General features: G+C 63.8%; 53 protein-coding genes, 1 other RNA gene and 1 riboswitch (1 of these 55 running past the window's edge). Of the genes, 22 read left to right on the top strand and 32 right to left on the bottom strand.

The window, feature by feature from the left end:
- Together RBA40_RS03850 and RBA40_RS03845 are read left to right on the top strand one after the other, a co-directional pair.
- On the top strand, nt 1-226 hold the 3' end of the coding sequence (locus RBA40_RS03850; RefSeq protein WP_099881702.1) for a response regulator. The gene continues 461 nt to the left of window position 1, outside the view; 226 of the gene's 687 nt are visible here — the last part of the coding sequence; the start codon falls outside the window, past its left edge; the stop codon is at nt 224-226.
- A gap of 287 nt (nt 227-513) precedes the next feature.
- Nucleotides 514-1245: a substrate-binding periplasmic protein gene (locus RBA40_RS03845; RefSeq protein WP_306646119.1), complete on the top strand. Its 732-nt coding sequence runs from the start codon at nt 514-516 to the stop codon at nt 1243-1245.
- Between the two features lie 79 nt (nt 1246-1324).
- On the opposite strand, the gene RBA40_RS03840 is transcribed toward RBA40_RS03845, so the two are convergent.
- The 5 genes from RBA40_RS03840 to RBA40_RS03820 all read right to left on the bottom strand — a co-directional run bounded on the left by RBA40_RS03840 (nt 1325) and on the right by RBA40_RS03820 (nt 6260).
- A complete protein-coding gene (locus RBA40_RS03840; RefSeq protein ID WP_306646118.1) occupies nt 1325-2026 on the bottom strand; it encodes a hypothetical protein in 702 nt (233 codons plus the stop codon).
- A 2-nt stretch (nt 2027-2028) separates the two neighbouring features.
- Nucleotides 2029-2943 (bottom strand): MipA/OmpV family protein, encoded by a 915-nt coding sequence (locus tag RBA40_RS03835; protein WP_306646116.1) that lies wholly within the window; start codon nt 2941-2943, stop codon nt 2029-2031.
- Between the two features lie 327 nt (nt 2944-3270).
- Complete coding sequence (locus RBA40_RS03830) at nt 3271-3975, bottom strand: hypothetical protein (protein WP_306646115.1); 705 nt, start codon at nt 3973-3975, stop codon at nt 3271-3273.
- Nucleotides 3975-4898: a MipA/OmpV family protein gene (locus RBA40_RS03825; protein WP_306646114.1), complete on the bottom strand. Its 924-nt coding sequence runs from the start codon at nt 4896-4898 to the stop codon at nt 3975-3977. The genes RBA40_RS03830 and RBA40_RS03825 overlap by 1 nt, the downstream gene beginning before the upstream one ends.
- Nucleotides 4899-4955: 57 nt before the next feature.
- A complete protein-coding gene (locus RBA40_RS03820) occupies nt 4956-6260 on the bottom strand; it encodes a hypothetical protein (RefSeq protein ID WP_306646112.1) in 1305 nt (434 codons plus the stop codon).
- Nucleotides 6261-6495: 235 nt separating this feature from the next.
- On the opposite strand from RBA40_RS03820, the gene RBA40_RS03815 reads away from it, so the two are divergent.
- Nucleotides 6496-7794 carry an ATP-binding protein gene (locus RBA40_RS03815; protein ID WP_306646110.1) on the top strand — a complete coding sequence of 433 codons (1299 nt, stop codon included), beginning with the start codon at nt 6496-6498 and terminating at the stop codon, nt 7792-7794.
- 51 nt (nt 7795-7845) lie between these two features.
- On the opposite strand, the gene RBA40_RS03810 is transcribed toward RBA40_RS03815, so the two are convergent.
- The 4 genes from RBA40_RS03810 to RBA40_RS03795 form a co-directional block, all read right to left on the bottom strand.
- Nucleotides 7846-8160 (bottom strand): hypothetical protein, encoded by a 315-nt coding sequence (locus RBA40_RS03810; protein ID WP_306646108.1) that lies wholly within the window; start codon nt 8158-8160, stop codon nt 7846-7848.
- A complete protein-coding gene (locus tag RBA40_RS03805; RefSeq protein ID WP_306646106.1) occupies nt 8157-8867 on the bottom strand; it encodes a thiol:disulfide interchange protein DsbA/DsbL in 711 nt (236 codons plus the stop codon). The genes RBA40_RS03810 and RBA40_RS03805 overlap by 4 nt, the downstream gene beginning before the upstream one ends.
- Nucleotides 8868-9018: 151 nt before the next feature.
- Nucleotides 9019-9897 (bottom strand): cobalamin-binding protein, encoded by an 879-nt coding sequence (locus tag RBA40_RS03800; protein WP_306646105.1) that lies wholly within the window; start codon nt 9895-9897, stop codon nt 9019-9021.
- Nucleotides 9897-11900: a TonB-dependent receptor gene (locus tag RBA40_RS03795; RefSeq protein ID WP_306646103.1), complete on the bottom strand. Its 2004-nt coding sequence runs from the start codon at nt 11898-11900 to the stop codon at nt 9897-9899. The genes RBA40_RS03800 and RBA40_RS03795 overlap by 1 nt, the downstream gene beginning before the upstream one ends.
- 79 nt (nt 11901-11979) lie before the next feature.
- Nucleotides 11980-12128, bottom strand: a riboswitch (cobalamin riboswitch).
- 117 nt (nt 12129-12245) lie between these two features.
- Between RBA40_RS03795 and RBA40_RS03790 the strand changes: the two genes are divergently transcribed.
- The 3 genes from RBA40_RS03790 to RBA40_RS03780 are packed head-to-tail and all read left to right on the top strand — an operon-like array spanning nt 12246 to nt 16074.
- Entirely contained in the window at nt 12246-14330 is a 2085-nt protein-coding gene (locus RBA40_RS03790; RefSeq protein ID WP_306646101.1) for a M1 family metallopeptidase, read from the top strand.
- The gene (locus RBA40_RS03785; RefSeq protein ID WP_306646100.1) at nt 14330-15199 is read left to right on the top strand and encodes a hypothetical protein; all 870 of its coding nucleotides are present in this window, start codon (nt 14330-14332) and stop codon (nt 15197-15199) included. The genes RBA40_RS03790 and RBA40_RS03785 overlap by 1 nt, the downstream gene beginning before the upstream one ends.
- 56 nt (nt 15200-15255) lie before the next feature.
- Nucleotides 15256-16074, top strand: coding sequence for a DODA-type extradiol aromatic ring-opening family dioxygenase (locus RBA40_RS03780; protein WP_306646099.1), 819 nt, complete (start codon nt 15256-15258; stop codon nt 16072-16074).
- Nucleotides 16075-16101: 27 nt separating this feature from the next.
- Here the strand turns inward: RBA40_RS03780 and RBA40_RS03775 are convergent, their stop codons facing one another.
- From RBA40_RS03775 to RBA40_RS03750, 6 genes are all read right to left on the bottom strand, one after another.
- Nucleotides 16102-17145 carry an expansin EXLX1 family cellulose-binding protein gene (locus RBA40_RS03775; RefSeq protein WP_306646097.1) on the bottom strand — a complete coding sequence of 348 codons (1044 nt, stop codon included), beginning with the start codon at nt 17143-17145 and terminating at the stop codon, nt 16102-16104.
- Nucleotides 17146-17332: 187 nt separating this feature from the next.
- Nucleotides 17333-17881 carry a hypothetical protein gene (locus RBA40_RS03770; protein ID WP_306646095.1) on the bottom strand — a complete coding sequence of 183 codons (549 nt, stop codon included), beginning with the start codon at nt 17879-17881 and terminating at the stop codon, nt 17333-17335.
- A gap of 81 nt (nt 17882-17962) precedes the next feature.
- Entirely contained in the window at nt 17963-18883 is a 921-nt protein-coding gene (ylqF, locus tag RBA40_RS03765) for a ribosome biogenesis GTPase YlqF (RefSeq protein WP_374710450.1), read from the bottom strand.
- Between the two features lie 93 nt (nt 18884-18976).
- Nucleotides 18977-20158: a choice-of-anchor X domain-containing protein gene (locus RBA40_RS03760; protein ID WP_306646092.1), complete on the bottom strand. Its 1182-nt coding sequence runs from the start codon at nt 20156-20158 to the stop codon at nt 18977-18979.
- Between the two features lie 28 nt (nt 20159-20186).
- A complete protein-coding gene (locus RBA40_RS03755) occupies nt 20187-21074 on the bottom strand; it encodes a hypothetical protein (RefSeq protein WP_306646090.1) in 888 nt (295 codons plus the stop codon).
- A 157-nt stretch (nt 21075-21231) separates the two neighbouring features.
- Nucleotides 21232-22164: a histone deacetylase family protein gene (locus RBA40_RS03750; RefSeq protein ID WP_306646089.1), complete on the bottom strand. Its 933-nt coding sequence runs from the start codon at nt 22162-22164 to the stop codon at nt 21232-21234.
- 175 nt (nt 22165-22339) lie between these two features.
- On the opposite strand from RBA40_RS03750, the gene RBA40_RS03745 reads away from it, so the two are divergent.
- The 5 genes from RBA40_RS03745 to RBA40_RS03725 all read left to right on the top strand — a co-directional run bounded on the left by RBA40_RS03745 (nt 22340) and on the right by RBA40_RS03725 (nt 28278).
- Complete coding sequence (locus tag RBA40_RS03745) at nt 22340-23260, top strand: AAA family ATPase (RefSeq protein WP_099881746.1); 921 nt, start codon at nt 22340-22342, stop codon at nt 23258-23260.
- A 6-nt stretch (nt 23261-23266) separates the two neighbouring features.
- Nucleotides 23267-24274, top strand: coding sequence for a DUF58 domain-containing protein (locus RBA40_RS03740; protein ID WP_306646087.1), 1008 nt, complete (start codon nt 23267-23269; stop codon nt 24272-24274).
- Nucleotides 24271-26301: a transglutaminase TgpA family protein gene (locus RBA40_RS03735; RefSeq protein ID WP_306646085.1), complete on the top strand. Its 2031-nt coding sequence runs from the start codon at nt 24271-24273 to the stop codon at nt 26299-26301. The genes RBA40_RS03740 and RBA40_RS03735 overlap by 4 nt, the downstream gene beginning before the upstream one ends.
- Nucleotides 26301-27482 (top strand): lytic murein transglycosylase B, encoded by a 1182-nt coding sequence (mltB, locus tag RBA40_RS03730; RefSeq protein WP_306646084.1) that lies wholly within the window; start codon nt 26301-26303, stop codon nt 27480-27482. The genes RBA40_RS03735 and mltB overlap by 1 nt, the downstream gene beginning before the upstream one ends.
- Nucleotides 27483-27951: 469 nt before the next feature.
- Complete coding sequence (locus RBA40_RS03725; RefSeq protein ID WP_054266941.1) at nt 27952-28278, top strand: hypothetical protein; 327 nt, start codon at nt 27952-27954, stop codon at nt 28276-28278.
- A 218-nt stretch (nt 28279-28496) separates the two neighbouring features.
- Here RBA40_RS03725 and cysM read toward each other — a convergent pair whose 3' ends face one another.
- Nucleotides 28497-29399 (bottom strand): cysteine synthase CysM, encoded by a 903-nt coding sequence (cysM, locus tag RBA40_RS03720; RefSeq protein ID WP_306646083.1) that lies wholly within the window; start codon nt 29397-29399, stop codon nt 28497-28499.
- Nucleotides 29400-29528: 129 nt separating this feature from the next.
- On the opposite strand from cysM, the gene RBA40_RS03715 reads away from it, so the two are divergent.
- A complete protein-coding gene (locus RBA40_RS03715) occupies nt 29529-31268 on the top strand; it encodes an FAD-dependent oxidoreductase (RefSeq protein ID WP_306646081.1) in 1740 nt (579 codons plus the stop codon).
- Between the two features lie 80 nt (nt 31269-31348).
- Here the strand turns inward: RBA40_RS03715 and RBA40_RS03710 are convergent, their stop codons facing one another.
- From RBA40_RS03710 to gyrA, 15 genes are all read right to left on the bottom strand, one after another.
- Nucleotides 31349-32731, bottom strand: coding sequence for a M20/M25/M40 family metallo-hydrolase (locus RBA40_RS03710; protein WP_306646079.1), 1383 nt, complete (start codon nt 32729-32731; stop codon nt 31349-31351).
- A 167-nt stretch (nt 32732-32898) separates the two neighbouring features.
- Complete coding sequence (locus RBA40_RS03705) at nt 32899-33255, bottom strand: ComEA family DNA-binding protein (RefSeq protein WP_099881758.1); 357 nt, start codon at nt 33253-33255, stop codon at nt 32899-32901.
- A gap of 152 nt (nt 33256-33407) precedes the next feature.
- The gene (rfaE1, locus tag RBA40_RS03700; protein ID WP_306646078.1) at nt 33408-34391 is read right to left on the bottom strand and encodes a D-glycero-beta-D-manno-heptose-7-phosphate kinase; all 984 of its coding nucleotides are present in this window, start codon (nt 34389-34391) and stop codon (nt 33408-33410) included.
- Between the two features lie 15 nt (nt 34392-34406).
- On the bottom strand, nt 34407-35582 hold the full coding sequence (lapB, locus tag RBA40_RS03695; protein ID WP_306646076.1) for a lipopolysaccharide assembly protein LapB: 1176 nt from the start codon (nt 35580-35582) through the stop codon (nt 34407-34409).
- 30 nt (nt 35583-35612) lie between these two features.
- Nucleotides 35613-35918, bottom strand: a complete 306-nt coding sequence (locus tag RBA40_RS03690) for a LapA family protein (RefSeq protein WP_099881765.1) — start codon at nt 35916-35918, stop codon at nt 35613-35615.
- Nucleotides 35919-36142: 224 nt separating this feature from the next.
- A complete protein-coding gene (locus tag RBA40_RS03685; RefSeq protein ID WP_008446215.1) occupies nt 36143-36448 on the bottom strand; it encodes an integration host factor subunit beta in 306 nt (101 codons plus the stop codon).
- A gap of 18 nt (nt 36449-36466) precedes the next feature.
- Nucleotides 36467-38179 (bottom strand): 30S ribosomal protein S1, encoded by a 1713-nt coding sequence (rpsA, locus tag RBA40_RS03680; protein ID WP_306646073.1) that lies wholly within the window; start codon nt 38177-38179, stop codon nt 36467-36469.
- 117 nt (nt 38180-38296) lie between these two features.
- On the bottom strand, nt 38297-38968 hold the full coding sequence (cmk, locus tag RBA40_RS03675; RefSeq protein ID WP_099881770.1) for a (d)CMP kinase: 672 nt from the start codon (nt 38966-38968) through the stop codon (nt 38297-38299).
- A 463-nt stretch (nt 38969-39431) separates the two neighbouring features.
- Complete coding sequence (gene aroA / locus RBA40_RS03670) at nt 39432-40766, bottom strand: 3-phosphoshikimate 1-carboxyvinyltransferase (protein WP_306646071.1); 1335 nt, start codon at nt 40764-40766, stop codon at nt 39432-39434.
- Nucleotides 40767-40791: 25 nt separating this feature from the next.
- Nucleotides 40792-41697 carry a prephenate dehydrogenase gene (locus RBA40_RS03665; protein ID WP_306646070.1) on the bottom strand — a complete coding sequence of 302 codons (906 nt, stop codon included), beginning with the start codon at nt 41695-41697 and terminating at the stop codon, nt 40792-40794.
- Nucleotide 41698: 1 nt separating this feature from the next.
- Entirely contained in the window at nt 41699-42805 is a 1107-nt protein-coding gene (hisC, locus tag RBA40_RS03660) for a histidinol-phosphate transaminase (protein WP_306646069.1), read from the bottom strand.
- 35 nt (nt 42806-42840) lie between these two features.
- The gene (gene pheA, locus RBA40_RS03655) at nt 42841-43911 is read right to left on the bottom strand and encodes a prephenate dehydratase (protein ID WP_306646067.1); all 1071 of its coding nucleotides are present in this window, start codon (nt 43909-43911) and stop codon (nt 42841-42843) included.
- A 57-nt stretch (nt 43912-43968) separates the two neighbouring features.
- Nucleotides 43969-45072 carry a 3-phosphoserine/phosphohydroxythreonine transaminase gene (gene serC / locus RBA40_RS03650; protein WP_306646065.1) on the bottom strand — a complete coding sequence of 368 codons (1104 nt, stop codon included), beginning with the start codon at nt 45070-45072 and terminating at the stop codon, nt 43969-43971.
- Between the two features lie 23 nt (nt 45073-45095).
- On the bottom strand, nt 45096-45653 hold the full coding sequence (locus RBA40_RS03645) for a DUF2059 domain-containing protein (protein ID WP_306646063.1): 558 nt from the start codon (nt 45651-45653) through the stop codon (nt 45096-45098).
- A 94-nt stretch (nt 45654-45747) separates the two neighbouring features.
- Nucleotides 45748-48366: a DNA gyrase subunit A gene (gene gyrA / locus RBA40_RS03640; RefSeq protein WP_306646061.1), complete on the bottom strand. Its 2619-nt coding sequence runs from the start codon at nt 48364-48366 to the stop codon at nt 45748-45750.
- 475 nt (nt 48367-48841) lie between these two features.
- Here gyrA and ompA point away from each other — a divergent pair, with 475 nt between their 5' ends.
- From ompA to RBA40_RS03625, 3 genes are all read left to right on the top strand, one after another.
- Nucleotides 48842-49552: an outer membrane protein OmpA gene (ompA, locus tag RBA40_RS03635; RefSeq protein ID WP_306646059.1), complete on the top strand. Its 711-nt coding sequence runs from the start codon at nt 48842-48844 to the stop codon at nt 49550-49552.
- A gap of 331 nt (nt 49553-49883) precedes the next feature.
- Nucleotides 49884-50579: a bifunctional 2-polyprenyl-6-hydroxyphenol methylase/3-demethylubiquinol 3-O-methyltransferase UbiG gene (ubiG, locus tag RBA40_RS03630; protein WP_306646058.1), complete on the top strand. Its 696-nt coding sequence runs from the start codon at nt 49884-49886 to the stop codon at nt 50577-50579.
- Between the two features lie 33 nt (nt 50580-50612).
- Nucleotides 50613-51311, top strand: coding sequence for an HAD family hydrolase (locus RBA40_RS03625; protein WP_306646057.1), 699 nt, complete (start codon nt 50613-50615; stop codon nt 51309-51311).
- A 149-nt stretch (nt 51312-51460) separates the two neighbouring features.
- Here RBA40_RS03625 and RBA40_RS03620 read toward each other — a convergent pair whose 3' ends face one another.
- A complete protein-coding gene (locus RBA40_RS03620) occupies nt 51461-51805 on the bottom strand; it encodes an energy transducer TonB (RefSeq protein ID WP_099882987.1) in 345 nt (114 codons plus the stop codon).
- A 224-nt stretch (nt 51806-52029) separates the two neighbouring features.
- Between RBA40_RS03620 and ssrA the strand changes: the two genes are divergently transcribed.
- The 7 genes from ssrA to RBA40_RS03585 form a co-directional block, all read left to right on the top strand.
- Nucleotides 52030-52389, top strand: a transfer-messenger RNA (tmRNA) gene (gene ssrA, locus RBA40_RS03615).
- Nucleotides 52390-52579: 190 nt separating this feature from the next.
- A complete protein-coding gene (locus RBA40_RS03610; RefSeq protein ID WP_306646055.1) occupies nt 52580-53797 on the top strand; it encodes a tyrosine-type recombinase/integrase in 1218 nt (405 codons plus the stop codon).
- Between the two features lie 23 nt (nt 53798-53820).
- A complete protein-coding gene (locus tag RBA40_RS03605) occupies nt 53821-54813 on the top strand; it encodes a hypothetical protein (RefSeq protein WP_306646053.1) in 993 nt (330 codons plus the stop codon).
- Nucleotides 54814-54946: 133 nt separating this feature from the next.
- Nucleotides 54947-55162, top strand: coding sequence for a helix-turn-helix transcriptional regulator (locus RBA40_RS03600; protein ID WP_306646052.1), 216 nt, complete (start codon nt 54947-54949; stop codon nt 55160-55162).
- A 294-nt stretch (nt 55163-55456) separates the two neighbouring features.
- Nucleotides 55457-55657, top strand: coding sequence for a hypothetical protein (locus tag RBA40_RS03595; protein WP_306646050.1), 201 nt, complete (start codon nt 55457-55459; stop codon nt 55655-55657).
- A complete protein-coding gene (locus RBA40_RS03590; protein WP_306646048.1) occupies nt 55654-55944 on the top strand; it encodes a hypothetical protein in 291 nt (96 codons plus the stop codon). Before RBA40_RS03595 ends, RBA40_RS03590 begins: the two co-directional genes overlap by 4 nt.
- Nucleotides 55945-55958: 14 nt before the next feature.
- Nucleotides 55959-56705: toprim domain-containing protein (locus tag RBA40_RS03585; RefSeq protein WP_306646047.1), on the top strand; the 747-nt coding region annotated here is incomplete at its 3' end.

Raw genomic sequence — 56705 nt, 5'->3', positions numbered from 1 at the left:
CAACACCGAATACAAGCTGCTGCTGGTGCTGGCCGAATCGGCCGGCCGGGTGCTCTCGCGCGATGCTTTGCTGAAAAAAATGCGCGGCATCGAGTTCGACGGGCTGGACCGCAGCATCGATAACTGCATTTCCAAGCTGCGGCGCAAGTTCGACGACGTCGATTCCGAAAAGATCAAGACCGTGTGGGGCGAAGGCTATCTGTTTTCGCCCTCGGCCTGGGCCTGATGGCAACGGGACGCCAGCGCGTCCCGTGAGGGCGTCCCGTGAGGGCGCCCCGTGAGGGCGCCCCGCCCTTCCCCGCCGGCCGTGTACGGCAGCTGTTCCACGAACTCGACCGGCTCGTCCGAGCGCTCCACCTCCGCCGCCGGTTCCAGGCTCGCCAGCCGGCATAGCAGCGCCAACACGGCGCTTGACTTTGAACGGCAACGGCACAATAGTTGATGCGCAATGCCGGCGCGCTCGCGATACCGTCGTGCGGCGTTCGCCCCCAATCCGGATAACCTAAGGCAGCCATGAAAATCCTTGTTTACGCGATAAGCCTGATGTGCGCCGCCTGGTTGACGGACGCGCGCTCCGAAACGTTCAAGGTCGGCTTCTACAATTATCCCCCCATGATGATCGAGAGCGGGCACACGGGCATTTACCAGGAACTCCTGGACGAACTGGGGCAGATTACCGGCCATCGCTTTCAGGTCGAGTACTTTCCCTACGCACGGCTCGCCAAACGGTTCGACCTGGGGCAGGTCGACCTCGAACCCGGCGTGTTCCCCGGCTGGGTAAAGAACCAAAAAATCCCCGGCGTCTTTTCAGTGCCGTTTGGCAAGGTAATCGACATACTCGTGTTTGCCCCGGGTAAACATTTTAAAGTGAATACGCCGAACGATCTGACTGGCAGAACATTGGGATTTGTACGGGGTTACAGCTATCCGGAGTTGCGCGAGCTGTTTGACAGCGGTGCCGTGCATCGGTCCGACGCCGTGAACGAGAAGCAGCTCATGGCCATGCTCGCTGCCGGGCGGATGGACCAGATCCTGATCAACAAGGCGGTCGCGCAGTACAGCATGCTCCAGGTGCCCAGGTACAGCGAGTTCGTCCTTGGTGATGTCCTGGGTTCGTACGATGTCTCGATACGCGTCCATCCCAGCAAGAAAGCCTTGCTGCCGAAACTGGATGAAGCCATCCTCATCATGAAACGCTCGGGCGCCATCACCAGAATCTACGGCAAATACGGCGTGAGTCTCTGAGTCACGCGAGCGCGGCTGTTGCCGCAGGCCGAACATGGCCTCACGTACAAGGGGAGTAATCGACAACCGGCCCGGGTGCCTATTCCAGCAGCGGCGCGATCGCCAGCGGCGCGCTCTGCGTGACCAGCTGGCCCTTGTCGGCATGCTCGCCAAACCGGTAATTGACGACCCGGAAGCCATCGTTGTTGTCGTCGCCGAAGCTGGCCCCTTCGGCCACCGGCAGCAGGGCCGCGTCGCCGCTGCCGTTGCGCAGCTTGACCACCGGGTCCGTCCCCCTGCGCAGGTAGCTCAGGCGCACTCCACTGCAACGGCGCGTGCGCGCCGAGGAATCCACATGGCGCAGGTACGTAAGCGCTTGCTCGCAGGCGGCGCGCAGGTCGCTCGTTTCGTACACGCCGTCGGAACGCACCACAATCGATACGCGCGGGCGGAACACGTACTGAGCGGCGTTGCGGGTCAGCATCAGCGTGGCGTTGTCATCATATGCTGCCTTGAGCAGCGGAAAGACGGTGCGGCCGGTCGGATCGAGCGGCAGGTTCAGGCTGCTGGCCTTGCTAAGCAGACTCAACTGCAAACCATCGGTCAGCACGCCCTTCTCTTTCAGCATGACCTGGAAATGATTCTGCAAGAAATTCTTGGGCCTGCCGTATTTTTCAAACACCACCATCGCGCGGTAGGCATCGCGATAACTGAGCCATTCGCCGCCGGCTTCATTGGCCGTCGTGCCGCCTGCCGTAAACAGCAAGGCAAGCATGGCGGAAACGTGGCGGACAAATGACATGATCAGAATCGGTAAGCGAGTCCAGTGGACACGGTGAAATTATTGGGGCGCTCGACCAGCGGGCTGCGCCGCGCATCGCCCTGCAGGCGCGCGGCGCGCACCGCGCTGCCGAGCATCCAGGAAGGCGACAGCGCCCAGTTCCAGCGCGCGGACACGGCCACATCCTTGAGGCCGCCTCCGGGTGCATAGGCGTCATTGCCACTGCGCAGGCTTTCAGCCTCGGTCACGCCGAAAAAGCTGCGGTTGTAGCTGCCGTTCACCAGCGTCAGGTCGGCCGAGAACAACACGGTGTGGTGGGGCGCGATGGCCCGCGCCACGTGCTGCATGCCCACGGTCCAGGTGGCGCCGTGGCGGTCGCGTCCCGATCCTGCCAGCAAGTTATTGGTAATACGCAAGGATGGCGTCAGATAATAATGGAAAAACGCCCCGCCCTGCAGGCGCGCACTGATCGCGTCGGTGCCGCCGAGACGATTGCCGCCGCGCTTTTCCGCGGACGCATCTGCGGGCGGCACCGCGGATGGCCGTATCGGCCCGGTCTTCGGATCGGTCGTGCTCAGCGGCGGCACCGACTCGCCCACGAAGCCGGCCATGGGCGCCCCGACCCACTCGCTGTCGCTGCCGGACTGGCTGCGGCGCGGCTGCAGTGCGATCAGGGGGCCATATTCGAACACCGGATTGGTCGACAGGTGCATCCCTGCGCTCATGCCCGAGATAAACACGCCATTGCTCCATTCGACCTGAAGCAGCGGCAAGGCTGACACGCGCCGCTCCGCCGCGCCCTGGTAGCGCGGCGCCGAGACGGCGCCCAGCCCGACATACATGTCGCGGCTGCCGTCCGGCATCGGATTGGTGGCAGGGGTCTGGGCCCAGGCGGCAGGCCAGACGCCGGCCAGGACAAGGGCAAAAAGGGTTCTCATGAATATCGCCGAAAAGATGATCAGCCGCCATTTTACGGCCTGCCGCCAACATCGCCGAAATCGCTGAGTTTTCGTCAAGACCGCACGCGCCTCGACTGCACGCTGCGGCGTCCCACGATACGCGGATGGCGGGCGCCTTCATGCGGCCCGCTGCATCGCCATCATGCTGTTGCTGCGAATAAAAAAAGCCCACGACACCGGAGAGCATCGAGGGCGAACGGAAAACCCGATACGCATAGCTTAGGCGCATCGTGCGTTCCTTTCCGCCTCGAAATGTCTGGCAATTGTCGTAAATGTGTATTCGACATCACCACACCGTTGAGCACGCTATTCGATCAGTGGCGCGATGGCCAGCGGCGCACTGCTGGTGATGAGCTGGCGCGGCTCGCCGCCATGACTGAATCGATAATTGACGATGCGAAATCCAGCCGGGCCATCGTCGGGAAACGCGCGGCCTTCGCTCAGCGGCAGCGTCACCGCGTCGGCCGCGCCGCTGCGCACCCGCACCGGGGGCATCGTGACCGCGTTCGGGTAGACGAAGCGCACGCCCACGCAGGCGCGCGCGCGCGCACTGGCATCGGTGTAGCGCAGGTAGTCCAGCGCCTGGGCACAGGCGGCGCGCAGCTCGGCGCTGTCATACAGGCCGTTGGCGCGGGGCGCGATCGACACGCGCGCGCGAAAACCGACCGGCCCGCTACTGCCGCTCACCAGCAAGGGCGCGTTCTCGTTGTAGGCTGCCGTGCTAAGTGGAAATACCGTGCGCCCGGTGGGGTCGAGCGCGAGATACTGGTCGCCATCGCGGGTGTGCAAGATCAGCCGCAGGTCCGGCGCCACGGCGCCCTGCTGCGCCGTTACCAGCTGCAACTGGTTTTGCAGATGGCTCTTGGGCCCGCCATATTTCTGGAACGTCACCATGGCGCGGTAAGCGTCGCGATAGCTGAGCCATTCCAACGCGGGCGCGTGCGCCGTGCTGGTGCCTGCCGAAAACAGCAGCGCGAGCAAGAGAGCGAGACGGCGTGGGGCGTTCATCATCAGAACCGGTAAGCGAGCGCGGTGGATACGACAAAGCCGTTGGGACGCTCCACCAGCGGACTGTTTTGCGCAGCGCCCAGCACGCGGGTCGCTTGCACGTTGTTAATCAACAGCCACGAAGGCGACAAGGCCCAGTGCCAGCGCACGCCCGCGCTCGCGCCGTTCAGGCCGCCGCCGGGCGCATACGCCGGGTTGCCGCTGCGCAGGGCTTCAGCCGGGCTGACGCCGAAAAAACTCGTGTTGTAGTGGCGGTTGACGACGCTCACGCCAGCCGACAGCGATACGCTGTGGTGCGGCGAAAACTGCTGCGCCACATGCTGGATGCCGAGGTTCCACAGCACGCCATTGGCGTCCCGGCCGCCACCGTACAGCACGCTGTTGGTCAGGCGCAGGCTGGGGCTGAGGTAGACGTTGACGAAGCCGCCCGCTTGCAGGCGCGCGCCGACCACATCCATGCCGGACAGGCGGTTGGGGCCGGCATTGCGCGCGGCCTTGTCGGGCTGGCCCGGGGTGCCGGGCTGGGTCGGGATGGCGGGCTGGGTCGGGGTCTCGCCGATGGGCGCCAGCGGCGAACCGCCGTCGGTCACGGAGTTCAGCGAGGCGCCGCCGAGCGCTGCCCCGTTGCCCGATTCACTGCGCCGTGCCTGGACCGACAGCAGCGGCCCGAATTCGAGCGATGGCTGGTCCGACAGGTGCACGCCGGCATTCATGCCCGAAATGAACACGCCATTGCTCCACTCGCCCTGCAGCACCGGCACGGCCATGCGGCGCGGCCGGCGCGCGCCTTCGTACGCCGGCGACGACACGAGGCCGAGTCCGACATACATGTCGCGGCTGCCGTCCGGCATCGGATTGACGGACGGGGTGCGGGCGGCGGCGCTGGCGCACGCCGCGCCCAGCACAAAGGTCAACAGTATTTTCATACATCGGGGTCCGGGCCCGGCAGCGCTTGCGCGCCACCAGGGAAACGGAAAACTGCCTTATCGTTGCCGCGATTGGGTCGAAAACTCGACCGTGTCATCCGTGCGCGGCAGCTTGACCAGATGCCCGGGATTCGAAATCGCCGCCGGACACGCGACGATGTTATCGGGCTTGAGCGACCAGTTCACGCTGGACACGTGAATCTTGCCGCTCTCGCGGTAGATGCTCTCGATTTCCGTGGTGTAGCAACCGGTCGAGCCGCCCCGGCCGAATACCGCGACCACCATTTCCTTGCTGAAATCGATAACCGGCAAGGCGTCGCCGCTGTGCGACTGGTTCCACACGGTGGCGAAGGTGGTGGCATCCTTGATCACGAGATTGCGCGGTGTCGGCATGTGCGAGTAGGGGCTGCGCCACAGGTTGGTGAACGCGATGTTCTCCGTTTTCACCTGCACGAAGTCGACCACGGCGTCAACCCGCGGCACCGTGATCATTTGCATCGGATTGGCGACCACGGCGATGCAAATGACGCCGGGATCGGGCGCCCTGTGCTCGGTGCGGATCACCAGATGGCCGTCGCTGGCATTGGCGCGCACCACGCCGAAGCTACCGCAGGCCGAGCCGTTGCCGCCGAACACGGCGATGACCATCTCGGTCTTGAAGTCGACCTTCGGCGCAGGCGGCGGCGGGATGCGAATGCGGCTGTGCTCGGCCCACAGGGCGTCCAGCGCCGCCTGGTCGCGCACCACCACATTGCGGGCTTCGGACACGCCCGAGAAGGTATCGCTGGCGATGGTCTTGAAATCCACACTGAGTCCATTTGCAGGCAGGAACTTGATCTCTTCGACAACGTGGCCGGCGCCCAGGCCGAAACCTTCTTCGTTACTCTTGTCGACGATCGTGCTAAACATGGGCAGCATTTTTTCGTCGCTGCATTCCCTCTTCGGGCCGGCGATGGAATCACTCAGGCTGCATACTTTCGCCTCCGGCGTCGTGCCGAACAGTTCGAGGCTGTAGCGATTGTCGGCGCAGTCGCCCGACTTGTTCCACAGCACGTATTTCTTGTCGATCAGGTACAGGCGGTTGGTCACGCTGGCGCACGAAGCTTGCTGGGCGCGCGCGACGAACGGGGTCATCACGGTGACCGGCTCGGGCGTGGGCGTGGGCGTGGGCGTCGGCGTCGGGGTCGGGGTCGGGGTCGGGGTCGGGGTCGGGGTCGGGGTCGGGGTCGGGGTCGGCACGACGATATCCGGCTGCGTCTTCGGAGGTACGGGCGTGCCGCCGCTGTCGCCGCCACCGCAACCGGCGAGCGCGACAGCGCCAGCCAGCGGGAGGCACGACAGTGCGCGAATCAAAACAGACATGGCAAATCCTTTCATAAGGGAAGCGATACCTGCCAGCGCGCAAGCGTGGCGGGCAGACCTGGAATGCGAGTAAGGCCATGATATCGACAATCGTCCATAACTTCCGCCATCAACTGTCCCCTATTTGTCACTTATTTGTAATACCCCTATGCGCGCCGCTCTTATACAATGCTGCGCAAGGAGAAGCGATGTCTATGGCAACAGTTATTGAACACCGTTGTGGCGGGAAACACGCGTGAACCGGATCTTCTTCCGCTTCTTCGTGCTGGTCATGCTGTCGATTACGATCGCGACCTTTGCCATCTATTTCGCCACCAGCCGCCTGTTCGGCGATCCGCTGGACGATATCGCGCGGCGCCAGGCGGCCGCCCAGATTTTCCTGCTTGAACAATACATCGACAAAGCCCCGGCCGACGATTGGCTGGTGCGGCTTAACAAGGCGCGCGAAGTGACCGACGTCAAGCTCGACCTGGTGCCGCTGGCGAGCGCGCGCGCCGCGCTGCCGGTCCAGCAGCACGGCGCGCTCAACCGCGGCGAACTGGTGCTCGACACCGCCCACAAGGCCTTTTACCGCCGCGTCGACCTGCATGGCGAAAGCTATGTCGGCAGCGCCGAGGAAGTCATCCACGCCCATCAGCTGCCCATCGACATCGGGCTGGCGCTGAAGATGGAAGCGGTGCGCTACGTGATCGTGGCGCTGTTCCTGCTGGTGCCGATCGCCCTGTGGTCGCGCTCGCACTGGCTGGGGCTGCAGGAACTCTCGCGCGTGGCCGACGAGGTGGGCGCCGGCCATCTGGCGGCGCGCGCCAGCTTCAAATCGGGCGCCATCATCTATCCGCTGGCCGAGCGGCTCAACCACATGGCCGGGCGCATCGAAGGCTTGCTCGACGCGCAGAAAAACCTGCTCCATTCCGTCTCGCACGAACTGCGCACCCCGATCGCGCGCCTGGAATTCGCGCTGGAACTGCTCAGATCGGCAGCGGACGACCCGGCGCTGGAACAGCGCATCGTGGCGATGGAAGGCGATGTCGCCGAGCTGAACGGGCTGGTGAATGAACTGCTGGGCATGATCCGGCTCGACAGCCGGCAGGCGCTGCAGCAAGCCAGCTTCGAGCTGGCGCCGGCGCTGCTGGGCTGCGTGGACGCGCTCGACCCGCTGGCAGCCCAGCCCCAGGTTCGGCTCGACAGTGCGCTGGGCAGCATGACCGGCGACCGCCGCCTGCTGCTGCGCGCGGTGGGCAACCTGCTCAGGAATGCGCAGAAATACGGCAACGGCCAGATTGCGCTCTCGGCGCGGCGCGCGGACGGGGTGGAAATCGTGGTGGAAGATGACGGGCCCGGCATTCCGGAGGCGGAACGGGGCAAGGTGTTCGAACCGTTTTACCGGATCGACCGCAGCCGCGACCGCAGTACCGGCGGCTTCGGGCTGGGATTATCGATTGCGCAAAAGGCCGTGGCGCTGCATGGCGGCACGATTGCGGTGGAACAGTCGGCGATGGGCGGTGCGCGCTTCGTGATTGCGTTGCCGGCCTGACGTGCGTCGCTCCCGCCCCATGGCGCTGAAGCGACGCAGAACGGCTGGCGCTTACTTCTCCGCCGGCTTCAGATGCGTAATCCCGTACCAGAGGTGTTCCCACCAGTGCGGACGCGAGCTGACCACCTGCAGGCAGCGCATGTCGACCTCGCCTTTGAAGACGGGATCGGCGCACTGCTTGGTGATCAGCGCATGACGCTGGTTCTCGGCATTGACGATCGCAATCGCAAACCACACCACGATACTGCACAGCACCACCACCAGGCTCCATGCCAACTGGTTAATCCAGTTGCGCTCGAATAAATCTTCCTCTACGGGGCGCGAGCCGTCGTAGATCTTGATGATTTTTTCTTCAGGAGTGCTCATTTTCCGGTCGTTTTAGCAGGTGCTTTCGCTGGCGCGGCGGCAGGGCCCGCCTTTTCTTTCTGGGCCTTGGCCACCAGCGCATCGAGGGTTTGCCCGATCGCCGGGTATTGCGTGGCGTTGGTCAGACCCGGATTGGCGTCGCCGATGAGCGATGGCGAGGTCATGAGACGGCCATCGATCACGATGCTGGGCGCACTGTCGACCTTGTAGTTCTGGATCAGTTGCGGTGCGCTTTTCAGCTTGGTCAGCACGCCGAACGAATTCCAGTATTCCATGAACTTGGCCTGGTCGATGCCCTGCTTCGGAATCCACTCGAGAATGGTGGCGTCCTTGTTCAGGCGAACGCGCTCAACGTGGAAGGCACGCAGCACTTTCGGATGCATTTCTTCGCCCTTGCCCATCGCTTCGAGCGTCAGGTGCAAATGCGCTTCCGGATCGTTGGGGCTGGAAGCGAAGTGCACGCGCCGGAACAGGATATTGTCACCCTGTTTCTTGACCCAGTCGGCCAGATGCGGTTCGAACGCATTGCAAGCCGGGCAGTGGTACATGAAAAACTCGATGACTTCGATTTTCTTACCGACCGACTTGGTCGGCTGCGGACTTGCCAACGTGACATACTCGGCGCCTTCTTTCGGGTCAAGGGGCGAAGCGAACGCCGTGCTGACGGCCAGACTGGCCACGGCCAGAGCAATACGCAGGAAACGCATAAATATCCTTCATGTTAAGTTGAGACGACGATCGCGAGATTACCACTTTTTGCGGCAGGTCTCAGTCCAGGGACCCGCATTTTACATTGCGTTGCATATGCGTTACCGCTACAGGCACCGTCAGCTCCGTAGTCAGCGTGTAAACGCAGGCCTACCTGCGGCGTTGACGCGCCAGTTCAAGTTTTTCGCACAGGATGGCGGCGCCGTCGGGCAGGCGCGGTCCGGCCCGGGTCAGCAATTCGCCGTCCACGGTGAACAGGTTGCCTTTTTGCACCGCCAGCAGGGTTTTATACGGCGCCCAGATCGCCAAACCCTGTTCCGAGGCGTCGTACGGCGCGCTGCCGACGATCGCTTCCGGATTGGCCTGCAACACCGCCTCGATACCGACCGACGGCGCCTTGACCGCCAGCGCGGCGAAAATATTCTCGCCGCCGCACAGGCGAATCGCATCGCTGGCGACATGCTGGCCATTGAGGGTGTACAGCGGCTTTTCCCACACCTGGTAAAACACCTTGACCGGCGGCCGCTTGCCGTAGCGCGCCTCCAGCGCCGCGATGCGGGCGCGAAACGAGGCCGCTGCCGCCTGCGCCACCGTCCCGGTACCGAGCAGTTGGCCGAAACGCAGCATGCTGCCGGCCACCTGGTCCATCCGCGCCGGCTCGCTGTAGAACATCGGAATGCCGAGCTGGCGCAGCTGCTCCAGCTGGCGCGCCGTGTTCCCGCTCTGCCAGACCACCAGCAGGTCGGGTTTCAGCGCCAGCACGCGTTCCATGTCGATCTGGCTGTTGTCGCCGACCAGGGGGATGGCCCGGGCGGCCGGCGGATAGTCGCTGTAGCTCATCGCCCCGACGATGCGCGCGCCGCCACCGGCCGCGAACAGCAGCTCGGTGACGTGCGGCGCCATCGACACGATGCGCTGCGCCGGTGCGGCCAGCACCACGCGCCGGCCGGCGTCGTCCACCACCGTGATGGCGGCCCCGGCCAGGCCGGCCCACAGGGCCAGCGCGGCGAAGACGAGGCGCTTGCGCATCAGAAGTCGTAGCGCGCCGAGACCTTGACCTGGCGAGCGTCGCTCGGATAAATGCCGCTGTTGCAGCCGTACGCATTGCTGGTGTAGCGCTTGTCGGCCAGGTTCAGGCCCGCCACCGCGAATTCCCAGGCGCCGATCTGGAGCGCGTAACGGGCGTCGAAGGTGGTGCTTGATGCCATGCGCACGCCGCAGGTATTGGCGAAGTCGGCGCCGAAGCGCTGGCTGCCGGCCCATTGGGCGCCGATGCCGGCGCTGTGGCCATTGCCCGGCACCCAGGCCAGGCGCGCCGAGACCACGTTCTTCGGTACCAGCACCATTTCGCGCCCGGCGTTCGGGCCGTCGGTGAAGCGGGCCAGCACGTGCTGCCAGTTGCCGCTCACGCGCCAGTCGCGCGCGATGCGGGCGTGAACATCGAGCTCCACGCCTTTGCGCTCGGTCGGATCGAGGTTGGTGTTGGCGCCGTAGCCGCCGTTCACAGTCGGGTCGTAGAAAATCTCGTTGCGCAACTGATGGCGGAACACGCGCGCGTTCGCGCCCATGGCCGCATCGCCGTAAGCGAGGCCCAGTTCCAGGTCGCGCGAGGTTTGCGGCGCCAGCACGGCGGACGATGAACGGTAGCCATTCTCGTCGACGTTGGCCACGCGGTAGCTGCGCCCGGCCTTGGCGTACAGTTCTAGCATCGGCATGACATTAGCGCTGCCCTGCACTTCCCAGGCATTGAGGGTGGTCTTGCTGGCATACGGTGCGGCGAACGCGCGCTCGTCGGTGGCATCCTTCTCGAAGCGTTCGCGGCGCGCGCCCACGGCCATGCGGGCTTTGTGCGCGCCGCCGAACTTGAGTTCATCGCGCACGTACAGCGCCCGCGATTCTTGCGTGGCGTCGGCGTTCGAGTAGTCCGAATCGGTCACGCGCGACCACTTGACCAGGTCCACGCCAGCCACCAGCTCATTGAGCATGCCGCCCATTTGCGCAAGGTGGCGCAGGCGCGGCGAGAACTGGGTCTGGGCACTGTCGTAGGTCGACTTCGAGGCTGCGCGCACGCCCTCGAAGGTGTAGAAATAGGTGGAACGGACAGTGCGCTCGCGGCGCGACAGTTCGGCGGCCAGGTCGACGCTGCCGACGCGCTGCTCCACGAACGCGGTCAGGCGGTCAGAATCGAGCGAGCCCACGTCGTCGGGCGTGCTGGCCTGGCGCGGATTGTCGCGGAACTGCTGCATGCTCAGGGCGCCCGGCAGGTCCGATTCCTGGCGCGCGCGGTCGTAGCGCAGACCGGCGCGGCCGCCCTGGTATGCCCACTGGGCGCCGCCGCTGAAGGTATCGAGCTCGAAGCTGTTATGGTCGCGGTAATTGTCGGTGCGCTGGCTGCCGACCGAGGCGTCGAGGGCGAATCCGTTCCACGACTGGGCCACGGCGGCGCGCAGGTCGCGCAGGTTGAACTGACCGGTTTCGGCGCGCAGCATGCCGCGCCGGCCATTGGCCTCGGGGCGGCGCGTGACGATGTGGATCACGCCGCCGGTGGCGCCTTCGCCATACAGCACGCTGGCGCCGCCGCGGATGATTTCGATGCGCTCGACGGTCTCGATCGGGATCGACGACAGGGTCGCATTGCTCAATTCACTTTCGGACATGCGCACGCCGTCCAGCGTGACCACCATGTTCTGGCTGCTGTTGGTGCCGAAGCCGCGCAGGTCGAGGCTGAAATCGGGCGAGCCGTCCAGGCTCTGGCGGCCATACACGCCGCCGATCTGGCGGATGGCCTGGTTGACGTCGGCCGCGCCGGCGCGGCGGATGTCGTCGGCACTGATGACGGTCGCGCCGATCGGGGCCAGCGCCGGGTCGCTGGCAAAGCGGGCGCCGGTCACGGTCACGGCGGGCAGGGTCTGGGCCTGGGCTTGGCCATCGGCGGCCAGCGCGGCGCTGGACATGAAACACAGGGACAGGGCGGAAACCAGCGCGAGCGGCCTGGCGGAGAGCGCGCGGCGCGGCGATACTGCAGAAATCATGATGTCGTCTTCAGAAAATAGAGTCCTGGCCTGCGTCCCCGCAAGCCGGATTGCACGGACAGAGGCGCGCTGCGCGGCATCGTGTCCACCTGTTTTGGCCGGTATCCGGGCTCGCAAGGCGTCAGGAACGACGGCTTGCAGTACCGTTGCGGGGGCAGCACACTGCGTGTTTCCCGTTTAACTGCCGGCGTGAAGACGCGGGCGGGCACCAAAACTGCGCCATTATAATCGCAGTCGCCATCCGGACCGCGGCCCGGATGGCGTTGTGGCATGCTGTGCGGCTGGCCGGCTGCCCGCCAGTAAGGCCCACTACCAATCGAAGCGCCCGGCGGCGCAGGAGAATGCATGCAAGCGCGTACCCGAACCATGGCCCAGAGGGCGCTCCTGCTGGCGGCAGCTGCCATCGCCGGGGCCGAGCTGATGGCGCAGGCCGACATCACCATCACGCCGATTCCGGAGCCGATGACCGACGTCGGCATCGGCTTCGCCATGCCCTCGGCCAGCGCGGTGAGCCTGCCGAGCGCCCCGCACGCGTGGGGCGGGCCGCGCAGCGGCAGCGAAGCGACCCTGTCGGACCGCGTGGTCGACTACCGGATCGAAGCGACGCTCGACCCGATTGCGCACACCGTCGACGGCAAGCAGAAACTCACCTGGCGCAACCGCAGCAAGGAGACCGTGCGCAGCGTCTACCTGCACCTGTACATGAACGCCTTCAAAAACGCCGGCAGCACCTTCTTCACCGAGCAGCGCGCATCCGGCTACCACGCCACCATCGCCCCCGGCGAATGGGGCCATATCGCCCTGCGCAGCGTGACCCAGGGCGGCGCCAGGGTGGCTTGGTCGTTCGTCCATCCCGACAACGGCCCCGCCACCGACGAGACGGTGGTGCGCTTCGACCTGCCGGCGCCGGTGGCGCCAGGCGCGTCCACCAGCTTCGACATCGCTTTCCTGACCCAATTGCCGCGCGTGGTGGCCAGCACCGGCCACGTCGGCAGCTTTCACCTGGTGGGCCAGTGGTTCCCAAAGATCGGGGTGCTGGAGCTGCCGGGCGAACGCGGCGCCACCAGGGCGCGCTGGAACGTGCACGAATATCACCACGAGACCGAGTTCTACGCCGACTTCGGCCGCTTCGATGTCAAGCTCACCGCGCCCAAGGGCTACACCGTGGGCGCCACCGGCGAACTGCAGGGACCACCGGTGGAACAGGGCGGCATGCTGACCCACCACTACGTGCAGGGCGACGTCCACGATTTTGCCTGGACCGCCGACAATCGCACGGCGCCGCCCCTGCGCGGTACCTGGAGCGCGCCGGGCAGCGTGCAGGTTGCACTGTCGGTACTGTTCCCGCCCGACCGCGCGGCCAGCGCCGCGCCGGCGCTGAAAGCGGCCACCGAGGCGCTGGCCTATTATTCGGCAACACTCGGACCGTATCCGTACAGGACGCTGACCATCGTGATCCCGCCGCTGAACGCCGACAATGCCGGCGCCATGGAGTACCCGACCTTCATCACCGTCAATGGTTACGACAAGGTGGTGCCGCGCACGGCCGCCGCCTTCGACATTGATCTCGTCACGATCCACGAAGTCGGCCACAGTTACTTCCACGGCATCCTGGCGTCGAACGAGACTGAAGAACCGATGCTCGACGAAGGCTTGAACGAATTCTGGAACCATCGCATGCTGCGCGACACCGGCAAGGACGCGTATCTCGGACCGCCGCTGCTCGCGGCCCTGGGCATCGCGCCGGGGTTCAAGGGCTTCGACGTCGAGCGTTATGACACCGTGCCCGCCGAACCGGCGGAACCGCTCGGACAGAACGCCCACATGCGCAAGCAGGGCATTGGCCCGGTGTACGTACGCAGCGCCACCGTGCTGCGCGACCTGGAGGCACGCATCGGCAAGGAGGCGACCGGGCGCGCCTTCAAGGAATACTACCGGCGCTGGAAGTTTCGCCATCCGAGCATCGCCGATCTGCGCGAGACGCTGGCCGAGGTGAGCGGCCAGCGCGCCGCGGTCCACGCCGCGTTCGCGCAGCAGGTGTACGGCACGGCCAGCGTGGACGACCGCATTGCGCACTTCGCGAGCGATGCAGAGGCGTCGGCCAAGGCCGGCGGCGCGGGCGCGTGGCGCACCAGCGTCACCCTGGAGCGGCGCGGCGCGCCGGTCGCGCAAACCGTGCTGGTCAAATTCGCCGACGGCAGCAGCGAAACCGTGGTGTGGGATGACCAGCAGCGCGGGCGCACCTTCAGCTGGGTCAAGCCGGTCAAGGCGGTATCGGCCGAACTCGACCCGGGCCGCCTGCACTACCTCGACGCCAGCAAACTCGATGACAGCCGCACGCTTGAACCGGACGGCAGCGCCGCGCGCCGTTGGGCCGGCGACCTGGCGGCGCTGTTCAGCATCCTCTTTTCCCTGATTGCGACCGTGTGATGAGCTCCTCCCCTGCCTTTTCGATTGCAGTGGCGGCGCGCGCGGCGCTGCAATGGCGCCTGCTGCTGCTGTGGGCCTTGTGGATGCTGGTGCCGACGCTGATACTGGCGCTGCCGGCGTGGCATCTGCTGTCGTCGAACCTCGATTATTCGGTGCACGCGGCGGCGCTGGCGCGCGCGCTCGACATGACCGCCGTAAGCGATCTGCTGGACGTGCACGGGCGCCATCAGGCGGTGTTCACCCAGGCCGGCAGCATCGCGCTGGGCGTCACGCTGCTCATTTCGCCGCTGTTGTCCGGCATGGTGGCGACGGCCGCGCGCGCGCCGCAGGCACCCGGCTTTGCGGCCCTCACGCGCGGCGGCATGGCGTACTATGCGCCCATGCTGCGCATGCTGGCGTGGGGCGCGGTGCCGCTCGGCGCGGCCTTCATGGCCGGCTTAAGCGCGGTCGATGCCGCATCCACGTACGCCGGCAAGGTCGTCACGACCGGCGAGGCGGCGCTGCCGATGCTGCTGGCGCAGGCGCTCATGGTGCTGCTCATCGGCCTTGTCACCGCCTCGCTCGACGCCGGCCGCGCTTTCCTGACGCACGACCAGCGCCAACGCTCCGCTCTTGCGGCGTGGTGGTCGGGCTGCATGCTGCTGGCGCGCCACCCGCTGGCCGCGCTGGGCACGTACGTCGTCATCAGCTTCGCTGGCCTCGGCCTGGCCGGCCTGCTGTCGCTGCTGCGCGCGAACACGGCGGGCGTCGATGTCCTGGGATTTACGGCTGCCCTGCTGCTGACGCAGGCCGCGGTCGTCACCATCGGCTGGATGCGCAGCGCGCGCCTGTTCGCGCTGATCGACCTGGCGCGCGCCCGCGCACCTTGATAAAGCGCGCACGCGCCCCTATATTGAATCGATAAACCACCGTTTGGAGCGCCGCCATGAACCATCGCCTGCCGACCTATTTCGTCTCCCACGGCGGCGGGCCGTGGCCGTTCATGAAAGAGCAGTACGGCGAGACCTACGACGTGCTGGAAGCGTCGCTGGTGGACATCCGGCGCCAGATCGGCGGCGTCAAGCCAGCCGCAGTGCTGGTCATTTCCGGTCACTGGGAAGAAAAGGAGCTGATGCTGTCGTCCGGGGCGCAGCCGCCGATGATTTACGATTACGGCGGCTTTCCGGCCCATACCTACCAGATCAAATACCCTGCGCCAGGCTCGCCGCAATTGGCGCAACGCGCCGCCGCCCTGCTGGCCGCGGCCGGCCACGCGGTGTCGCTCGATCCGCAGCGCGGGTTCGACCACGGCACGTTTTCGATGCTCTATCCGGTCTACCCGCAGGCCGATGTGCCGGTGGTGCAGCTTTCGCTCCTGCACGGGTTCGACCCGCTCACGCACGTGACGATCGGGCGCGCACTGGCGCCGCTGCGCGATGAAGGGGTGCTCATTATCGGCAGTGGCCTGAGTTACCATAACCTGCACCAGTTCGGGCCGGAAGGCCGGCTCGCCTCGCACCAGTTCGACGACTGGCTGCAGATGGTGCTCAAGCTGCCGCCGTCGGAGCGCACCACCGCCCTGCTGCACTGGGGCCAGGCGCCGTATGCGCGCAACGCCCACCCGCGCGAAGAGCATCTGCTGCCGCTGATGGTGGCGCTGGGCGCGGCCGAATCGGAGGATGCGGCCTGCGTGTATCACGAAGATGAATTTTTCGGCCACCTGGCGGTGTCGAGTTTTCGCTTCGGGGAACCGGTGGCGCCGTAACAGCGCCACCGGTTCGACCAAGCCTCGTCAGAACTGGTTGCTGCCCTTGACCACCAGGCCGCCCTGGGGCTCGGGCAGCGTTTGCAGCAGGGTGGCGCCACCGAGACCGGTGATGCGAACCTGCATCGGGCCCGCGGCAATCGCGTTCGGATAGACGAAGTAGTTGTACTCTTCGCGCTTGACGGTGATCCAGTTGGCGCTGCCGTTCGGCCGGATCTCGAGTTTCGTGATCGGCAGGCGGTGATTGAGCACCTGGATGCCCTGCCAGTAGATGGTGCTGCCTTCCTTGAAACGGTAGCTGACCGTACCGGTCGTGTCGCCGGCCACCACATACCAGCTGATCGGCACCCTGCCCGCCGACTTCTCGGCCACCTGGACGAAAGCCTGCTCGCTCAGGTCGACGTCACCCGGTTTGCACTCCGGGCAGCGGTCGGTGATCCGCACCGTGACCTTGCCTTTGGGACCGGTGACGACAATGTACTCGCCGCACGCCCCGCTGTTGGCGTAATCCGTCTGGTTCATTGCGGCGACCATCAGGTTGCCGGGACTGGCGTCGTAGCTGCAATTGCCCTCGCCCGTTGCGCCGTAAAAGGTGCCTTCGCCCTTATAGACCGGAGAGAGCGCGCCTGTCGGAGTAGGCGTTGGTGTCGGCGTTGGTGTTGGTGTCGGGGTTGGTGTTGGTGTCGGCGTTGGCGTCGGTGTGGGCGTGGGCGTCGGCGTCGGCGTCGGAGTGACGGCATCCGTCGCGCAAAAGCCAATCGACTCGATCGACGACTTGCCCGCGATGGTCTTGTTCCAATCGAGCCCGCCGCTGAACACGATGGCCCCGCCGGACTGCTTGCCGACCGCGTTCCACAGCGACGTCACGGTGCCCCGTACCGGGAGCGAACCGCTCCACTGGACCGCCTCCGCATTCGGATTGGACACCTTGACGATGGCGCAGTAACCGCCCGCCCACGGATTGTTGACGACGTACGTCAGCGACACCGGCGAAGCCGCCTGTGCGGAGGTGGCAAACAGGCTGGCGACGATGGTTTGACAGATGACGGTGGAACGCAGCGTGAATCGCATTCGGACTCCATTTCGGTTGAAGTAATCGGTTTGCGCCAGAGCTGGCGCAGGCAAGCGACGACATCATCAACCGAGGACCCGGATGTGGGAACATCCGCTCAGTCAACCATCGGCCGCTGTGAAATCGTTTGCACGACCCATCCATTAGGCTTCATAGTTAAACAAAAGTCAATGCATTGCTGCCGCGTCAAGCGTCGCGGGACGCTTCGAAACGCTCGTAGAGATCCTCAAGAATGGCGTCCTGATCCAGCTTGGGGCCGGACATCGGCCGGATGCCCGGCGTCATGAAGCTGAACATTTTATGTTTCCCGACCATGCTGATGTTGCCGCCCACCGTGGTGAGGCAGAAAGCCCGCCGAAAACTGCGCCCAGCCTGTTTAACGGCCACGTCCGGCTTTACGTAAAAGACGATATTGAGAAAACTGCCGAAAATGGCGGGGAGTGGGTTGATGAACGTGATTTTTTCCATGTCCGAAAACGCCACGAACAAGCCATCGGCAAAGCTGACGCCCTCGTCGCTCACCGTCATCGTGGCGTGTCTGCCATTCATGGCAAATTGAAGAACGCCTATCACCGCCACCCACCCACCCAGCAACAGCCCCGCGATGGCAAAACCGGTCTTGCCTTCCCTGATTGCAGCCACGGTAAGCCACAGGACGACCGCACTGGCCGGAAAACACGCCCAGGCAAATCGTTTGCCTTCGGTATAGGTGATCGGGGGACGCGATGCGGTCATGGAGTGCTCCAGTCGGATGAACAAATGGCGCCGGTCGCGCGCCAGCGTGGCGCGACCGGACCGGATACCGCTGCGTGAGGGTCAGGTACCGCGCTTGCCGCGCGCAGAATTAGCCGCTTTTTCGGCGGCAAGCGCTGCCGCCTTGGCGGCTTTGGCGGCCATCTCGGCCTCGTGCTGGGCCAGGCGCACGGCGCGCGTTTCCGGCGTTTCGAGACTGATGCGCCCCAAAGCGCCGGTGCGGTAATCCTGCAGGAAGATGTGCGAAGCCTTCTCGAAATCGAGGTCACCACCCTTCTGGCGGTAACCGCGCCGCGCCGCCACGCCTTCGACCACGGCGATGCCGTCCATGCCCTCGGTCTTGAAACCGTAGCGCGCGGTGAGCAGCGCCGGATAGCGCGCCAGCAGTTCGTCGGCCAGGAACACCGCTACTTCATCTTCGATCAGCGCATTCGAGCCGATGGCGTGGCTGGCGGCCAGCATCAGGCCATCGCTGGCGAGCGCGATTTTCGGCCACAGCATGCCGGGAGTGTCCACCAAAATGATGTTCTTGCCGAGGTAAAGCTTCTGCTGCATCTTGGTGACTGCCGGCTCGTCGCCCACCTTCGCCACTTTTTTCTTGAGCAGCGCGTTCATCAGGGTCGATTTGCCGACGTTGGGAATTCCCATGATCATGATGCGCAGCGGCTTGGTCGGCACGCCGCGGTGCGGCGCCAGCGACTGGCACAGGTCCGGGATTTTGGCGACGTCGCCCGGCTTCTTGGTCGTCATCGCGTAGGCGGTCACGCCTTCCTGCGCGTTGTAGTAGGCGCTCCAGGCGGCGGTGGCGGCCGGATCGGCCAGGTCGACCTTGTTGAGGATCTTCAGGCAGGGGCGCTGGCGGAACAGGCGCAGTTCCTCGACCATCGGGTTGCAGCTCGCCTCGGGCAGGCGCGCATCGAGCACCTCGATCACCAGATCGGTGTTCTCCATCTGTTCGGCCGCCTTCTTGCGGGCGGCGTTCATGTGGCCCGGGTACCATTGTATCGACATGCTGTGCTTTCGAAAATTCTCGTTTAAGGCGCTATTTTACCGGGGCGCGCCCCGCGCGCCGCAAATTCAGCGAATGCAGGCGCTGGCCGGTGCCGGCGCGCCCGGGTCGGCCTCGGCCAGCGCGCCACGCGCCAGCGCCACATCCTTGCCGAATTCCTCCAGGTGGCGCGTACGCGTTTCGCTTTGCCATTCTGCGTCCGAGAAGTCCTTGAGCGCATGCGGCTTGCCGGTGAAGGCGCGCCCTTCCATGCGCGGCATCATGAGCCGGTCCGGGTCGGTGTTTTCGCGCAGCAGATAGCCGTCCACGTCGCGCAAGGTCAATGGCAGCGCCGGCGCCTGGTCGCGCAGCAGCTTGCCGAACACGGTGAGCTTCACTTCCGTCTGGCCAGCGCCCAGCATGTCGTTGAAGGTGGCCAGCGCGAACGGCTTGCCGGCGGCGTCGTCGACCCGCCCGCTGACCACGTAGCGCCCGGCCTTGCGCACGTCGGCCTTGAGGTAATACACCAGCGAGCCGTCTTCGATCGCTTCGCGGATCTGGCCGGTCCAGGTGGCCGGCACCTCGGGGCTGTAGACGATATCGAACAGCACCACGCCAGCGCGCCCGTTCACGCTGAAGCGCACTTCGGTGCGGATGGTGCCGTGGAAGGCGGCCAGCCCGGTCTGGGCCGGCGCCAGGATGGCGCCAAAGGCGCCGTCGCCGGCCACCGCGTCGGCCATCTGGCCGTCGTCGGCAAACGCCAGCGGCAGCTGGGTGGTCGGGCGCGCGCCCTTGAAGGTGATGCCCTGGGCGAGCGCGCGCGTGATCACCAGCGGCTGCACCGCGCCACGGCTGTCGAGCGCGCGCAGCGACAAGGCAACCGTTTCGCCGGCCACCATGAACACGCGCGATTGCGACGTCTGGATCTGCACCGACGGATCGGCGCGGCCGCCCTCGCTGCGCATGGCGTGCGTTTCGGTGACCGGCTGGTTCGGATAGACCTGGTCGGGCTGTTCCGACATGGGGCGCGAGAGATCGGGATAGCGGGTCGCCGCGCGGTAGTCGCACAAGGTCTTGTCGGCCAGCGCCAGCTGTTCGCGCAGCTGCTGCAGCTGCGCGCCGCGCCCGGACACCGGCGGCAGGAGCGCACCTTGCGGCCTTGGCGCGACAAAGGTGGCGGCGGTGCGGTCCGGGGCAGGCGGCGCGGCGCTGGCGGCGGCGCCCGCGGGTGCGCCGGAGCGCCACGCCAGCAGTGCGAGCGTGGCAGCCACTGCAACAGCGGCAGCCACCCACCCGGGTTTAAAACGCACTGCCGGCGACGGCGGCGCGCATCACGCCAACCACGCCCTGCCAGTTGTTGGAGTTGTAGTGGTCGTAGGCCTCGTTATCGTCCCTGAACACCACCGAGTGGTTGTTCCACTTGGCGCTGCCGCCTTCGTTGGGGCCGCTGCCGAGGGTCAGGTCGTTGCAGAACCAGTTGCCGGGATTGCACAGATTGCTGCCGCCGCTGCCGGCCGCGGCGCCGCTGCTGTGGTATGCCACCACTTCGTCGTCCTGACCGGGCAGGATGAAGGAGTAGGCCGTGCCCTTGGCCCCGGCGTACATGTAGAACCACACGTTGTAGGTCGTATTGTGGTTGTACATGGCGCGCGCGGTGGTGGTCTTGAGGTCCTTGACCAGCGGTTCGGAAGTGGTCCAGGAGCCCGCGTCGGACAGTTCCGAGCCGCCGGCGGCGCCCGCCGCGGAGCGTACCCATTTGATGTTCCAGCCGGTCTGGCTGCTGCCGTCGGTATTGCCGCACTGGCCGCCGCTATTGGGCACGGCGTTCTTTTTGAGGCGGCTCGATCCGCCGTAATTGGCCAGCGCGTAGCCCATCATCAGGTCGCCGGCGCTGTGGGTGGCGACGTAGCACCAGTTGGTGCCGGTGCAGTAGCAGTCGAGCGCATCGCGCACGTTGCCGTTCTGGGCGGCGATGCTGTTGTAGCCGTCCCAGTTGGCCGATTTTTTGTTAACCCCGGCGTCGGCCGTGGCCGGTCCCCAGTAGGTGAAGCTGTTGTGGTTGCCGATCACGCCGCCGCCACCGCGCCCGTTGACCCACAGGGTGTAATTGGCCGCGCTGGCGATGCTGGTGATGGCGGTGAGGGAAACCAGGCAAACCGAAATGAAGACACGCATGACATGATTCATTGACTGCTCCTTGTAGGTACGGCGGCGGAAACAGAGAACGACCGGACTCGGCCACCGACGAATCTACAGAGGGCTTATATGCATGTCAACATGGCGTGGTCAAAAAATAAAGTTTGTCGGTGAATGGAGACAAGGCGGGTGACGGGCTCCGGAAGCCTTACTCCAGATCAGCCAATACCTTGACGTGCGCTACCACGCTGCGGCCCAGGGCCGACAGGTTGTAGCCGCCTTCGAGGCAGCTGACGATGCGTCCGCGCGCGTACAGGCGCGCCACCGTCATGATCTGGCGCGTGATCCAGGCGTAATCGGCTTCCACCAGGCCCATGCCGCCCACATCGTCTTCGCGGTGGGCGTCGAAGCCGGCCGAAATGAAAATCATGTCGGGCTTGAAGTCGTGCAGCGCCGGCAGCCAGTGTTCGGTGATCAGCTGGCGCACCACGTCGCCGCCACTGCGCGCCGGTACCGGAATATTCACGCTGGTGGCGCTGCGCGGTTCCGGTTCGGTGTACGGATAAAACGGATGCTGGTAAAAACTGGCCATCAGCACGCGCGGATCGTCGCGAAACGAGGCGGCGGTACCATTGCCATGATGGACGTCGAAGTCGATGATCGCCACCCGTTCCAGGCCGTGCGAATCGAGCGCGTGGCGCGCCGCGATGGCCACGTTGTTAAACAGGCAGAAGCCCATCGGCTCGGTCGGCAGCGCGTGGTGGCCGGGCGGGCGCACCGCGCAGAAGGCGTTGTCGATGCTGCCGGCAATGACGGCATCGGTGGCGGCCAGCGCGGCGCCGGCGGCGCGCAGCGCGGCCTGGTAGCTGAAGGCGCACAGGGAGGTGTCGCCATCGAGCGGGTAAATATCGCCTTCGGCCGTGGGCGTATTGTCGCGCACCAGGGCGATCGCTTCCGGCGTGTGATTGCGGCCGATGGCCGGAATTTCGGCCAGCGGCGCATCGCGCCGTTCGAGCAGGCCGTCGATGCGGGCCAAAATCAACTGGTCTTCGATCGCCTGCAGGCGCGCCGGGGACTCCGGGTGCCATTCGCCCATGTCGTGGCGGCGGCAGTCGGGGTGGCTGTAGATTGCTGTGCTCATGTGCGTCATTTCAAAAACGGTGTCATCAATGTTGCACCGGAAATGCCGTTCTCGCATAGAATCCTGAGAACGGGTCGTGATGACGGAATAGTCGGTGCCGATGGCGCTAATCTACCATGCCGTGCCCCTCGCGGGTGCGCGCGACCACCCACAGCACACTGTAAAGATAACCACCATGTTCAAAAAGATGCACGCCGTCGCCCGCCAGGTCAGCCAGATTGTGGTCGGCAAGGACCTGCAAGTGCGCCAGGCGCTCACCTGCCTGCTGGCCAACGGCCACCTGCTGATCGAAGACGTGCCAGGCGTCGGCAAGACCACCCTGGCCCACGCGCTGGCCATTTCGCTGGGGCTGAAATTCAACCGCGTGCAGTTCACCAGCGACCTGCTGCCGGCCGACGTGGCTGGCATCTCGGTGTACGAACGCGAAAAGAATGGCTTCGTGTTCCATCCGGGCCCGATCTTCACGCAAGTGCTGCTGGCCGATGAAATCAACCGCGCCACGCCGAAAACGCAATCGGGCCTGCTGGAGGCGATGGAAGAGCGCCAGGTGACCGCCGACGGCGTCACGCGCGCCCTGCCCTCGCCGTTTTTTGTCATCGCGACGCAAAATCCGCTGCACCAGGTGGGCACCTTCGCCCTGCCCGAATCGCAGCTGGACCGCTTCTTGATGTGCCTTTCGCTGGGCTACCCGGACGCCGCCGCCGAACGCGCGCTGCTGATGGGCGACGACCGCCGCAGCATGCTCAAGACGCTGCCGGCGGCCATGCAGCCGGCCGAACTGACGGTGGCGCAGAAAGCGCTGCGCGAAATCCACGCTTCGGCTTCGCTGATCGACTACGTGCAGGCGCTGGCGCAAGCGTCGCGCCAGAACGGCATGTTCGCCGAGGGCCTGTCGCCACGCGCCTCGATCGCGCTGCTGCAGGCCGCGCGCGCCTGGGCCGCCATGGAAGGGCGCGACCACGTGGTGCCGGAAGATATCCAGGCGGTGCTGGTGCCGGTCTGCGCGCACCGCCTGCGTCCCCTGAAGTCGGCGCACGGGGTGGCGCTGGCCAGCCGCGACCTGGTCCTGCAGCTGCAGAAATCCGTGCCGGTGTAAGGCAGCATGGCTGCCTCCCCGAACCGCTTCATTCCCGCCGCGGTACGCGCCAAGGCCGACACCTGGCTATTCCAGAAGCGCGGCGTCGACCCCGGCGAAACCTTGCTGACCCAGCGCCGCGTGTTCATCCTGCCTTCCGGCGCGGGCATGGGATTTGCCGCGCTGATCCTGATCCTGCTGATCGGCTCGATCAACTATTCGCTCGGACTCGGTTTCGCGCTGACCTTCACCATGGGCACCTGCGCCATGGTCGACATTTACATGACCTATAAAAACATGGCGCACCTGCACCTGCGCCCGGGCCGCGCGCAGCCGGTGTTCGCAGGCGAAGTGGCGCAGTTCGAACTGCACCTGGTCAACCGCACCAAACTGGACCGCTACGCGCTGTGGGTCGACTTCATGGAGGCTGGCGAAGCGCGCCACGTGGTCGATGTGGCGGCCGGCGCGACCAGCGCCGTGGTGCTGTCGGCGCCGAGTACGGAACGCGGCTGGCTGGCGGCGCCGCGCATCCGCCTGTCCACGCGTTTTCCGCTTGGCCTGTTGCGCGCGTGGAGCTACTGGCAGCCGGATTTGAACGCGCTGGTGTATCCCTTCCCCGAAGAAAACGGGCCGCCGCTGCCGATTTCGGGCGTCGAGAGCGCCGACGGCCATGGCCACGCGGGCCACGACGACTTTGCCGGCATCCGCAGCTACCAGCCGGGCGACCCGATGCGCCACATGGCCTGGCGCCAGATCGCGCGGCTCGACCCGGCCGACGGCGGCCAATTGGTGACCAAGCATTTCGAGGGCGGCGCGGTCGACGAGCTGGTGCTCGACTTTAACGCCCTGCCGTCCATCATGAACCTGGAACTGCGCCTGTCGCGCATGACGCGCTGGGTGCTCGACGCCGAACAGCGCGCCCTGCCCTACGCCTTTCGCATCGGCGCCACCGACTTCGAGGCGTCCATCGGCGAAGCGCACCAGGCGGCCTGCCTGCGCGCGCTGGCGCTGCACGGCCTGAAGGAGGCGCCATGAGCGGCGCCGCCGGCACCAAGGCGCGCGCGCCACGCGCCAGCCTGGCGCGCCTGGCCGCGCAACTGCCGCGCGACAAGGCCGACACCCTGCTGCTGCTGGGCGCGGCCCTGATGGTGCTCGCGCCCCACGCCGGCCACCTGCCGCTGTGGGTATCGAGCCTGTGCGCCCTGACCCTGCTGTGGCGTACCGTGGCCACCGTGCGCGGCACGCGCATGCCGTCGGCCTTCCTGCTGCTGCCGCTGTCGATGGCGGCCATGGCGGGCGTGTTCATGAGCTACCGCACCCTGTTCGGACGCGATGCCGGGGTGGCCATGCTGGTGCTGCTGGTCGCTTTCAAGATGCTCGAAATGCACGCCAAGCGCGACCTGTTCGTGGTGGTCTTCCTGTCGTTCTTCCTGGTGCTGACCAATTTCTTTTACTCGCAGAGCATCCTGACGGCGCTGATGATGGTCGCCTCGATCATCGCGCTGCTGACCGCGCAGCTCTCGTTCCAGTTCACCGGCAGCGTGCCGCCGCTGGGCCGGCGCCTGTGGATGGGCGCGCGCGTGTTCCTGCTGGCCGCGCCGCTGGCGCTGGTGCTGTTCTTCCTTTTCCCGCGCATCCAGGGGCCGCTGTGGGGCATGCCGAGCGACGCCCAGGGCGGGCGCACCGGCCTGTCGAACAGCATGGCGCCGGGGAATATGTCGAACCTGGCGCAGTCGGACGAGCCGGTGTTCCAGGTGCGCTTTCTCGACCCGGTGCCGCCCAAGCCGCAGCTGTACTGGCGCGGCCTGGTGATGGGCGACTTCGACGGGCGCACCTGGACCCAGCTGCGCCGGCGCCGCCTGCCCGATCAGGTGTCCGTGTCCGTGCGCGGGGAGCCCATCCGCTACGAACTGACGCTGGAGCCGTCGTCCAATAGCTGGCTGTTCGCGCTGGACATCCCGGACCGCCTGCCCAAGCTGAGCGGCATGTCGGTCGGCGTATCGAGCGAACTGGAAATGGGGGCCACGCTGCCGCTTAGCAAACGCGTACGGTACGCGCTGTCCTCCCACGTCGATTACAACCTCGGCGGTGGCGACCAGCTGAACGAACGCGCACGCTGGCTGGCTCTGCCGCAAGGCTTCAATCCGAGGACGCTCGAAACCGGCGCGCAAATTGCGCAGATGAGCGCCGACCCGGCCGCGCGCGCCAACGCGGTGCTCGGGATGTTCACCAAACTGCCGTTCTCGTACACGCTGCAGCCGCCGCTGCTGGGACGCGACTCGGTCGACGAATTCCTGTTCAAGACGCGCGCCGGGTTTTGCGAGCACTTCGCCAGCGCCTTCGTGGTGCTGATGCGCGCGGCCGACGTGCCGGCGCGCGTGGTGATCGGCTACCAGGGCGGCGAACTCAACCCCATCGACGGCTTCCTGATGGTGCGCCAGTCGGAAGCGCACGCCTGGGCGGAAATCTGGATCGCCGGGCGCGGCTGGCTGCGGGTCGACCCGACCGCCGCGGTGGCGCCGGAACGGGTGCAGCGCGGCCTGTCGAGCGCGCTGGCGCAGAATACCCCGGCATTCGCCGGCCTGGGCGGCCTGCTCGATTTCGGCGGCGAACGCAATGCGCTGCTCGAACAGTTGCGGTTTCGCATAGGGGCGATCAACAATGGCTGGAACCAGTGGGTGCTGAACTACACGCCGGATCGCCAGAGCGGCTTCCTGGACAGCCTCAAGCTGAGTCTGATGCATTGGCGCAACCTCGCCATCCTGGCCGCGATCGGCGCCGCGTGGCTGCTGTGGCGCGCGATACGCCAGCGGCGCGAGACAGACCCGGTCGATGCGCTATACTCGGCCCTGTGTCGACGGATGAGCCAGCTTGGAATGGCGCGCGCCGCCGACGAGGGCCCGAACGCGTACGCCGCCCGGCTCGCGCAAGGCACGCTGGCGCAGGACAAGCTGGCAGCCGTCGAGCGCTTCCTGACGCTCTACAGCGCCCACAAATACAGTGCCCGGCCACCCGCTTCCGGGCTGGCTTCCACCCTGAAAAGTTTGCTGAACAACATTTAATGAAACTGATATCTCTCTTGCTGGCGCTGGCTGTGTCGGCAAGTCCCCTGAGCCAGGCTGCGCCTGCCAAGAAACCCGGCAAGAAAAGCGCGCACAGCCGCGTCAAGGCGGGAGCCAAGGCGCCAGCGCGCAAGATGGCGCCGCTGGTGGCCCTGCCCGTGGCGGCTGGCGCGGCTGCGGCGGCCCAGGCCGGCGACGCCATCGTGTTCAGCGAATCGGACGCGGTCAATGCCTTCGCCGACGAGCTGGCCCTGCGCCACGGTTTTCCGCGCGCCGAGCTGGGCGCGCTGATTGGCCAGATCCGTTATATCGATGCGGCGGTCCAGCTGGTCAAGCCGGCGCCCAAGGGCAAGCCCAAGAACTGGCAGAACTACAAGCGGGTGACGATCGAACCGATCCGCATCAGGGCGGGCGTCTCGTTCTGGAACCAGCACGCCGCCGTGCTGGCGCGCGCGCAGGCCGAATATGGCGTGCCGGCCGAGATTATCGTCGGCATCATCGGCGTGGAAACGATTTATGGCAGGGATACCGGGCGCTTCCGCGTGCTGGACGTGCTCACCACGCTCGCCTTTGCCTATCCCGAGGCGCCCAACCGGGCGGCGCGCATGGCGTTTTTCCGGGGCGAGCTGGAGAACGCGCTGCTGCTGGCGCGCAATGCGAACATCGAACCGCTGTCCATGCTCGGTTCCTTCGCCGGGGCCATCGGCATGCCGCAGTTCATGCCGGGCAGCGTGCTGGCGTACGGGGTCGACTACGACAACGACGGCAACATCGACTTGCGCAACTCGGCGGTGGATGCGATCGGCAGCGTGGCCAGTTTCCTGGTCCAGCACGGCTGGCAGGCAAAGCAGAGCGGCCCGATCGTGTATCCGGCGCGCGTTTCCGACGACCGCGTGTGGGAAAGCTTCCTCAACCAGGGCCTGGCGGCCAAATTCCGCGGCGACGAGTTGCGCGCCGGCGGCGTGAGCAGCAGCGCCGTGTTGCCCCCGAGCCAGCGTTACGGCCTGATCGACTTGCCCAACGGCGGCGATCCGACCGAGTACCGTATTGCCACCGATAATTTTTTCGCTATCACGCAATACAACCGCTCTTACTTTTACGCCATGTCGGTCATCGAACTGGGTCGCGCCATCCGCCTGAGCCGGTCGGGACAGTCCCTTGCATTCGGGGAAACTTTGTAAAAGAATCTAACGAACGGAGCGGTTTTTCGGCGCGCAAGGCCCGCGCCGGACACCTCATTCTGGTCAAGAGTATCCGCACGAATATTCATTCGTGCTCCATAGAAACCCCTCTTGCGTTAATATACTCAGAAACATGTTGCTAATAAGCCAGTTCTGTTTAGAATTGTGCGGCGAAGGCATGTAAATTGTCTTACACTTAAGTTTTCTTGGAAAACAATTAGTTTTTCAGTGATTTTGTGAGAGAATTGCAATGCGGCTATGTTGCGATCAGACAACACAACCGACATCATTTTGTAATCTGTTATTGCTTATCGGTATTAGATTACAAAACGTTGTACAATTGTGTATATTTTTTAAAAAGTGTTACCCAAGATAAATTCGCAAGCGCACTTCGACGGTGGTTGACCAGCAGCGAGAGCTCCGCGTGTTTGACTTAGCAGCACCACTCACAATAGGAATTATTGACATCATGACAAACCAAGTCGGCATTGATATGAACAGCGATTCGGACTCCGATGATCTGCTGCAATACAACCCAAATCGTTTATTGGACACGCTGATCGAAAATCTGCGTCTCAAGAACGATGCAGCCCTGTCGCGCGCGCTGGAAGTGGCGCCGCCAGTGATCTCGAAGATCCGTCACCACCGCCTGCCGGTCGGCGCCTCCCTGCTGATCCGCATGCACGAAGTAAGCGACCTGTCGATCCGCGACCTGCGCTACTTGATGGGCGACCGCCGCAACAAGTTCCGCATCAGCGACAAGCAGTTCAAGCCAAAAGAAGGCGATCCAGCGTAATAGCGGGATCGGTCGGGCCGCGCAGGTCGGGCCTCGCAGGTCGGGCCGCGCAGGTCGGGCGCGCCGAACAGGCGCAGCCGGATAAGCCCGTGCATTGCCCTGTGGGGGGCGGCGCACGGGAAGCACACAAAAACGCCTTCCACCATGAACGGGTCATCGACTCGTTCGCGGTGGAAGGCGTTTGTTTTTGTGCGGGGCGGCGCTCGCCCCGCTGAAAGTTATGCGGGGAACACGCCGGTCGACAGGTAACGGTCGCCGCGGTCGCACACGATGAACACGATGGTGGCGTTTTCCACCGTCTGCGAGATGCGCAGGGCGATCTCGCAGGCGCCGGCGGCCGAAATGCCGCAAAAAATGCCTTCTTCGGCCGCCATGCGGCGCGCCATCTGCTCGGCCGCGGCCTGGCTCACGTTCTCGACCTGGTCGACCCTGGCCTTGTCGAAGATTTTGGGCAGATAAGCTTCGGGCCACTTGCGGATGCCCGGAATCTGCGAGCCTTCTTCCGGCTGGGCGCCGATGATCTGCACCGCCGGGTTCTGCTCCTTGAGGTACTGCGACACGCCCATGATGGTGCCGGTGGTGCCCATGGCGCTGACAAAGTGGGTGACGCCGCCGTTGGTATCGCGCCAGATCTCGGGACCGGTCGATTCGTAGTGGGCGCGCGGATTATCCAGGTTGCCGAACTGGTCGAGGATGATGCCCTTGCCGTCGCGCTGCAACTGATCGGCCATGTCGCGCGCGTATTCCATGCCGCCCGTCTTGGGCGTGAGGATGATCTGGGCGCCGTAGGCGGCCATGCTCTGGCGCCGTTCGATCGACAGGTATTCGGGCATGAGCAGCAGCATCTTGTAGCCGCGGATGGCCGCCGCCATCGCCAGCGCGATGCCGGTGTTGCCGCTGGTCGCTTCGATCAGCGTGTCGCCCGGCTTGATCTGGCCGCGTTCTTCGGCGCGGCGCAGCATCGACATGGCGGCGCGGTCCTTGACCGAACCGGCCGGATTATCGCCTTCCATCTTGCCGAGGATGATGTTGTTGCGGGCTTCCGCATCGGCGCCCGGCAGGCGCACCAGGCGCACCAGCGGGGTGTTGCCGATCGTATCTTCGATGGTCATGTAGGGCATGGGCTACTCTTTGCAGTTCGACAAAACACCATTCTAATCCACGACGCTCTTGTGCGTTTGAGACAGGGTCGCTTGCGGCCAGCCAGCTGCTAGACTGACGGCTATTCCCCTCACCAGAGCCGACTTCCCATGAGCACCCTGCCCGCCCCTGACTTTATTCCCGACAACAGCATCAACGAGCGCTTCGAGAGTTCGATGAGCAAATATGAATCGCGCCGCGACCAGATGTTTCCTGTGCTGACAGCGGCCGAAATCGCGCGCCTGCGCCGCTTCGGCAGCGAGGGCCGCTGGCACGACGGCGAAGCCATTTTCGTCGCCGGCGGCGACAATCCGGGCATGATGATCGTGCTGGCGGGCGAAGTGCGCATCAGCCAGCGCGACGGCATGGGCAACAGCCACCAGATCGTCGACCACGGCCCCGGCCACTTCACGGCCGACGTCGGGCAATTGTCGGGCAGCCCGGCACTGGTGAGCGCGCACGCGGTCGGCACGGTCGACGCGCTGATCGTCACGCCCGACGCGCTGCGCGCGCTGGTGGTGGCCGAAGCCGAGCTGGGCGAACGCATCATGCGCGCCCTGATTTTGCGGCGCGTGGGCCTGATCGAAGCGGGCACAAGCGCGCCGGTGCTGGTCGGCCCGCCCGGCGGCGCCGACCTGTTCCGCCTGCAGACTTTTTTGACCAGCAACGGCCACCCGCACATGGTGCTCGATCCGGCCACCAGCCCGAACGCCGAGGCGCTGATCCGCATGTACCAGCCCGGCCCGCACGAACTGCCGCTGGTGGTGTGCCCGGACGGCGTGGTCAAGAAAAATCCCAGCCTGACGGAGCTGGGTCGCTGCCTCGGCATGCTGCCCGAGCTGGACCCGGACAAGGTGTTTGACGTACTGGTGGTGGGGGCCGGGCCGTCCGGCCTGGCGACGGCGGTGTACGCGGCCTCGGAAGGCTTGTCGGTGCTGGTGGTGGAAAACCGCGCGTTCGGCGGCCAGGCCGGCGCCAGTGCACGCATCGAAAACTACCTCGGCTTCCCGACCGGGATTTCGGGCCGCGCGCTGGCCGGACGGGCCTTCGTGCAATCGCAAAAATTTGGTGCGCAGGTGGCCATTCCGGCCGCGGCCGACAAGCTGCTGTGCGACCAGTATCCGCTGCGTTTGTCGCTGGCCGGCGGCGGCCAGGTGCAGGCGCGTGCGGTGGTGCTGGCGTGCGGGGCGCGCTACCGCAAGCCGGACCTGGCCGACCTGGCAACGTACGAAGGCTGTGGCGTGTATTACTGGGCCTCGCCGCTCGAAGGCCGGCAGTGCCAGGGCGAAGACGTGGTGCTGGTCGGCGGCGGCAATTCGGCCGGGCAGGCGGCCGTGTTCTTGTCGGGGCATGCGAAGACGGTGCACATGCTGATCCGCGGGGCGGGGCTGGCGGCAAGCATGTCGAGCTACCTGATCGAGCGGATTGCGGCGACGCCGAATATCGTGCTGCACACGCATACCAGACTGACCAGGTTGGAAGGCGATGGGCAGCGGCTGACGGGCGTGCGCTGGCAGCATCGCGAGGAGGCCGAAGAAAGCCACGCGGTGCGCAGCGTGTTCCTGTTCGTGGGGGCCGATCCGAATTCGGGCTGGCTGGAGGACTGCGGCGTGCAGGTCGACCAGCACGGGTTCGTGATGACGGGAACCGATGTGATGATGGCGCGCTGCAGGGTGACGGGGCAGATGCTCAATACCGATGGGACGCTGCACGGGCATCTGGAAACCACGGTGCCGGGGGTGTTTGCGATTGGCGATGTGCGCGCGGGGTCGACCAAGCGGGTAGCCGCGGCCGTGGGAGAAGGCGCGGCGGTGGTGGCGCAGTTGCATGCGTATTTGGCGGTGAAGTAGACGCTGTAGTTACCGCTACCCTGAAAACCGTCGTTCCCGCGAAGGCGGGAACGACGGCTCTGGGGCGAGGTCAACGCGTTTTACCGCAGCGGCGTCGGATACGTCGCCACGCTCACATTCCCATCCTTGTCTACCGCCTGCACGCCGAAGAAGTAGTTATCCTTCGACAGCTTGACCGTCGCCTCGGTCACATTCCCCACATACAAAGCGCCCTGCCACTGCGCGGCGGTGGTCTCGCGCCAGACGATGCGGTAGCCTGCCAGATCGGGCTCGCCGTTGGCCTGCCACACCAGCGAGGAATCGTTCTCCAGCTTCGCGGTGCGCATCTGCACCTTCTGCGGCGCGCCCGGGGCCAGCGACAGCGTCGCCAGCGCCGCCGCGTTCACCCGCGTCACGCGCGCGATGTAGTTGTAGTCGTTGAACTCGGGCAGATCGCCATACTGCAGCGCGCCTTCCTTGCGCACGTTCTGGTGCTGGTGCGTGAAGTCTTCGTTCGGCTCCGTGAAGCGCAGCGCCGGATAGCCGCGCTCCAGGAACGGCATATGGTCGCCGCCGCGCAGATAACGGTCGCGCCGCTGGATCACGTTCACCGTAAAACCTGGCACGTAGCGCTCCCCCACTTCCTTCACATGGCGCGCCAGCTGGCGCGAGGTCGAATCGTTTTCGCCGCCGGTCGCCAGCAGGGCGCGGCTCGTTTCGCTGTTCTCCTTGGTCGCCGGGACCGATTCGGCGAACAGGCGCACCTGCTTGTCGTCCACGCGGCCGTCGTCGGCGCGCGAGCTGCCGATGATATCGTTGGTGAACATGCCCTGCAGGTTCAGGTTCTTCAGCCTTGCCTGTTCGGCCCAATGCGCGGCGCCCAGCAAGCCCTGCTCCTCCGCCGCCACCGCCATGAAGATGATGGTCGCGTCGAACTTGTGGCGCGCCATGACGCAGGCCATTTCCATCACAGCCGCGGTACCGGAAGCGTCGTCGTTGGCGCCGGGCGAGTCGCCCGTGGCATCCATGATGTCGGTATTGCGCGAGTCGTAATGGCCACTGACGACGTAGATGCGCTCTTTCGACGCCGCCTGCGTGCCGGGCAGGGTCGCCACGATATTGACGATTTCGGTCGGGCGCGAAATGCGCGCCGATACCGGCGTGATGTGGCTGTCGAAGCTCACCTGCAGGCGTCCGCCGGCAGCCGCACCGCAGCGTTCCAGTTCGGCCTTGATCCAGCGCCGCGCGGCGCCGATGCCGACCGTGTCGGAGACGGTGTCGGACATGGTGTGGCGCGTCTTGAAGCCCACCAGCTTGCGCACGTGCGCTTCGATACGCTGCGGCGAAATGTCGCCGACGATCTTGTCGATCTGCGGCTGGCGGCGCGCAAGGTCGGGGCTCGCGGGGGCTTGCGCGGCGCAGGCGCCGGCAGCGGCGGCGATCAGGGTGGCCAGCAGGGGTTTGGTGAACGGGACAGATGCCATGAGGGGTCCTTTGCGACGGGCGACGGGTGAATGGGCGCCGTTATCTTCTCACGACCCGGCGCGCGCAAGTGCGTCCATACAGTGAAAAAACTTTGCCCGTGGCGCGCGTGCGCCCATGAAAAAACCCCGCGGCGTAACGGCGGGGTTTTTGGCAAAGCACGCAACGCTTACATCTTGGCCGGAGCCGCCGCCGGTTTGGCGGCTGGGGCCGGTTTGCCCGCAGCAGCAGGCGCCTTGGCGGCGCCGGCCCCGTCAAACGGCTTGCCCGCTACCTGCAGCCCCGCCTGCGACAGCTTGGCGGCGCGCTTGTCGCCCACGCCCTTGACGCGCTTGGAAAAGTCGGCCCAGTCCTTGAACTCGCCGCCCTTGGTGCGCTCCTCCAGGATCAGCTTGGAGGTGGAGGGCCCGACGCCCTTCACACTGTCGAGTGCGGCTGCGTCCGCCTTGTTCACGTCGACCTGGGCAAACGCCATGCTCATCGCGGCCACCAGCGCTGCAACTGCAAGCATCAATTTACGGATCATGTTGTGTCTCCATCAGATTGTAGGAACGCGGTTGCGCCCCCAACAAGCTAACGGACGATGCAGCACAATGTTGACCGCTCCGATTGAGCGTTATCAGAACAGCAAAATGCCAATCGTGTAGGCAGACTCGGCGCTAGATGACATGCGGAAGATTACAGGCCGAACAGTTCCTCGCGCGTCACGGTCGCAGTGCCGAGCTTGCCTACGACGATGCCGCCGGCGCGGTTGGCCGTCATGATGGCATCGGCCATCGGCATGCCGGCGCCCAGCATCGAGGCCATGGTCGCAATGACCGTATCGCCGGCGCCGGAGACATCGAACACTTCGCGCGCGTCCGCGTGCATGTGCAGCACTTCGCTGGCGGTGTACAGACTCATGCCCTCTTCCGAGCGCGTGAGCAGCAGCGCGTCCAGGCGCAGTTCGGCGCGCAGGGCCTGGGCCTTGGCGGTGAGCTGGTCTTCGGACGACCAGCTGCCGACGATGCGGCGGAACTCCGATTTGTTCGGCGTGAGTACGGTGGCGCCGGCGTAGCGAGAAAAATCGTCGCCCTTGGGGTCGACCATGACGACCTTGCCGGCCGCGCGGCCCGCCTCGATCATGTGCGCCACGTTCACCAGGCTGCCCTTGTTATAGTCGGACAGGATCACCACATCGTAATCGGGCAGCAGCGCGTTGAACTGGGTGAGCTTGTCGCGCAGGACGGTGTCGGTGGGCGCATCCTCGAAATCGATGCGCAGCAGTTGCTGCTGGCGGCCGATGACGCGCAGCTTGATGATGGTGGAAATGGCCGGGTCGCGCTGCAGGTAGCTGTCGATGCGCGACTCGGCCAGCAACTGCGCCACCTGCTCGCCCGCTTCGTCGGCACCGACCACGCCCAAAAGGCCGCAGCGAGCGCCGAGAGCGGCCGCATTGCGCGCCACGTTGGCGGCGCCGCCAAGGCGCTCTTCGCGCTTTTCGATGCGCACGATCGGCACCGGCGCTTCCGGCGAAATGCGGCTGACATCGCCGAACCAGTAGCGGTCCAGCATCACGTCGCCGACGACCAGGATGCGCACCGCGGCCAGGTCGGGCGCGGCGATGAAGGGATGGCTGTCGGCGCTGAGCAGGCGCGCGGGAGTGGCGGTGAGATTGGTCATCGTGATCGAATACGTTTAGTTCATGACATTGAGTTCTTCGGTGCGGCGCGGCGGGTAGGTCTCCCAGCGGCTGCATCCCGGACACTGCCAGTAAAATTGGCGCGCCTTGAAGCCGCAGTGGCTGCACTGGTAGCGCGCCAGCTTCTGGGTGTAGCCGCGCACCAGGTTCTTCACCATCGACAGCTCTTCCCAGACATCGGCCGGCGCGTCCATCAGGCGCGCTTCGAGCAGCTTGTCGAGGCCGAGCAGGGTTGGGTTGCGGCGCAGTTCCTCGATCATCAGCTGCTTGGCCGCGTCCACGCCATCGAGTTCGATGACGGCCTTGAACACCACTTCGATCAGGTCGATCGAGGATGCTTCGGCCAGGTAGGAGCGCAGCAGGTTCACGCCTTCCTGCGGGCGGCCGACCTTGCGGTAGCCGTCCATCAGGCGCTGCGCGACCAGGGCCACGTGCGGCACGCTTTGCTGCTCGACGCGGCGCCAGGTGACCAGCGCGCCTTCGGCGTCGCCCTTGACCAGCTGGGCGTCGCCGGTCAGCAGGGTCGCGCGCACGTTCTTGCGGTCCGCGTGCACGGCTTTGTCGAGCAGCGCGAGGGCGTCGTCGGTGTGCATGTGGACCAGCGCATCCTGAGCCAATTCGCAGTAGAACTGGGCGATTTCCTTCTGGCGCGCGCCGGCGCCGGACTCCTGCAGGCCGAGCGCCGCTTCGATCGCGCGTGGCCACTCCTTTTCACGCTGGTAGATTTCGAGCAGGGCGCGGCGCGCCTGGGCGCCGTAGGAGGTTTCGAGCAGCAGGTTGAAGGTTTCCTCGGCGCGGTCGAGCAGGCCGGCCTTGAGATAATCCATGCCCAGTTCGTACTGGCCGTGGGCTTTCTCGTCGGCCGGCAGATCGGGGCGCGAGAGCAGGTTCTGGTGGACGCGGATGGCGCGCTCGATCTCGCCGCGGCGGCGGAACAGGTTGCCGAGAGCGAAGTGCATCTCGACCGTTTCCGGATCGAGCTTGACGATATCGATGAAGGCATCGATGGCCTTGTCGGGCTGCTCGTTGAGCAGGAAATTCAAGCCGCGGAAATACCCGCGCGGCAAGGTGCGCGATTCGGAGAGCAGTTGCTTGATGTCGACGCGCGCGGCGATCCATCCCAGGGCGAAAAACAATGGGATGCCAAGCAACATCCAGATTTCAAATTCCATGCGGTTCTTTTTGTTGGTTTTTCAGATGGGTTACTGCTGGGTGTTGACGCTGTCCGGCTGCGGCTGGGACACGTTGGTCCGCGCCACGGTTTGCAGGGCGACGATGGTGTTCTTGTGTTTCGACGTTTCGCGGCGGTGGCGGAACACGGTGGGCGTGACGGCCAGGATGCCGAGGGCGGCGCCGGCCACGAAAAAGCCCAGCAGCATCAGCACCAGGGGGCCGCGCAGTTCGTAATTGAGGAAGAAGTGCAGGTCGACTTCCTGCGTATTCTTCAGCGCGAAGCCGAAAAACAGGATAAACAGAATAAATCCAACGATGGTGGATACAAATTTCATCAGCCAGGTCCAGTCTGAAAAGGTCGCAAGTGTCGCATATTACACCAAAATGACGACCTTCCGGCCGTCGCCCCCGCGCCACGAGGACCCCCGGCGCGGCCAATTTTGCGCCGCGGCCACGAGCGGCTCGACTAACTTGGATTCCCGCCTGCGCGGGAATGACGGCATTTAAGGCGAAAAAAAACGGCATCCAAGGATGCCGTTCTTCTGTGTCGACAAACGACTCAGTCTTCAATAATCGGCTGCCCGACCATCGCATCTACCCGTTCGCGCAATTGCTTGCCCGGCTTGAAGTGCGGTACCCGTTTTTCGGGAACCATCACCTTGTCGCCGGACTTGGGATTGCGTCCGATGCGCGGTGGCCGGCTGTTCAGGGCAAAACTGCCGAAACCACGGATCTCGATACGCTGACCCGTCGCCAGGGCGTTGGTCATGGCATCGAGAATGGTCTTGACAGCGTACTCCGCATCCTTGGCCACCAGCTGAGAATAGCGCTCAGCCAGGCGGTTAATCAACTCGGACTTCGTCATCTGTCGATTCCGAGTGTCTTAGTTCTTGTTGTCGAACTTAGCTTTCAACAGTGCGCCCAGGCTGGTGGTGCCCGATGCTGCATTGTTGTCGGAGGACGAAGCCATCTTCTGCATCGCTTCCTGGGTCTCGACATTGTCTTTCGCTTTGATCGACAGCTGGATGCTGCGCGCTTTGCGGTCAATGTTGATAACCAGAGCTTCAACCGAATCGCCAACCTTCATGTGGGTACCGGCATCTTCAACGCGGTCGCGCGAGATTTCGGAAGCACGCAGGTAGCCTTCAACTTCTTCGGACAGCTGGATGACAGCGCCCTTAGGCTCGACCGACTTGACCGTACCCGTTACCAGGGAGCCTTTGTCGTTCATTGCAGCGAAGTTGTTGAATGGGTCGCCTTCGAGTTGCTTGACACCCAGGGAAACGCGCTCGCGCTCGACGTCGATCGCCAGCACGATGGCTTCCAGTTCGTCGCCCTTTTTGAAACGACGCACAGCTTCTTCGCCGGTTTCGGTCCAGGACAGGTCGGACAGGTGCACCAGACCATCGATGTTGCCGGCCAGGCCGATGAACACGCCGAAGTCGGTGATCGACTTGATCGCGCCGCGGACTTTGTCGCCCTTCTTGTGGGTAACGCCGAAGTCATCCCATGGATTTGCTTTGCACTGCTTCATGCCCAGCGAAATCCGGCGACGCTCTTCGTCGATCTCGAGAACCATGACTTCCACTTCGTCGCCCAGCTGGACAACTTTGTTTGGTGCCACGTTCTTGTTGGTCCAGTCCATTTCGGACACGTGAACCAGACCTTCGATACCCTGCTCGACTTCCACGAACGCGCCGTAGTCGGTGAGGTTCGTTACTTTGCCGAACAGACGGGTGCTTTGTGGATAACGACGGGACAGACCGGTCCAAGGATCGTCGCCCAGTTGCTTCACGCCCAGCGAAACACGGTTCTTTTCCTGATCGTACTTCAGCACTTTGGCGGTGATTTCCTGGCCAACGGTCAGCACTTCCGATGGGTGACGCACACGACGCCATGCCAGATCGGTGATGTGCAGCAGGCCGTCGATACCGCCCAGATCCACGAACGCGCCGTAGTCGGTGATGTTCTTGACGACGCCGGTAACCACGGTGCCTTCTTTCAGCGTTTCCATCAGTTTCTGACGCTCTTCGCCCATCGACGCTTCGATGACGGCGCGGCGGGACAGAACCACGTTGTTACGCTTACGGTCGAGCTTGATGACCTTGAATTCCAGGGTCTTGCCTTCGAACGGGGTGGTGTCCTTGACAGGACGGGTGTCGACCAGCGAACCCGGCAGGAACGCGCGGATGCCGTTGGTCAGAACGGTCAGGCCGCCCTTGACTTTGCCATTGACGGTACCGACGACGATCTCGCCCGATTCCATGGCTTTTTCCAGAGCCAGCCACGATGCCAGGCGTTTTGCCTTGTCGCGCGACAGGATGGTGTCGCCGAAGCCGTTTTCCAGCGATTCAATCGCTACGGAAACGAAATCGCCGACTTGAACTTCCAGTTCGCCCTGGTCGTTCTTGAATTCTTCGATAGGAATGAACGCTTCGGATTTGAGGCCAGCGTTCACGATCACGAAATTGTGGTCGAGACGCACGACTTCAGCGGAAATAACTTCGCCGGAGCGCATATCTTGGCGCGACAACGATTCCTCGAAGAGCGCTGCAAAACTTTCCATACCGGTTGCTTCAGTTGTTGCTGTTGACATAGTTTGTACACGAGTTAGCCAGCAGAGATCGCACCATGCGACTTAAACTGGGTTATAGGTTGATTCAACGCCTGCAATGGCACTATTGCAATTGCAAGCACCCATTGCTACTTCAGACTACGACTGCTTGGTGTGCGCATACCATTTCAGCACTTCCTCGACCGCTTCGTCAGCGGTCATATTGGACGTATCGAGCAGGTGCGCCCCTTCTGCCGGCATCAATGGCGCGATGGCCCGGTAAGTATCACGGTCGTCGCGCGCCTTCAAATCGGACAGGAGGTCTTCTATATTAGCAGAAAACCCCTTGTCAATCAATTGCTTATATCGGCGTTGCGCGCGCGCCTCGGTACTGGCGGTCAGGAACACCTTCAGTTGCGCGTGCGGAAAGATTACCGTACCCATGTCGCGGCCATCGGCGACCAGTCCCGGCGCGCGCCGAAAGCCCAGCTGCAGCGCGAACAGGGCCTGGCGCACGGCCGGCAGCGCGGCGATCTTCGATGCCATGTTGCCAACCTCTTCCGCGCGGATGAGTTGGGTCACATTTTCCTTGGCCAGCAGGATTTCGCCGCCGCTGAAGCTGGCGGGAAGGTGTTCGGCGAGCTTGGCGAGGGCGTGCTCGTCGGCCAGTTCCGTACCGCGGCGCAAGGCCATCAGGGCGGTCAGGCGGTACAGGGCGCCCGAATCGAGGTAATGAAAGCCGAGGCGATCGGCCACCTTGTGGGCGACGGTGCCCTTGCCGGACGCGGTGGGGCCATCGATGGCGATAACGGGGATGTTCGAATGTGGCATGGGACGGTGTCCTGGTGAAATCACTATAAAACGTGCAAAAACGGCGGTCTGGCAAAAAATCCTACAACCGGAATCAAAATCCCACAACCGGGGTCAGAGCTCTGACTCGAAACATTGCAAAACCGCGCAACCGGGGTCTGACCTCTGATTAATCCCACAACCGGGGTCAGAGCTCTGACTCGAAACATTGCAAAACCGCGCAACCGGGGTCTGACCTCTGATTAGAAATTAGTTGCCGAACCAAGAACAGACCGGGGATCGCCAGCTGCGGTTTTGCAACGATGCTCGGGAGTGCCATTGCGACCCGCCTGCCTTATCGAGACGGAGCTTAGTTTAGCGGCAACAGGTTCTATCGCTGTTATGCAATCAATTTCTAATTAAAGCTCTGACCCGGTTGTAGGAAGTCGGAGCCACGCTGCAGGAGAAAACCGGGGTCTGGCCCCGGTTTTGCAACTATTGGGGCTTAAATCAGGTTCTCGTGGGCGATGCCGGCGAAGGCGTCGAAATAGTCGGGGAAGGTCTTGGCGACACATTTCGGGTCGTTGATGCGCATCGTGTTGCCGCGCCGCGCTTTGCCGTCCAGGCTCGCCAGCGAGAAACACATCGCCATCCGGTGGTCGTCATACGTGTCAATCGTCGCGGCACGCAATTCGCCTTCCGGCGGCGTGACCGAGATGAAGTCCGGCCCCTCCACCACGATCGCCCCCAGCTTGCGCAATTCGGTCGCCATCGCGGCCAGGCGGTCCGTTTCCTTCACCCTCCAGCTGGCGATGTTGCGCAAGGTGGTGGTGCCGTCGGCGTACAGCGCGGCCACGGCAATCGTCATGGCCGCGTCGGGAATATGATTGAAGTCGGCGTCGATGGCTTTCAGTACGCCATTCGAGCGCGCTTCGATCCAGTTGTCGCCGCGCGTGATCGTCGCGCCCATCTGTTCCAGCGCTTCGGCAAAGCGCACGTCGCCCTGGATGCTGTCGCGCCCTACTCCCTCAACCCGGATCGGGCCGCCGCCAATCGCGCCGGCCGCCAGGAAGTACGAGGCCGACGAGGCGTCGCCTTCCACATGGATCGTGCCCGGACTCGCATAGCGCTGCCCCGGCTGCACCGTGAACGATTGCCAGCCATCCTGCTCCACCGTCACGCCGAAACGCCGCATCAGGTTCAGGGTGATTTCAATGTACGGCTTGGAGATCAGTTCACCCACGACGTCGATCGTCACCGGCAGCTCGCGCGCCATCAGCGGCGCGGCCATCAGCAGCGCCGTCAGGAACTGGCTCGATACGTTCCCGCGCACCGACAGGCGCTGCGCGTGGATATGCCCGCGCCGGATGCGCAGCGGCGGGAAGCCTTCCACGCCCGTGTACTCGATCTGGGCGCCGATCGCGTTCAGGGCGTCGACCAGGTCGCCGATCGGGCGCTCGTGCATGCGCGTGACGCCATGCAGGGTGTAGTCGCCGCCAATGACGGCCAGCGCCGCCGTCAGCGGACGGATCGCGGTGCCGGCATTGCCCATGAACAGATCGGCTTCGTGCACCGGCAAGCTGCCGCCACCGCCATGCACGATGTGCGTATGCTCGTCGACCTGCTCCCATGTCAGGCCCAGCGAGCGCAGTGCGCCCAGCATGACCAGGGTGTCGTCCGACGCGAGCAGGCCGATGATGGTGGTGCTGCCCTCGGCCAGCGCGGCCAGCAGCAAGGTGCGGTTGGAGATGCTCTTGGACCCCGGCAGCCGCACCACGCCCTCGACGTGCATGACGGGCTTGAGATCGATATGGTGCGGGTACTGCTTCTGCTGGGTCATGCTGGAGTTCCTTGAAGTGCTGGGTTTATTCCGGACTGCTGTCCTGCGCCGGCGGCGCCTCGGCCGTTTCGATCGCTTCGATCCAGCGGCAGCGCGCGCGCTGGGCGTTGGCATAGACCGCTTCGATGGCGGCGCCGTCGCCATTGGCGAGCATCGCGCGCATTGCTGTCAATTGTGCCAGATATGCGTCCAACTCGCCCAGCAGGGCCGATTGGTTGGCCAGGCTGATGTCGCGCCACATTTCGGGCGAGGAGCCGGCAATGCGCGTGAAGTCCCTGAAACCGCTGGCGGCGTATTGGAACAGCAAGCCGGCGTGCGGCTTGCGGGCGATGTCGTCGACCAGCGCATAGGCCAGCAAATGCGGCAGGTGGCTGACCGAGGCGAACACGGTGTCGTGTTCCTGCGGCGTGAGGCGGTGGATGATGGCGCCGCACGCGCTCCATGCGGCGGCCACGCGGTCGATGTCGGCCGCCGCGTTTTCGGGCAGTGGCGTGAGCACGGTCTTTTTGCCGTGATACAGGTCGACGATGGCCGCGTCCGGGCCGTTGGTTTCGCGCCCGGCGATCGGGTGCCCCGGCACGAACTGGCCGACCCGCTCTTTCATCACGGCGCGCGCGGCAGCCACCACATCGGACTTGGTGCTGCCGGCGTCGGTGACCACGGTACCGGCTTCCAGGTACGGCAGCAGCGCGCCCAGAATCGGCGCGGTCTGGGCGACCGGCGCGGCGATCAGCACCAGGTCGGCGCCCGCCATCGCCTCCTGTACCGAGGCCGCCACCTGGTCGATGATGCCCAGTTCGAGCGCGCGCGCCATCGCTTGCGGCGAGCGGCCGACGCCCACCAGCGTGCCCACCACGCCGGCATGGCGCAGCGCGCGCGCGAACGAGCCGCCAATCAGCCCCACGCCGAAGATGACGACTTTATTGAACACGTCAGGCCAGCGCTTTCTTGAGGGCGGCGATGAAGATCGCGTTTTCGGCAGGCAGGCCGATGGAAATGCGCAGCCATTGCGGCAGGCCGTAGTTGCCGACCGGGCGCACGATCACGCCTTGCTTGAGCAGGGCCAGGTTCACACGCGCGCCGGCGCCGTCGTCGTCGCCGACCTTGACCAGCACGAAGTTACCGAACGATGGCACGTACTGCAATCCCAGTTCGTCGAACGCCTCGACAAACTGCGCGTAGCCGGCGGCGTTATTCTTTGCGCCCTGCTCCAGGAACGGCTTGTCGTTCAGGGCGGCGATGGCCGCGGCCTGGGCCAGCGAGTTCACGTTGAACGGCTGGCGGATGCGGTTCATCAGGTCGGTCAGGGCCGGCTGCGCAATGGCGAAACCGACGCGCAGGCCCGCCAGGCCGTAGGCTTTGGAGAAGGTGCGCGAAACGAGCAGATTAGGGTACTTGCGCGCCCACTGGGCCGACTCGAACTGGTGTTCGGGCGCCAGGAATTCGTTGTAGGCTTCGTCCAGCACCACGACCACGTTGGCCGGCACCTTGTTCAAAAACGCTTCGATCTGCGCCGCCGGAATAAACGTGCCGGTCGGGTTGTTCGGGTTGGCGATGAAGACCAGGCGCGTGTCGGCGTCGATCGCCGCAGCCATGGCGTCGAGGTCATGGCCATAGTCCCTGGCTGGCACCACGATCGCGCGCGCGCCCACGCCTTGCGTGGCCAGCGCGTACACGGCGAACGAGTACTGCGAATAGACCACGGCCTGGCCTTTTTGCACGAACGCGTGGGCGGCGATTTCGAGGATGTCGTTGCTGCCGTTGCCCAGGGTGATCCAGTCGGCCGGCACCTCGTAGCGCTTGGCCAGTGCCGCTTTCAGATCGAAGCCGTTGGCGTCCGGGTAGCGTCCCAGGTCGGCCACCGCAGCGGCCATGGCTTGCTGGCTCGATGCGGGTACGCCGAACGGATTCTCGTTCGACGCCAGTTTGACGATGTTCGCTTCGTCGAGGCCGAACTCGCGCGCGACTTCGGCGATCGGTTTGCCCGCCTGGTAGGGAGCGATGGCACGGACGTATTCTGGACCGAATTGCTGGGACATGGTTTATCTCTGTGTAGTTGTTTTAAATTGGAACGTCAAAGACTGAGCGGGTACGAGCCGAGCACCTTGAAAAAGGCGGCGTTATCGCGCAGTTCGTCGAGCGCCTTGGCCACCGCCGGGTCCTGCACGTGGCCTTCGATGTCGACGTAGAAGTAGTACTCCCAGGTGCCGATGCGGGCCGGGCGCGATTCGAAACGGGTCATCGAAACGCCATTGACGGCCAGGGGCGCGAGCAGGTTGTAGACGGCGCCCGCCTTGTTCGGTACCGCCAGCACCAGCGAGGTCTGGTCGGCGCCCGAGGGGTTGGTCTGCAGGTGGCCGATGACGGCGAAGCGGGTGCGGTTGTGCGGGTCATCCTGGATGTGGCCCTTGACCACGCCCAGGCGGTACTGCTCGCCCGCCATTTCGCTGGCGATGGCGGCCATCGTCGCATCCTTGCTGGCCATGACGGCCGCTTCGGCGTTCGATACCACCGCGCGCCGTTCGATGCCGGGGTAGTTCTGGTTCAGCCATACCTGGCACTGGGCCAGCGCCTGCGAGTGCGCGCACACCACCGTCACGCCGTCCATGTTGCCGGTCTTGGTCATCAGGCTGTGGTGCACGGGGATCGAGATCTCGCCGCTGATGATGGTGGTGGTGCCGAGCATCAGGTCGAGCGTGCGGTTGACCGCCCCTTCGGACGAATTTTCAACCGGGACCACGCCGAAATCGGCGGTGCCGGCCTCGGTGGCGCGGAAGACTTCGTCGATCGAGATGCACGGCAGCCCTTCGATGGCGGTGCCGAACTGCTGGAACGCGGCCTGCTCGGTGAAGGTGCCGGACGGCCCGAGGTAGGCGACCGTGACGCGCTTTTCGAGCGAGCGGCAGGCCGACATGATTTCGCGGAAGATGGTTTGCACTTCGGCGGCCTTGAGCGGGCCGGGATTGCGGTCGGCCACGCCGCGCAGCACTTGCGCTTCGCGTTCGGGACGAAATACCGGGGCGCTGGTTTCAGCCTTGACGTGGCCGACTTCCTGCGCCAGGCGCGCGCGCTGGCTGAGCAGGTCGAGAATCTGGGCGTCGATCGCATCGATCTGTTCGCGCAATGGTGTGAGTTTGTCTGTCATGGGTGCGGCATGGTTTGCGGTGAATCGGATGTTCGCGCGGGCACGAGGCCCTTGCTGTCACTTACGGCCGGCGAACTCGTTCAGGTAATCGACCAGGGCTTGCACGCCCTCGATCGGCATCGCGTTGTAGATCGATGCGCGCATACCGCCCACGGACTTGTGGCCCTTGAGCTGCAGCAGGCCGCGCGCTTTTGCACCGGCCAGGAATTTGTCGTTCAGTGTTTCGTCGCGCAGGTAGAACGGTACGTTCATGCGCGAGCGGCAGTCTTTCGCCACGCGGTTCTGGTAAAAATCGTCGGCGTCGAGCGCTGCGTACAGCAGTTCGGCCTTGGCGATGTTGCGCTGCTCCATGGCGGCCACGCCGCCCTGGCGCAGCAGGTGCGCGAACACCAGGCCGGCGATGTAGATGCCGTAGGTCGGCGGCGTGTTGTACATCGAGTCGTGCGCGGCGACGATGCTCCAGTCAAAGGCGGACGGGCAAATCGGCAACGCGTGCCCAAGCAGGTCTTCGCGCACGATCACCAAGGTCAGGCCGGCCGGGCCGATGTTCTTTTGCGCGCCGCCGAAAATGACGCCGTATTTGCTCACGTCGATCACGCGCGACAAAATGTGCGAGGACATGTCGGCCACGATCGGGGTGTCGTCGCCCAGTTCGGGCACGAAGTTGTATTCGACGCCGTCGATGGTTTCGTTGGTGCACAGGTGCAGGTAGGCCGCGCCGGGAGTGAGCTTCCACTCGCTTTGCGGCGGCACGCTGGTAAAGCGCCCCGCCTCGCCGCTGGCAGCCACGTTGACCCGGGCGTAGCGCGCCGCTTCCTTGACCGATTTGCCGGACCAGGAACCGGTCTGCACGAAGTCGATGGTCGCTGGCGCAGCGGCGGACGCCGGCACGCGGCCGACGAGGTTCATCGGCACGATGGCGTTTTCGCCCAGGCCGCCGCCCTGCAGGAACAGGATCTTGTAGTTGGCCGGGACGTTGAGCAGCAGGCGCAGGTCGCGCACGGCCGCTTCGTAGATCGAAATGAACTCGGGACCGCGGTGACTCATTTCCATCACCGACATGCCGCTGCCGTGCCAGTCCAGCATTTCAGCGGCCGCCTGTTGCAGCACTTCCTTGGGCAGGACGGCGGGGCCGGCGGAGAAGTTGTAGATCTGGGTCACGGGGGTCCTTGGTTGAGAGTGGCCTATTTGTCGCTGATCACTTGCTCGACGAGCTTCATCATGCGCGGCATCATGACGCTCTGGTCGGCGTCGATGGAGGCCCGGGAGAGCTCCAGCGTGACTTGTTTCATCTTGACGCCAACCGGGGTGCGGTTAAAGGCGGCCAAGTCGTCCATTTCGGCCGCGCTGAAGCGGCTGGCATACACCGGCACCTGGGCTGCGACCATCGCGTCGAGGAATTCGGCGCTGGCGTAGCTCTTTTCGATATTGGCGATCATCCCGGGCATGCGCTTGTCGACCTTGTCGAGCGCTTCGTTCTTTTGCGCGACGCTGAGCGTCTTGCTGGCCTCGATCCTGGCGGCGGCAGCGCGCTTGATCTGAACCTGCACGCCGCTCAGCATGGCCTGCGCCTCATCACGGATCTGATCCCGGTAGCCCATGCTGTCGAGCAAAGCGCGCGCAGCTTTGTCCTGCGCAGGAGTGACGACGACCGACGCTGCGCTCTTTTCGGGCGCGGCCGCAAAAGCGGGAGCGCAGTACAGGGCCAGCGAGGCAGCGGCGGCGAGGACGATTTTTTTCATTGAACGATCATTAAAGATGTGGGGTGACAGTTAAAAAAGGGCCGGCATCATTCTCGCACGAAGTGCAAAAACAAGACCGGCCCCGCGCCGTTTTTTACTCCGGCGGGTTTTCGAGGTCGACGTCTTCGAGGTCGGTTTCGACGATGCGCTGCAAGCCGCTCAGCTTGGTGCCGTCTTCGACCGCGATCAGGGTCACGCCTTGCGTGGCGCGGCCCATCTCGCGGATTTCCGACACGCGGGTGCGAATCAGCACGCCACCGGTGGTGATCAGCATGATCTCGTCGCTCGGCTCGACCAGGGTGGCGGCGACCACGCGGCCGTTACGTTCGCTGGTCTGGATCGCGATCATGCCCTTGGTGCCGCGGCCGTGGCGGGTGTACTCGGTGATCGGGGTACGCTTGCCGAAGCCGTTCTCGGTGGCCGTCAGGACCGACTGCTGCTCGTTTTCGGCCACCAGCAGGGCGATCACGTTCTGGCCCTCTTCCAGGTTCATGCCGCGCACGCCGCGCGCGGTACGGCCCATCGGACGCACGTCGTTCTCGTCGAAGCGCACCGCCTTGCCGGAGTCGGAGAACAGCATCACATCGTGCTCGCCATCGGTCAGCGCGGCGCCGATCAGGAAGTCGCCGTCGTCCAGGTCGACCGCGATGATGCCGGCCTTGCGTGGATTGCTGAAGTCTTTCAGCGGCGTCTTTTTCACGGTACCGAGGCTGGTCGCCATGAACACGTAGTGGTCTTCCGGGAAGGTGCGGTTCACGCCCGACAGCGGCAGCACCACGGTGATCTTCTCGTTGTCCTGCAGCGGGAACATGTTGACGATTGGTTTACCGCGCGAATTGCGCGAGCCTTGCGGCACTTCCCACACCTTGAGCCAGTACATGCGGCCGCGGTTCGAGAAGCACAGGATGTAATCGTGCGTGTTGGCGATGAACAGCTGGTCGATCCAGTCTTCTTCCTTGGTCGCCATGGCCTGCTTGCCGCGCCCGCCGCGCTTCTGGGCGCGGTATTCGGAGATCGGCTGCGACTTCATGTAGCCGGTGTGCGACAGGGTCACGACCATGTCCTGCGGCGTGATCAGGTCTTCGGTTTCCAGATCGGTGGCATTGTGCTCGATGGTCGAGCGGCGCACGTCCTTGTTGCCGACGCCGTACTCGTTCATCACCAAGGTCATTTCGTCGGTGATGATGACCGTCACGCGTTCCGGCTTGGCCAGGATGTCGAGCAGGTCGGCGATGTGCGCCATGATGTCTTTGTACTCGTTGACGATCTTGTCCTGCTCAAGGCCGGTCAGGCGCTGCAGGCGCATTTGCAGGATCTCTTGCGCCTGTTCGTCGGACAGCTTGTACAGGCCGTCCGGCTGCATGCCGTAGTGCTTGGGCAGGTGCTCGGGACGGAACGCTTCGATGCCGCCGACGGTGGTGCCTTCGGCGGTACGCAGCAGCATCTCGCGCACCAGGGACGAGTCCCAGGCGCGCGCCATCAGTTCGGTCTTGGCGATCGGTGGCGATGGCGCGGCCTTGATGATGGCGATGAAGTCGTCGATATTGGCCAGGGCGACGGCCAGGCCTTCGAGCATGTGGCCGCGTTCGCGCGCCTTGCGCAGTTCGAACACCGTGCGGCGCGTGACCACTTCGCGGCGGTGCGACAGGAAGCACTGCAGCATCTGCTTGAGGTTGAGCAGTTTCGGCTGGCCGTTGACCAGCGCGACCATGTTCATGCCGAAGGTATCCTGCAACTGGGTCTGCTTGTACAGATTGTTGAGGACCACTTCCGGCACTTCGCCGCGTTTCAGTTCGATGACCACGCGCATGCCCGACTTGTCGGACTCGTCGCGGATGTCGGAAATGCCTTCGAGCTTCTTGTCGCGCACGTTCTCGGCGATGCGCTCGAGCAGCGATTTTTTATTGACCTGGTACGGCAGCTCGTCGACGATGATCGCGATGCGGCCGCCATCCTTGCCGTATTCCTCGAAGTGGGTCTTGGCGCGCATGACCACGCGCCCGCGCCCGGTGCGGTAACCGTCGCGCACGCCCGAGACGCCGTAGATGATGCCGGCGGTCGGGAAGTCCGGCGCCGGAATGATCTCGATCAGCTCGTCGATGGTGCAGTCGGGATTGCGCAGCACGTGCAGCGCGGCGTTGACCACTTCGGTCAGATTGTGCGGCGGGATATTGGTCGCCATGCCGACCGCGATGCCGGACGAGCCGTTGATCAGCAGGTTGGGAATCCGGGTCGGCAGCACCGTCGGTTCTTTTTCCTTGCCGTCATAGTTGGGCTGGAAATCGACCGTATCCTTGTCGATGTCGGCCAGGATCTCGCTGGCGATCTTGTCCAGGCGGCACTCGGTGTAACGCATGGCGGCGGCGCTGTCGCCGTCGACCGAACCGAAGTTGCCCTGGCCATCGACCAGCGTGTAGCGCAAGGAGAAATCCTGGGCCATGCGCACCAGCGTGTCGTAGATCGACGCGTCGCCGTGCGGGTGGTACTTACCCATCGTTTCGCCGACCACGCGTGCGCACTTGACGTACGGGCGGTTGTACACGTTGTTCATTTCGTGCATGGCGAACAAGACACGGCGGTGCACCGGCTTCAAGCCGTCGCGCACATCCGGCAAGGCGCGCCCGACGATCACGCTCATCGCGTAATCGAGGTAGCTCTTGCGCATCTCTTCTTCGAGGGAAATTGGGATTGTTTCTTTTGCGAATTGATCCATTGGCGGGACTGATCTCAGGCTGTGGTTATATTAGCTGTACGCAAATGCTGCACGTTCGATGCTGCCAGACCGACGGGTGCACAATGACGGTGCGCGCGCCCACTTAGCTACAGACAAGCGTAGGATTTTAGCATGCGGCGTATAGCAGCTGCGCAATTGATCGATGGCTGGCAATGAGAGTAGCGTGATCGAAATCATAAAAACGTTCATCATTTGTCAACCAAGTCATGTTGCGCGAGACACGATGTTGCGTGGATACAACATGATCTGACCCATTGCAGCGTGTTTGGTTTAACAGCCTTCGTGCTAATTAAGTGCATGTGGCAAAATGGCCCAGAAGTTAATTGCCTGTTTCATAAGCTGTCACGAAACTGTCACGGGTAATGGCTGGGGCAAGCTGTTACTATCTTGTCCACGCTCGAAAAGTTGCGCAGCTATAAAGCTGCGGATATCACCCCCGAAAGGAAGAAAAACTATGAAAAAACTCGTCTCGCTCATGCTCGCGGCCTCCGCGATTGCAGGCAGCGCAATGGCACAACAGTCGCCGCCGTTCGCTCCTGTAACCACCGACATCATGGCAACGAAACCGAACAGCGCCTATGTCCAGGATGCCCGTGGCGTGATCGCACGCGATCCTTTCGGTCTGTGCTGGCGCACTGGCTACTGGACCCCGGCCGATGCGGTCCCAGGTTGCGACCTGCCCCTGTGCGTTGAGCCAGCCAAACTGGAAAACGGCAAATGCGTCTCGCCGCCGGAGCCGGTAACGCCGCCGCCAACCCCGGGCGCCGTGGTGACCCCGCCGCCAGTGGTAGCTCCGCCGCCAGTAACGTCGGAAAAAGTGAGCTTCTCCGCCGACGCCCTGTTCGATTTCGACAAGTCGGTCCTGAAAGCGGAAGGCAAAGGCAAGCTGGACGACCTGAGCTCGAAACTGCAAGGCATCAACCTGGAAGTCATCATCGCCGTCGGCCACACTGACTCGGTCGGTACCGATGCGTACAACCAGAAGCTGTCGATCCGCCGCGCTGAAGCTGTCAAGGCTTACCTGCAAGCCAAAGGCATCGAAGCGAACCGCATCTACACCGAAGGCAAGGGCGAATCGCAGCCAGTGGCAGACAACAAGTCCGCTGAAGGCCGCGCCAAGAACCGTCGCGTCGAAGTCGAAGTGGTCGGCACCCGCGCCAAGTAAGCTGCGCCTCTGCCAGCAAGCCCGCCCCGGCGCATGCGCCGGGTGGGAAGCCACGGCAGCGCCGACGATCGCATCGTCAGTGAAACACCCCTCGCGCAGGGGTGTTTTTTTTCGCCCGCGATTTGGCGAACCGGCCTTGATTGCGCGTGCCTCCAGGTCGCGGCCGCGCTGAACACGGTGAGAACGGCTTGGCTGGCTACTCCCGCATCCCGACGGCGTGCGCAGCGGCAAGCTCTTCGGCCCTGCGAGCTCTGCGGGACGGGCCACGCCGGCGCGCTTTTTTTATGCTTGCGTCCGTCGCATTCCCCGATTTCCCGCTATTATTCCGCGTATGAATGCCGACCCTCTAGAAATCCAGAAATTTAGCGAACTTGCCCACCGCTGGTGGGACCCGACGTCCGAGTTCAAGCCCCTGCACGAAATCAACCCGCTGCGCCTCGAATGGATCAACGCGCGCGCCGCGCTGGCGGGCAAGAAAGTGATCGACATCGGTTGCGGCGGCGGCATCCTGACCGAATCGATGGCCAGGAAAGGCGCCGACGCCACCGGCATCGACCTGTCCGACAAGGCGCTCAAGGTCGCCGACCTGCACAGCTTGGAGTCCGGGGTGCAGGTGCGCTACGAACTGATCGCCGCCGAAGACATGGCCGCGCGCGAAGCCGGCCAGTACGATGTCGTCACCTGCATGGAAATGCTCGAGCACGTGCCCGATCCGGGCGCCATCGTCAAGGCGGCCGCGACCTTGGTCAAGCCGGGCGGGCATGTATTTTTCTCGACAATCAACCGCAATCCCAAGGCGTATCTGTACGCCGTGGTCGGCGCCGAATACCTGCTGCGCATGTTGCCCAAGGGCACCCATGACTACGGCAAATTCATCACCCCCGCGGAACTGGCGCAATTCGTGCGTGAAGCGGGCTTGCAGGTAGACGGACTGAAGGGCTTGACCTACAATCCGCTGACCAAGATCTACTCCCTTAACAACGACACCAGCGTCAATTACATGGTGGCCTGCAGCCGCCCCCTGTAAGCGGCGCCGTTCCGAACTGCCGAGCAAGCCGCCATGACCCGAACCCTCTCCACGCCGGCCCCGCGGGCCATCCTGTTCGACCTTGACGGCACCCTGGCCGACACCGCGCCGGACCTGGCCGCGGCGGTCAACCGCCTGCGCGCCGACCGCGGCCTGGAGCCGACGCCGTATGCCCTGCTGCGCCCGACCGCCTCGGCCGGTGCGCGCGGCATGATCGGCGCCGCCTTCGGCCTGGCGCCGGGCGACGCCGGCTACGAAGCGCTGCGGGTCAAATGGTTCGATTATTACCAGGCCGACATGGCATCGCACAGCACCCTGTTCGGCGGCGTGCCGGAACTGCTGGACGGCATCGTCCAGGCGGGCATGGCCTGGGGTATCGTCACCAACAAACCGGCGCGCTTTACCGACCCGCTGATTCCGCTGATCGGGCTGCAGCACGCCGGCTGCATCATCTCGGGCGACACCACCGCGCACGCCAAGCCGCATCCCTTGCCGCTGCTCGAAGGCGCGCGCCGGCTCGGCATTGCGCCGGAACAGTGCTGGTACGTGGGCGATGATTTGCGCGACATCGAAGCCGGGCGCGCGGCCGGCATGCTCACCGTCGCGTGCGGCTGGGGCTATTGCGGCGCGGTCGAACCGGCCCAATGGGGGGCCGACTACCTGCTCGACACCCCGCAGGATTTGCTGGAACTGCTGCGCGCGACGATGGCGCCGGGCGTGCTGGTGGCCTGAGGCGCAAGCGGCCGGCGCCCCTGGCGGGCCGGTGGCAGCGCGAGCGCAAAACAAAACGCCTGGCCATGCTGCATCAGCATCGGCCAGGCGTTTTACATTCTACGACAGACGATGCACCCGGGTCGGGCGCATGGTCCAGCGATAATCGATCAGCTCAGGGTCCAGTTGTATTCGACTTTGGTCCAGGTGCTGTCAGGACGGCCATCTTTGCTGCCCGGCTTGAATTTGCAGGCGCTGATGGCGCTCATTGCGGCTTTGTCCAGGCTCTTGAAGCCGCTGGTCTTGTCCAGTTTCGCTTCCAGAACCTTGCCATCGGCCGACACCAGGAAAGCCATGCTGACCACGCCCTGCTCTTCGTTCATCAACGATGCTTTCGGATAGTCGGCCTTGCAGCTTTTGGCGTCGAACACCGCTGGTACGTCAGCTGCGAATGCCACGTTGGCGCTGGCTGCTACGATCAGTGCTGCGCAAAGGCGGAAGGTCGTCTTGGTCATCATGATGCTGGTTCTCCTGGATGGGTTAGAGGGTCTGACTTGACTGCGAAGTCGTCGTCACAGCCAAGAGAATAGCTCAAACAATTCCATGTGGCAATTTGTTTGATGCATTTGGGCAATTAAGTTTTCTTTTGTGTTCATTTTTGGACAGTTGGGGTGGTCGGATACGCCGTTCAGAGGCAGGTGTCATGCTGTCGCGCTTTCAGGTACAATAGGGGTTCTGTGGGGGCGACCTGGTTTCGACGTGGGTTGCAAAGCAGCGCAGGGCATACCGAGGGCGGGCTACCTCGTAAATACAACCTGAAAAACTTAACTGCAAACGATAACTCGTACGCACTCGCAGCTTAATTGCTGCTAGCTCTAGAACACCTCGTCCCTGGGGTGGGCCGTCAAAAGCTCTAGAGTCATTTACAGGGACTCGTCTTGAACTGGGTTACTTAGTTCCGGACTAAATAATAGGTAACTCGCTTGTACACAGCGTGCACGTCCGCGTTGTACCGGTTAAATTAAATGGCAGTGCTAAGTATGTAGAACTGTCTGTAGAGTGCTTGCGGACGCGGGTTCGATTCCCGCCGCCTCCACCAACTAATGCTCTAACGTGGTTTATCCACCTCCAAGAACCCGCCTCTGTGCGGGTTTTTCTCTATGGGAGTCGTCTAAGTTGGGGTAACATAGTCCAACACTATCCAGACGCCAGCGGGGGTAACTCTGAGGGGTAACTGTGATACCCCAAAAATTGTTACCCCCATCATGCCTACAGCTACCCCTACCCCATTGGACAAACCCGCCCGCAAGTCGGCCAAGACCCTCACCGACAAGGCTGTAATCAGCGCCAAGGCAGGAGAGAAACCCCTCAAGCTCTACGATGAGCGTGGCCTGTTCCTGCTTGTTACCCCCGCTGGGGGTAAGTGGTGGCGCTTGAAATACCGGATCGACGGCAAGGAGAAGTTGCTGTCGCTGGGCGTTTACCCTGATGTGGGCCTCAAGGACGCGCGCGAACGGCGTGACGCCGCGCGCAAGCTGCTGGCCGATGGCATCGACCCTGGAGTGAATCGGAAAGCAACTAAGGCGCTCCGCGAAGTGCAGGTTGCAAATAGCTTCGAGACGGTATCGCGGGAGTGGTACGAAAAGCAGGCCCCCGCTTGGGTTCCTGCCCACGGCGACAGGATCATTCGCCGGCTCGAACGCGATATCTTCCCCCACATCGGCAAGCGGCCCATCAGCGAGATCACAGCGCCCCAGCTTCTGGAAGTTGTCAGACGCATCGAGATGCGCGGCGCCCTGGAGACTGCCCACCGTGCAATGAGCAATTGCGGCCAGGTCTTCCGCTACGCCGTGGCCACCGGGCGGGCAACCCGCGATCCATCCGGGGACCTGCGCGGTGCCCTGCCCCCGGTTCGTGGCGAGCACTTCGCAGCAGTGACGGAACCGCAACAGGTCGGGGCCATCCTGCGCAGCCTAGATGCCTACCAAGGCACGGCAACTGTCTCCTGTGCGTTGCGCCTGGCCCCGCTCGTGTTCGTACGCCCTGGCGAGCTGCGCGCCGCCGAGTGGGCACACATCGACCTGGACGCCGCCGAGTGGCGCTATATCGTGACCAAGACCGACACCCCGCACATCGTTCCGCTGGCGACCCAGGCCGTAGCGATACTGCGCGAAATCCAGTTGTTGACCGGGCACGGCCGGTACGTGTTCCCAAGCGCCCGAACCGGTGCCAGGCCGATGAGCGATAACGCGATCCTGGCGGCGATGCGGCGCATGGGCATCGGCAAGGACGAGATGAGCGGCCACGGGTTCCGCGCAATGGCTCGAACGATCCTTGATGAAGTGCTGGGCCAGCGTGTGGACTTGATCGAACACCAGCTCGCGCACGCGGTGAAAGACCCGAATGGGCGGGCTTACAACCGCACGGCGCATCTGCCAGAGCGTCGAAAAATGATGCAGCAATGGGCGGACTATTTAGACAAATTGCGGGCAACGAGTAACCCATAAGCGAACAATTACATGAGGCACGTATGCAGTTCTTTCAATTTTTATTCCGGCCACTTATTTTTCCCGTGTCGTTCAGCAGCTTTAATACGATCAAACACCGATCCGAACAGATACTAAGCAAGGCAAAGCGTACTCCCGAAGAGATTGACAGGGCCGCCAAAAAAATTAGACAGGCAATTGACGAGCATAATGAAACGAGAGCAAAAGAGGAGTTCGAGAGCCACATTTGTCGCTTATATGAAAAAGGTGGTTGGGAACTTCGCTATCTTGAATCCTTTGATGAAGAGCGGGGACCTACGCTCACGGATATTCGAGAACTCTTGGAAAATTGGCCTGACTGGGCTGACGACAAGCCAAGCTTCGTCACTGCCGAGGATTTCGATGACCTAGATTCACTCCAAGACATTTCGGATAGGTACCGCCCATTCGATGACATTCTAAAATTAGACGAGTTGAGCGATTACGAGTGCTACGCGTTGCTGGCGCTAACGAAGCTTGAGACGGCCGCAGAGTTTTTGCATATTCCGGCAAGAATTACCTCTGAAGGCTCGGCAAAGTCCGCTGCGCGCCCTCCCCTGCCGGTTTCAGTAGCCGTTTCAGTAGGAAATCTGCTTGTGGAAGCGATGGAAATCATTTGCTACGCCGAGAGGGATCTATGGGATTCGCAAATGTCCGTATTGAGAGCCGAGTCAAACCGCCGATTGGAGGAACAGACATTACGCGAGCGAGCCAAACAGGAACGAGAGGAAAGAAGTGAAAAGGCAAGGGTACGCGCTCAGAACCGATGGGATGAGGATGCGGATAAGCGCGAATCGGCTAGGACCTTGGTGAAAGATTATCTTAATCGGTGGGTAAAAGATCGCTCACTTTATAAAAATCAAGGAGATTTTTCGCGAGATATGGAAGAAAAAATAGAAACGGAGCTCGGACGGACAAAAAATCAAAAGTTGCTCTATTCGGCGACTACTATCGAGGTCACGCTTATTTCGGCAATCCGCAAAGAACAAGCGTCCTAATGATGCACGCATAACTGCAACGATGCGCGCATGGTTGCAATCATGCGATGCATTGTAATTTCTACTTTGGGAAAAGCTGTGCAGGATAGCCCTGTCGGTCCACGTTGGACCAATTCAGACAGGAGCAATCTAAATGCATCAACTCCCCGAAACCGGCTTTCTTCGCATTCGCCAAATTCTTGGCAATAAAAAGGCCGCTCCCCCAATCCCAGCAATTGTCCCGGTCTGCGACGCCACCTGGTGGGCCGGCGTCAAGTCGGGGCGCTTCCCTCCTGCTATCAAACTTGGTCCGCGCACTACCGCGTGGCGCGTCGAGGACATCCGCGCTCTAATCGAGGCTGCACGATGAGCGCCGCACTAAACAACACAAAGTGCTTGACGCGCACTGAATCGCCGGCTGATACTGTGCTTGTCGCGAAAAAAGAAGCGACCGGGTTTGGCGACTCGACTACTCAAAGCGGACATACCGCGCAACGCGGTTTTTTTACGTCTGTTGACCTCTGGCACTCCTTCAATGGCGGGCTGGATGGGGATACCTTCGGGTATGCCGGTGGCTTTGGGTACCGGTTCGCCAACCTCATCCAGTTCCGCCTCCCTCGTTTGGCGACGAGGAGCGGGTTATTTCTTACCCAAGGAGGCCATCATGCCTAGCACCAACACGCCAGTACAAACCCCATCCGAAATCATCAAGCGCATTGCCGGCTATTCCAATGCCGTCACCGCCCTGCTTGAAACCTATGACATGCTCCCGGCAGCAGACCAAGCCGACATCCTCGCCGTCGCTTCCAGCATGGCTGACGACATTGCCCGCGACCTGGCCGCACTGGTCGGAGGTGCCGCATGAACGCCCCTGTTGCGATGACATTCCCTGTGCCCCCTTACCGCTACGACGGCGGCAATCTGGGGCTGGGCAGTAACAGCGACCGAAAGCCGTGGATCTATTTTGTTGACCGGAACGGCCAGCAGTGGCTTACACATTCGGCCGAGTCGGTATTGCGTGTCATCGACCAGTTCCACGAAGCTGGGTACGGCGGGCGTGACCAATTTCTCTGTCTCGCAGCGATTCACTACGGCATGGACGCGTACGCGCTGATCGAAGGTCGAGACTTCCAACCACGGGCGGAGGCGTAACAATGCAAGCGACCATGACCAACATCGAGGCCGAGTTCGGCGCAGCAATGGCCGTCTACGACCTGGCACCGGCCGAGATCATCGCGGACGGCAAGCGCCGCCGCTTTGATGCCGCCGACGACAAGAAAGGGAAAAAATCCGCCTGGTACATCCTGCATGGCGATGGTGTGCCTGCTGGGGCATTCGGCAACTGGAAAACCGACCTGTCGGAGAAGTGGTGCGGCAAGTCGGACCAGAAGATGACGCCGGTCGAGACAGCCGAGTACCGCGCCCGCGTCGAAAAGGCACGCCAAGAAGCCGAACTGACACGCTTGCAGCTTGAAGCGGAAGCAGCGGCGGTGTGCGTGCGCATCCTTGCCGGCGCGCATGACGCCACTGACGACAACCCCTATTGCGTGCGCAAAGGGATCAAACCGTACGGGCTGAAAGAGGACAAGGACAAGCGCACCCTGATCGTGCCGATCCGCGATGCCGCCGGCGCGGTCACCAGCTTGCAGTTTATCTATGAGGATGGCACCAAGCGCCTCAAGTCGCACGGCAAGGTTAAAGGCTGCTACTACAGCTTCGGGGGCAAGCCGGTCGATACGCTGTTGGTTTGCGAAGGCTTCGCCACTGGCGCAAGTCTCCACGCCGTGACGGGCTACCCCGTGGCGGTCGCCTTCAACGCCGGCAATCTGGAGCCAGTAGCCAGGGCGCTTCGTGGCAAGCTCCCAGGGGTCCGCATCATCGTGTGCGCCGATGACGACCGATTCAATGAACAC

The organism is Massilia pseudoviolaceinigra (assembly GCF_030846505.1).
GTDB classification, from domain to species: domain Bacteria; phylum Pseudomonadota; class Gammaproteobacteria; order Burkholderiales; family Burkholderiaceae_D; genus Telluria_A; species Telluria_A violaceinigra.
The sequence above is the reverse complement of the archived record's forward strand: the minus strand, read 5'-3'. Positions and strand labels throughout refer to the sequence as shown.

Excerpts from the sequence above, each read along its gene's own strand:
- RBA40_RS03750 (WP_306646089.1), bottom strand. The coding sequence starts at position 22,164 with ATGAGCACAGCAATCTACAGCCACCCCGACTGCCGCCGCCACGACATG.
- RBA40_RS03825 (WP_306646114.1), bottom strand. The coding sequence starts at position 4,898 with ATGAAAATACTGTTGACCTTTGTGCTGGGCGCGGCGTGCGCCAGCGCC.
- RBA40_RS03690 (WP_099881765.1), bottom strand. The coding sequence starts at position 35,918 with ATGAAATTTGTATCCACCATCGTTGGATTTATTCTGTTTATCCTGTTT.
- RBA40_RS03685 (WP_008446215.1), bottom strand. The coding sequence starts at position 36,448 with ATGACGAAGTCCGAGTTGATTAACCGCCTGGCTGAGCGCTATTCTCAG.
- RBA40_RS03805 (WP_306646106.1), bottom strand. The coding sequence starts at position 8,867 with ATGCGTTTCCTGCGTATTGCTCTGGCCGTGGCCAGTCTGGCCGTCAGC.
- RBA40_RS03820 (WP_306646112.1), bottom strand. The coding sequence starts at position 6,260 with ATGTCTGTTTTGATTCGCGCACTGTCGTGCCTCCCGCTGGCTGGCGCT.
- hisC (WP_306646069.1), bottom strand. The coding sequence starts at position 42,805 with ATGTCCCAGCAATTCGGTCCAGAATACGTCCGTGCCATCGCTCCCTAC.
- RBA40_RS03725 (WP_054266941.1), top strand. The coding sequence starts at position 27,952 with ATGACAAACCAAGTCGGCATTGATATGAACAGCGATTCGGACTCCGAT.
- RBA40_RS03840 (WP_306646118.1), bottom strand. The coding sequence starts at position 2,026 with ATGTCATTTGTCCGCCACGTTTCCGCCATGCTTGCCTTGCTGTTTACG.
- RBA40_RS03645 (WP_306646063.1), bottom strand. The coding sequence starts at position 45,653 with ATGAAAAAAATCGTCCTCGCCGCCGCTGCCTCGCTGGCCCTGTACTGC.
- RBA40_RS03790 (WP_306646101.1), top strand. The coding sequence starts at position 12,246 with ATGCAAGCGCGTACCCGAACCATGGCCCAGAGGGCGCTCCTGCTGGCG.
- RBA40_RS03595 (WP_306646050.1), top strand. The coding sequence starts at position 55,457 with ATGCCTAGCACCAACACGCCAGTACAAACCCCATCCGAAATCATCAAG.
- lapB (WP_306646076.1), bottom strand. The coding sequence starts at position 35,582 with ATGGAATTTGAAATCTGGATGTTGCTTGGCATCCCATTGTTTTTCGCC.
- RBA40_RS03810 (WP_306646108.1), bottom strand. The coding sequence starts at position 8,160 with ATGAGCACTCCTGAAGAAAAAATCATCAAGATCTACGACGGCTCGCGC.
- rfaE1 (WP_306646078.1), bottom strand. The coding sequence starts at position 34,391 with ATGACCAATCTCACCGCCACTCCCGCGCGCCTGCTCAGCGCCGACAGC.
- RBA40_RS03740 (WP_306646087.1), top strand. The coding sequence starts at position 23,267 with ATGGCTGCCTCCCCGAACCGCTTCATTCCCGCCGCGGTACGCGCCAAG.
- ylqF (WP_374710450.1), bottom strand. The coding sequence starts at position 18,883 with ATGAACGCCGCCCGCAAGAAGGCGGCCGAACAGATGGAGAACACCGAT.
- ubiG (WP_306646058.1), top strand. The coding sequence starts at position 49,884 with ATGAATGCCGACCCTCTAGAAATCCAGAAATTTAGCGAACTTGCCCAC.
- RBA40_RS03745 (WP_099881746.1), top strand. The coding sequence starts at position 22,340 with ATGTTCAAAAAGATGCACGCCGTCGCCCGCCAGGTCAGCCAGATTGTG.
- RBA40_RS03800 (WP_306646105.1), bottom strand. The coding sequence starts at position 9,897 with ATGCGCAAGCGCCTCGTCTTCGCCGCGCTGGCCCTGTGGGCCGGCCTG.
- mltB (WP_306646084.1), top strand. The coding sequence starts at position 26,301 with ATGAAACTGATATCTCTCTTGCTGGCGCTGGCTGTGTCGGCAAGTCCC.
- gyrA (WP_306646061.1), bottom strand. The coding sequence starts at position 48,366 with ATGGATCAATTCGCAAAAGAAACAATCCCAATTTCCCTCGAAGAAGAG.
- rpsA (WP_306646073.1), bottom strand. The coding sequence starts at position 38,179 with ATGTCAACAGCAACAACTGAAGCAACCGGTATGGAAAGTTTTGCAGCG.
- RBA40_RS03785 (WP_306646100.1), top strand. The coding sequence starts at position 14,330 with ATGAGCTCCTCCCCTGCCTTTTCGATTGCAGTGGCGGCGCGCGCGGCG.
- RBA40_RS03770 (WP_306646095.1), bottom strand. The coding sequence starts at position 17,881 with ATGACCGCATCGCGTCCCCCGATCACCTATACCGAAGGCAAACGATTT.
- pheA (WP_306646067.1), bottom strand. The coding sequence starts at position 43,911 with ATGACAGACAAACTCACACCATTGCGCGAACAGATCGATGCGATCGAC.
- RBA40_RS03795 (WP_306646103.1), bottom strand. The coding sequence starts at position 11,900 with ATGATTTCTGCAGTATCGCCGCGCCGCGCGCTCTCCGCCAGGCCGCTC.
- RBA40_RS03775 (WP_306646097.1), bottom strand. The coding sequence starts at position 17,145 with ATGCGATTCACGCTGCGTTCCACCGTCATCTGTCAAACCATCGTCGCC.
- RBA40_RS03735 (WP_306646085.1), top strand. The coding sequence starts at position 24,271 with ATGAGCGGCGCCGCCGGCACCAAGGCGCGCGCGCCACGCGCCAGCCTG.
- RBA40_RS03600 (WP_306646052.1), top strand. The coding sequence starts at position 54,947 with ATGCATCAACTCCCCGAAACCGGCTTTCTTCGCATTCGCCAAATTCTT.
- RBA40_RS03715 (WP_306646081.1), top strand. The coding sequence starts at position 29,529 with ATGAGCACCCTGCCCGCCCCTGACTTTATTCCCGACAACAGCATCAAC.
- RBA40_RS03625 (WP_306646057.1), top strand. The coding sequence starts at position 50,613 with ATGACCCGAACCCTCTCCACGCCGGCCCCGCGGGCCATCCTGTTCGAC.
- cmk (WP_099881770.1), bottom strand. The coding sequence starts at position 38,968 with ATGCCACATTCGAACATCCCCGTTATCGCCATCGATGGCCCCACCGCG.
- RBA40_RS03710 (WP_306646079.1), bottom strand. The coding sequence starts at position 32,731 with ATGGCATCTGTCCCGTTCACCAAACCCCTGCTGGCCACCCTGATCGCC.
- RBA40_RS03830 (WP_306646115.1), bottom strand. The coding sequence starts at position 3,975 with ATGATGAACGCCCCACGCCGTCTCGCTCTCTTGCTCGCGCTGCTGTTT.
- RBA40_RS03780 (WP_306646099.1), top strand. The coding sequence starts at position 15,256 with ATGAACCATCGCCTGCCGACCTATTTCGTCTCCCACGGCGGCGGGCCG.
- RBA40_RS03605 (WP_306646053.1), top strand. The coding sequence starts at position 53,821 with ATGCAGTTCTTTCAATTTTTATTCCGGCCACTTATTTTTCCCGTGTCG.
- RBA40_RS03620 (WP_099882987.1), bottom strand. The coding sequence starts at position 51,805 with ATGACCAAGACGACCTTCCGCCTTTGCGCAGCACTGATCGTAGCAGCC.
- RBA40_RS03845 (WP_306646119.1), top strand. The coding sequence starts at position 514 with ATGAAAATCCTTGTTTACGCGATAAGCCTGATGTGCGCCGCCTGGTTG.
- RBA40_RS03705 (WP_099881758.1), bottom strand. The coding sequence starts at position 33,255 with ATGATCCGTAAATTGATGCTTGCAGTTGCAGCGCTGGTGGCCGCGATG.
- RBA40_RS03590 (WP_306646048.1), top strand. The coding sequence starts at position 55,654 with ATGAACGCCCCTGTTGCGATGACATTCCCTGTGCCCCCTTACCGCTAC.
- aroA (WP_306646071.1), bottom strand. The coding sequence starts at position 40,766 with ATGACCCAGCAGAAGCAGTACCCGCACCATATCGATCTCAAGCCCGTC.
- RBA40_RS03835 (WP_306646116.1), bottom strand. The coding sequence starts at position 2,943 with ATGAGAACCCTTTTTGCCCTTGTCCTGGCCGGCGTCTGGCCTGCCGCC.
- RBA40_RS03755 (WP_306646090.1), bottom strand. The coding sequence starts at position 21,074 with ATGAATCATGTCATGCGTGTCTTCATTTCGGTTTGCCTGGTTTCCCTC.
- ompA (WP_306646059.1), top strand. The coding sequence starts at position 48,842 with ATGAAAAAACTCGTCTCGCTCATGCTCGCGGCCTCCGCGATTGCAGGC.
- cysM (WP_306646083.1), bottom strand. The coding sequence starts at position 29,399 with ATGCCCTACATGACCATCGAAGATACGATCGGCAACACCCCGCTGGTG.